48 protein-coding genes (1 of these 48 running past the window's edge) are annotated in these 57,671 nt (G+C 37.2%); 20 read left to right on the top strand and 28 right to left on the bottom strand.

The features are described from left to right. Nucleotides 1-1,346: the 3' portion of an alanine--tRNA ligase gene (gene alaS, locus D0T08_RS24875; RefSeq protein WP_116985463.1), read on the top strand. 1,300 nt of this gene lie to the left of the window's left edge; the window shows 1,346 of its 2,646 coding nt (coding positions 1,301-2,646); its start codon lies off the left edge, out of view; its stop codon occupies nucleotides 1,344-1,346. Nucleotides 1,347-1,438: 92 nt separating this feature from the next. Here alaS and D0T08_RS24870 read toward each other — a convergent pair whose 3' ends face one another. From D0T08_RS24870 to D0T08_RS24815, 12 genes are all read right to left on the bottom strand, one after another. Then, nucleotides 1,439-1,852 carry a transcriptional regulator gene (locus D0T08_RS24870; RefSeq protein ID WP_116985462.1) on the bottom strand — a complete coding sequence of 138 codons (414 nt, stop codon included), beginning with the start codon at nucleotides 1,850-1,852 and terminating at the stop codon, nucleotides 1,439-1,441. Next, entirely contained in the window at nucleotides 1,830-2,222 is a 393-nt protein-coding gene (locus D0T08_RS24865; RefSeq protein ID WP_116985461.1) for a DoxX family protein, read from the bottom strand. The genes D0T08_RS24870 and D0T08_RS24865 overlap by 23 nt, the downstream gene beginning before the upstream one ends. Before the next feature lie 82 nt (nucleotides 2,223-2,304). Further along, nucleotides 2,305-2,724: a VOC family protein gene (locus D0T08_RS24860; protein WP_116985498.1), complete on the bottom strand. Its 420-nt coding sequence runs from the start codon at nucleotides 2,722-2,724 to the stop codon at nucleotides 2,305-2,307. Nucleotides 2,725-2,998: 274 nt separating this feature from the next. Next, nucleotides 2,999-3,772 carry a MerR family transcriptional regulator gene (locus D0T08_RS24855; RefSeq protein WP_116985460.1) on the bottom strand — a complete coding sequence of 258 codons (774 nt, stop codon included), beginning with the start codon at nucleotides 3,770-3,772 and terminating at the stop codon, nucleotides 2,999-3,001. Between the two features lie 168 nt (nucleotides 3,773-3,940). Further along, complete coding sequence (locus D0T08_RS24850; RefSeq protein WP_116985459.1) at nucleotides 3,941-4,888, bottom strand: hypothetical protein; 948 nt, start codon at nucleotides 4,886-4,888, stop codon at nucleotides 3,941-3,943. Between the two features lie 12 nt (nucleotides 4,889-4,900). After that, a complete protein-coding gene (locus D0T08_RS24845) occupies nucleotides 4,901-5,449 on the bottom strand; it encodes a hypothetical protein (RefSeq protein ID WP_116985458.1) in 549 nt (182 codons plus the stop codon). A gap of 70 nt (nucleotides 5,450-5,519) precedes the next feature. Beyond that, complete coding sequence (locus D0T08_RS24840; RefSeq protein WP_116985457.1) at nucleotides 5,520-7,022, bottom strand: reverse transcriptase family protein; 1,503 nt, start codon at nucleotides 7,020-7,022, stop codon at nucleotides 5,520-5,522. A 300-nt stretch (nucleotides 7,023-7,322) separates the two neighbouring features. Beyond that, nucleotides 7,323-8,972, bottom strand: a complete 1,650-nt coding sequence (locus D0T08_RS24835; RefSeq protein ID WP_116985456.1) for an SWIM zinc finger family protein — start codon at nucleotides 8,970-8,972, stop codon at nucleotides 7,323-7,325. A 2-nt stretch (nucleotides 8,973-8,974) separates the two neighbouring features. Continuing rightward, nucleotides 8,975-10,417: a WGR domain-containing protein gene (locus D0T08_RS24830; protein ID WP_116985455.1), complete on the bottom strand. Its 1,443-nt coding sequence runs from the start codon at nucleotides 10,415-10,417 to the stop codon at nucleotides 8,975-8,977. A 14-nt stretch (nucleotides 10,418-10,431) separates the two neighbouring features. Continuing rightward, nucleotides 10,432-13,668, bottom strand: coding sequence for a WGR domain-containing protein (locus tag D0T08_RS24825; RefSeq protein ID WP_116985454.1), 3,237 nt, complete (start codon nucleotides 13,666-13,668; stop codon nucleotides 10,432-10,434). A gap of 192 nt (nucleotides 13,669-13,860) precedes the next feature. Next, nucleotides 13,861-14,484 carry a hypothetical protein gene (locus tag D0T08_RS24820; protein ID WP_116985497.1) on the bottom strand — a complete coding sequence of 208 codons (624 nt, stop codon included), beginning with the start codon at nucleotides 14,482-14,484 and terminating at the stop codon, nucleotides 13,861-13,863. Between the two features lie 121 nt (nucleotides 14,485-14,605). Continuing rightward, the gene (locus tag D0T08_RS24815) at nucleotides 14,606-15,025 is read right to left on the bottom strand and encodes a peptidylprolyl isomerase (protein WP_116985453.1); all 420 of its coding nucleotides are present in this window, start codon (nucleotides 15,023-15,025) and stop codon (nucleotides 14,606-14,608) included. 355 nt (nucleotides 15,026-15,380) lie between these two features. Between D0T08_RS24815 and D0T08_RS24810 the strand changes: the two genes are divergently transcribed. After that, nucleotides 15,381-15,779, top strand: coding sequence for a DUF1003 domain-containing protein (locus D0T08_RS24810; protein ID WP_116985452.1), 399 nt, complete (start codon nucleotides 15,381-15,383; stop codon nucleotides 15,777-15,779). 134 nt (nucleotides 15,780-15,913) lie between these two features. On the opposite strand, the gene proS is transcribed toward D0T08_RS24810, so the two are convergent. Then, entirely contained in the window at nucleotides 15,914-17,389 is a 1,476-nt protein-coding gene (proS, locus tag D0T08_RS24805; protein ID WP_116985451.1) for a proline--tRNA ligase, read from the bottom strand. A 338-nt stretch (nucleotides 17,390-17,727) separates the two neighbouring features. On the opposite strand from proS, the gene D0T08_RS27675 reads away from it, so the two are divergent. Then, nucleotides 17,728-19,017 (top strand): hypothetical protein, encoded by a 1,290-nt coding sequence (locus tag D0T08_RS27675; RefSeq protein WP_158561342.1) that lies wholly within the window; start codon nucleotides 17,728-17,730, stop codon nucleotides 19,015-19,017. A 234-nt stretch (nucleotides 19,018-19,251) separates the two neighbouring features. Then, entirely contained in the window at nucleotides 19,252-20,784 is a 1,533-nt protein-coding gene (locus D0T08_RS24795) for a hypothetical protein (RefSeq protein WP_116985450.1), read from the top strand. A gap of 87 nt (nucleotides 20,785-20,871) precedes the next feature. On the opposite strand, the gene D0T08_RS24790 is transcribed toward D0T08_RS24795, so the two are convergent. The 3 genes from D0T08_RS24790 to D0T08_RS24780 form a co-directional block, all read right to left on the bottom strand. Beyond that, nucleotides 20,872-21,396 (bottom strand): shikimate kinase, encoded by a 525-nt coding sequence (locus D0T08_RS24790; RefSeq protein WP_116985449.1) that lies wholly within the window; start codon nucleotides 21,394-21,396, stop codon nucleotides 20,872-20,874. A 215-nt stretch (nucleotides 21,397-21,611) separates the two neighbouring features. Then, nucleotides 21,612-22,721, bottom strand: a complete 1,110-nt coding sequence (locus tag D0T08_RS24785) for a BT_3928 family protein (protein WP_116985448.1) — start codon at nucleotides 22,719-22,721, stop codon at nucleotides 21,612-21,614. A 99-nt stretch (nucleotides 22,722-22,820) separates the two neighbouring features. Beyond that, on the bottom strand, nucleotides 22,821-23,372 hold the full coding sequence (locus tag D0T08_RS24780; RefSeq protein ID WP_116985447.1) for a DUF1599 domain-containing protein: 552 nt from the start codon (nucleotides 23,370-23,372) through the stop codon (nucleotides 22,821-22,823). Between the two features lie 89 nt (nucleotides 23,373-23,461). Here D0T08_RS24780 and folP point away from each other — a divergent pair, with 89 nt between their 5' ends. Then, complete coding sequence (folP, locus tag D0T08_RS24775; RefSeq protein WP_116985446.1) at nucleotides 23,462-24,334, top strand: dihydropteroate synthase; 873 nt, start codon at nucleotides 23,462-23,464, stop codon at nucleotides 24,332-24,334. Here the strand turns inward: folP and D0T08_RS24770 are convergent. Together D0T08_RS24770 and D0T08_RS24765 are read right to left on the bottom strand one after the other, a co-directional pair. Continuing rightward, nucleotides 24,309-24,926, bottom strand: coding sequence for a hypothetical protein (locus tag D0T08_RS24770; protein ID WP_116985445.1), 618 nt, complete (start codon nucleotides 24,924-24,926; stop codon nucleotides 24,309-24,311). The genes folP and D0T08_RS24770 overlap by 26 nt on opposite strands. Nucleotides 24,927-24,952: 26 nt before the next feature. Beyond that, nucleotides 24,953-25,264, bottom strand: a complete 312-nt coding sequence (locus D0T08_RS24765; RefSeq protein ID WP_116985444.1) for an autorepressor SdpR family transcription factor — start codon at nucleotides 25,262-25,264, stop codon at nucleotides 24,953-24,955. 342 nt (nucleotides 25,265-25,606) lie between these two features. On the opposite strand from D0T08_RS24765, the gene thrA reads away from it, so the two are divergent. Continuing rightward, nucleotides 25,607-28,066 (top strand): bifunctional aspartate kinase/homoserine dehydrogenase I, encoded by a 2,460-nt coding sequence (gene thrA, locus D0T08_RS24760; RefSeq protein ID WP_116985443.1) that lies wholly within the window; start codon nucleotides 25,607-25,609, stop codon nucleotides 28,064-28,066. Nucleotides 28,067-28,295: 229 nt separating this feature from the next. Here the strand turns inward: thrA and D0T08_RS24755 are convergent, their stop codons facing one another. Then, nucleotides 28,296-29,252 (bottom strand): alpha/beta hydrolase, encoded by a 957-nt coding sequence (locus tag D0T08_RS24755; protein WP_116985442.1) that lies wholly within the window; start codon nucleotides 29,250-29,252, stop codon nucleotides 28,296-28,298. Nucleotides 29,253-29,506: 254 nt separating this feature from the next. On the opposite strand from D0T08_RS24755, the gene D0T08_RS24750 reads away from it, so the two are divergent. The 3 genes from D0T08_RS24750 to D0T08_RS24740 all read left to right on the top strand — a co-directional run bounded on the left by D0T08_RS24750 (nucleotide 29,507) and on the right by D0T08_RS24740 (nucleotide 35,432). After that, nucleotides 29,507-30,751 (top strand): 3-phosphoshikimate 1-carboxyvinyltransferase, encoded by a 1,245-nt coding sequence (locus D0T08_RS24750; protein WP_116985441.1) that lies wholly within the window; start codon nucleotides 29,507-29,509, stop codon nucleotides 30,749-30,751. 72 nt (nucleotides 30,752-30,823) lie between these two features. Then, nucleotides 30,824-31,747, top strand: a complete 924-nt coding sequence (locus tag D0T08_RS24745) for an aspartate carbamoyltransferase catalytic subunit (protein ID WP_116985440.1) — start codon at nucleotides 30,824-30,826, stop codon at nucleotides 31,745-31,747. Nucleotides 31,748-31,994: 247 nt separating this feature from the next. Continuing rightward, nucleotides 31,995-35,432 (top strand): 3-coathanger stack domain-containing protein, encoded by a 3,438-nt coding sequence (locus D0T08_RS24740; RefSeq protein WP_116985439.1) that lies wholly within the window; start codon nucleotides 31,995-31,997, stop codon nucleotides 35,430-35,432. A gap of 60 nt (nucleotides 35,433-35,492) precedes the next feature. On the opposite strand, the gene D0T08_RS24735 is transcribed toward D0T08_RS24740, so the two are convergent. After that, nucleotides 35,493-35,888 carry a hypothetical protein gene (locus tag D0T08_RS24735; protein WP_147322845.1) on the bottom strand — a complete coding sequence of 132 codons (396 nt, stop codon included), beginning with the start codon at nucleotides 35,886-35,888 and terminating at the stop codon, nucleotides 35,493-35,495. Between the two features lie 232 nt (nucleotides 35,889-36,120). Here D0T08_RS24735 and D0T08_RS24730 point away from each other — a divergent pair, with 232 nt between their 5' ends. Continuing rightward, the gene (locus tag D0T08_RS24730) at nucleotides 36,121-36,666 is read left to right on the top strand and encodes an NADH-quinone oxidoreductase subunit C (protein WP_409012962.1); all 546 of its coding nucleotides are present in this window, start codon (nucleotides 36,121-36,123) and stop codon (nucleotides 36,664-36,666) included. 41 nt (nucleotides 36,667-36,707) lie between these two features. Here D0T08_RS24730 and D0T08_RS24725 read toward each other — a convergent pair whose 3' ends face one another. Next, nucleotides 36,708-38,303, bottom strand: coding sequence for a peptide chain release factor 3 (locus tag D0T08_RS24725; RefSeq protein WP_116985437.1), 1,596 nt, complete (start codon nucleotides 38,301-38,303; stop codon nucleotides 36,708-36,710). A gap of 177 nt (nucleotides 38,304-38,480) precedes the next feature. Here D0T08_RS24725 and D0T08_RS24720 point away from each other — a divergent pair, with 177 nt between their 5' ends. Then, nucleotides 38,481-39,083: a 2OG-Fe(II) oxygenase gene (locus tag D0T08_RS24720; RefSeq protein ID WP_116985436.1), complete on the top strand. Its 603-nt coding sequence runs from the start codon at nucleotides 38,481-38,483 to the stop codon at nucleotides 39,081-39,083. Here the strand turns inward: D0T08_RS24720 and D0T08_RS24715 are convergent. Next, a complete protein-coding gene (locus D0T08_RS24715) occupies nucleotides 39,080-39,850 on the bottom strand; it encodes a molybdopterin-dependent oxidoreductase (RefSeq protein WP_229239045.1) in 771 nt (256 codons plus the stop codon). The two genes, D0T08_RS24720 and D0T08_RS24715, sit on opposite strands and share 4 nt — an antisense overlap. Nucleotides 39,851-39,861: 11 nt before the next feature. Next, a complete protein-coding gene (locus D0T08_RS24710) occupies nucleotides 39,862-40,569 on the bottom strand; it encodes a cytochrome b/b6 domain-containing protein (protein WP_116985434.1) in 708 nt (235 codons plus the stop codon). 188 nt (nucleotides 40,570-40,757) lie between these two features. Between D0T08_RS24710 and D0T08_RS24705 the strand changes: the two genes are divergently transcribed. The 6 genes from D0T08_RS24705 (at nucleotide 40,758) to D0T08_RS24685 (ending at nucleotide 47,453) form a co-directional block, all read left to right on the top strand. After that, on the top strand, nucleotides 40,758-41,279 hold the full coding sequence (locus tag D0T08_RS24705; protein WP_116985433.1) for a hypothetical protein: 522 nt from the start codon (nucleotides 40,758-40,760) through the stop codon (nucleotides 41,277-41,279). A gap of 148 nt (nucleotides 41,280-41,427) precedes the next feature. After that, nucleotides 41,428-41,601 (top strand): hypothetical protein, encoded by a 174-nt coding sequence (locus D0T08_RS27835; RefSeq protein ID WP_199538217.1) that lies wholly within the window; start codon nucleotides 41,428-41,430, stop codon nucleotides 41,599-41,601. A 228-nt stretch (nucleotides 41,602-41,829) separates the two neighbouring features. Beyond that, nucleotides 41,830-44,466, top strand: coding sequence for a TonB-dependent receptor domain-containing protein (locus D0T08_RS24700; protein ID WP_116985432.1), 2,637 nt, complete (start codon nucleotides 41,830-41,832; stop codon nucleotides 44,464-44,466). A 339-nt stretch (nucleotides 44,467-44,805) separates the two neighbouring features. After that, nucleotides 44,806-45,594, top strand: coding sequence for a diadenylate cyclase CdaA (gene cdaA / locus D0T08_RS24695; RefSeq protein ID WP_116985431.1), 789 nt, complete (start codon nucleotides 44,806-44,808; stop codon nucleotides 45,592-45,594). A gap of 114 nt (nucleotides 45,595-45,708) precedes the next feature. Next, complete coding sequence (locus D0T08_RS24690) at nucleotides 45,709-46,743, top strand: aminotransferase class V-fold PLP-dependent enzyme (protein ID WP_116985430.1); 1,035 nt, start codon at nucleotides 45,709-45,711, stop codon at nucleotides 46,741-46,743. A 140-nt stretch (nucleotides 46,744-46,883) separates the two neighbouring features. Beyond that, complete coding sequence (locus tag D0T08_RS24685; RefSeq protein ID WP_116985429.1) at nucleotides 46,884-47,453, top strand: MarC family protein; 570 nt, start codon at nucleotides 46,884-46,886, stop codon at nucleotides 47,451-47,453. Nucleotides 47,454-47,832: 379 nt separating this feature from the next. On the opposite strand, the gene D0T08_RS24680 is transcribed toward D0T08_RS24685, so the two are convergent. From D0T08_RS24680 to D0T08_RS24660, 5 genes are all read right to left on the bottom strand, one after another. Continuing rightward, entirely contained in the window at nucleotides 47,833-48,585 is a 753-nt protein-coding gene (locus D0T08_RS24680; protein ID WP_116985428.1) for a hypothetical protein, read from the bottom strand. A gap of 89 nt (nucleotides 48,586-48,674) precedes the next feature. Beyond that, entirely contained in the window at nucleotides 48,675-49,607 is a 933-nt protein-coding gene (locus D0T08_RS24675; RefSeq protein WP_116985427.1) for a DUF4097 family beta strand repeat-containing protein, read from the bottom strand. 125 nt (nucleotides 49,608-49,732) lie between these two features. Continuing rightward, the gene (locus D0T08_RS24670) at nucleotides 49,733-52,132 is read right to left on the bottom strand and encodes a TonB-dependent receptor domain-containing protein (protein WP_116985426.1); all 2,400 of its coding nucleotides are present in this window, start codon (nucleotides 52,130-52,132) and stop codon (nucleotides 49,733-49,735) included. 222 nt (nucleotides 52,133-52,354) lie between these two features. Beyond that, nucleotides 52,355-53,146 (bottom strand): HEAT repeat domain-containing protein, encoded by a 792-nt coding sequence (locus D0T08_RS24665; RefSeq protein WP_116985425.1) that lies wholly within the window; start codon nucleotides 53,144-53,146, stop codon nucleotides 52,355-52,357. 21 nt (nucleotides 53,147-53,167) lie between these two features. Continuing rightward, entirely contained in the window at nucleotides 53,168-53,683 is a 516-nt protein-coding gene (locus tag D0T08_RS24660; protein WP_116985424.1) for an RNA polymerase sigma factor, read from the bottom strand. Nucleotides 53,684-53,949: 266 nt separating this feature from the next. On the opposite strand from D0T08_RS24660, the gene D0T08_RS24655 reads away from it, so the two are divergent. From D0T08_RS24655 to D0T08_RS24645, 3 genes are all read left to right on the top strand, one after another. After that, nucleotides 53,950-54,360, top strand: coding sequence for a hypothetical protein (locus tag D0T08_RS24655; protein WP_116985423.1), 411 nt, complete (start codon nucleotides 53,950-53,952; stop codon nucleotides 54,358-54,360). Nucleotides 54,361-54,533: 173 nt separating this feature from the next. Continuing rightward, on the top strand, nucleotides 54,534-54,773 hold the full coding sequence (locus tag D0T08_RS24650) for a hypothetical protein (protein ID WP_116985422.1): 240 nt from the start codon (nucleotides 54,534-54,536) through the stop codon (nucleotides 54,771-54,773). A 138-nt stretch (nucleotides 54,774-54,911) separates the two neighbouring features. Then, entirely contained in the window at nucleotides 54,912-57,467 is a 2,556-nt protein-coding gene (locus D0T08_RS24645) for a zinc-dependent metalloprotease (protein ID WP_116985421.1), read from the top strand. The last annotated feature ends 204 nt before the right edge of the window (nucleotides 57,468-57,671 follow it).

The following is a 57,671-nucleotide window of genomic DNA, read 5'->3' as shown; positions in this document are numbered from 1 at the left end:
GATTTCAGTCAGCACTTCAAGTTCAAAAAGATCGTTCGCGTAAAGATTCTGCCAAAGAAGCTACTGACTGGGTGGATTTGAATGAAGGCGATGAATTCGAATTTGTAGGATATGACCAATTATCTGCAGAAGCGCAAATCGTGAAATATCGCAAGGTAAAAACCAAGGGAGGGGAGGAATACCATATTGTATTGGATAGAACTCCATTCTATGCTGAAATGGGGGGGCAGGTAGGAGATACCGGAACAATCGTGATTGGTAATCATGCGATAAAAATTGCTGACACAAAAAAAGAAAATGATTTGTTTATCCATATCTCCAGAGATAAAAATTTAGAAGAAATACTGAATAATGCCACAACAGTAGTGGCCCATGTAGACGAGGCTCGCCATAGTAAAATTATGGCTAACCATACAGCAACACACTTGATGTTGGCGGCTATGCGTGAGGTGTTGGGTAGTCACATCGTACAAAAAGGTTCATATCAGGATGATAACGTAACACGTTTTGACTTCTCTCACTTTGCTAAAGTAACAGATGAGGAGCTTGCTAAGATTGAAGATATTGTGAATGCGAAAATTCGTCAGAACATAGCTTTAGAAACCAAAGTGAATATGCCAATTAATGAGGCTATTGCATTAGGTGCAACGGCTACTTTTGGTGAAAAATATGGCGATTTTGTACGTGTGGTTATTTTTGACCCACAATTCTCAGTAGAACTTTGTGGTGGTACACACGTTCCTTCAACAGGCCAAATCGGTATCTTCAAATTTGTTTCAGAGGGGTCAGTAGCTGCCGGCGTGCGTAGGGTAGAAGCCTTGACTGGTGAAAAAGCCATTGAGAAAATCAAAGAAGATTTGAGAGTGAAAGATGAAATAGCATCCTTACTGAAAAATCCTGCTGATTTATTGAAAGCCGTCGAAACTTTGATTGCAGACAAAGCTGCTTTGCAGAAAAAAGTAGAGGTATTGGAAAACGAGAAATTGCAGGATTTGAAAAAACAATTGATAGAAAAAGTTCAAACCATCAATGGTGCAAATGTACTGACTGCCAAAGTTAGCGTACCTTCGGCTGATGCTTTAAAGCAATTGGCTTTTGAATTAAGAAATCAGGTTAGCAATTTCTATGGCGTGTTGGGTGCTGAAATTGGTGGAAAACCACAAATTGCAGTTATTATTGATGAGGGTGTAATGAAAGAGAAAAACTTACACGCTGGTAATATCGTAAAAGAACTAGCCAAAGAAATGAAAGGTGGTGGTGGGGGACAACCTTACTTCGCAACAGCCGGAGGAAGTGATGTAAGCGGCTTGGATAAAGCAATTGAAAAGGGAAAAAGTTTAGTATAAGGAGTTTTATTAAAACGAAAAGGCGAACATCTGTTCGCCTTTTTTATTTCATTATTTTGTATGGGTGTATGGTATTGAATTATATTTCCATTTTAATCGGCCAGGCGGACCATGCATTTAACATCCTTATCGCTAATATACCATTCTATGCAGGCACCGTTTGGGTCTATACGAGGGTTTTCTAAGAGCTCATTAAAAGTTTCGCTGATAGCTGATAAATTTTGCATATAGTTATGAATATCGACGCTGGTATACTCACCTTTCTTGATTAGGTAAATCTCCAAACCTAATTTGTCTGCTTCACCAGCAGTCAATTCTTCTGCGCCAGCTTTATAGATAATTGTACCGTCAATCGGAAATGAGATACCAAAATATTTCCTATGTGGTGATTCTGACAAGGGCACAAGGCTGTGCAACTTTTGATGTGCCGCCAGCACTCCATCAGGAAATGAACTGGCGGTTATATACATCGCTCTTATATCCTCAGGCAAATGATACTTTTCCATGTTTCACAGGTTCTTTAAGTTTATTGTAATAAATATAAGAAACCATCAGAATTGCCAGAATAAAAAGTGGAAAGGGAGTTTGTGCATTAAAGCCATCAACAGCCCAATGACTGATAAAAGCTGAAAGCATAGAGAAGCTGAGCCCTGCATAAGCCCATTCCTTAATTCTGGCGGGTACCATCGGTACCATTATAGCTACTGCACCTAATACTTTATAAACTGCAAGCATTATTCCGAAATAGGCAGGATAGCCGAGGTGACTGATACCCTCTTTTGCCATTTCACTTTGAGATGTCAAAGCTGGCATTACACCTTCCCAGATAAAAATAATGGTAGTGGCTACCCAAAAAATGATATTGTTCTTTTTCATGATTGTAGTATTTAAAAAATAAAGTATATTTTATTAAATTGTATAGTAGTGTGTTAAATCCTAACTTGTGTGGAAGATTATATTATTGCTGTGTTTCTTGCGGATAACCATTAGGATCCATCCAGAATACTTCCCATTTATGTCCATCCAAATCGGCAAAGCTATCCTGATACATCCAACCCATATCTGATAGGTCTCTGTATTTAGTTGCACCTGCCTCAATGGCTTTTTGTACGATTTTATCAACTCCTTCTCTATCTGGCATTTCGAGCGCTATAATTGATTCAGTAACTTTACTTGTATCAGCAATGTCTTTATCAATAAATGTCTTAAAAAACGGCTCAATTAAAAGCATAGCATAAATGCTGCCTTCTTCGATAATCATGCAGGTTGCATTCTCATCAGTAAATTGTGGATTGAAAGAATATCCCAGTTTTGTGAAAAACTCAATTGATTTTTGAAGGTCTTTTACTGGTAGGTTTACAAAAATTTTCGTTGCCATTGTGTTGATTGTTTGTGTATGTTTAAAAAAAAATATAATCATTGAGTTCAATTCTGCTCGTTGATTACAATACAAATTTACGGCGAAGAAACGAGATAGACGGAGGGTAAACACGCCAATAAAAGGGCTATTTACGACAAGTTATCTGGCGCTATTTAAGACACTTAAAATGAAAGTATTTTTGGGGAAAAGGAGACTGAAATAGCCTTAAAATGAAAAGATTTTAAATAGTAAGGAGAATGCCTGCAAAAAAGTATTCTCCTTTAGATAAAGACTATTTCAGATGATTATCTGCAAAATAAGCCATTGCTTTGCTCAGGAATAAGGCATATTCCGGTTGCGGCTGGCCATCAATGAAGGTAAACCGTTCATCGTCTACATATAGTTGTCCTAAACCTTTATAAGCCTCTGCTTGCTTATCACTTAAACCTGATGTACCCCAGAAAATCCTGATAATTTCGTAATGCTTAGCAATCAAATTCTGTGTTTGCTCACTTATTGGGTTTTCATTTTTCAAAGCAAATAAAGCAGTGGCATTTTCTTTTAATTCTGCTTTTAGAGACTCAAATTGTTCTTTGGTCAATTTGCCCAAAGCTTTTTCAGAATGCGCTACAACCTCGTTGCCATATTTCTTTGAAGCCTCTGTTCTGTAGGCCTCGGCTGTTTCCTTAGCCAGACCTTCATATAATTCTTCTGGTTTTAACATAATCGTTCCTGTTTTTAAATGATTAACTGTTTTGTCAATCGTTTCTAAAAGCATGCTTATTCTGTATTGTTTGGCCTGCAAAGATTCCTTATGACTTAGCAGCGCTTCAACTAAGTCAAAGCCCGGATTATCAAGAATAACCTGAATTTCTTTCAGTGGGAAATCCAGTTCCTTATAAAAGAGAATCTGCTGTAATCTTAATAATTCCTTTTCGACATATAATCGATACCTGGCCTCGGTACGGATAGATGGTTTCAGCAGGCCCATCTGGTCATAGAGATGTAAGGTACGTACACTCACACCTGCCAGTTTCGCCATTTTTTGCACAGAATAAGCATTCATTTGCTGTCTTTATTGATTGACCATGCAAACATAGTCTATGACGTAAGGTAAGAGTCAAGCGTTTTTTGAAATATTTTTCAAAAAAAATCAGAAGAGATAAATTAAGCGGATTTTGCCTCTATTTTGGTAACAGAGTGAAACTGATAGCGATTGTTCAAAATTATTTGTTTACAATGTGTCCAGATACTTTATCAATGCCTCTTTGGTAGTAGGGTTAAGTTTTATTTCAACCTTCTGCTTATCTTGTACTGCAGCTTCCAGGAAAAATGAATAATACTGCTCTTCTTCGGTTACTGCATAGGCAACGATTTTTACATTTCTACCTACTGGTACCTGCCCTGATACACCACCATAGACCTGCATGACTGATTGCAGATCAGGGAAATAGAGGAAGATCAATATTTTTTCAATTGCCGGGCTCTCTGAAGTAAATGTAATAGCCGTTTTAGCCTCTGTAAAAGCATAAAATTTATCACAATTAATCCAACCAATGCGGCTAGGGAAAATCGTATACATATCCTTTTCGCCAAAAATAGTTCCACCTCCATTTTCTGTGCCGTTTCTTGATGTATCCGCCGGAACCCAATCTACTACTCCGGATTTAGCCTCTTCTCCGTAAAATAATTCCATAAATCCATCTATTCTACCACTTTTGGCAGGAACATTTATTGTAGTACTATTAAGTCGATTAATAGATAATTCCTTACCATCTTTATAAGCTTTAATTAAAACTTCTCCTGCTGTAGTTAATAATCGACCACGGGAAACTGTTGGCATTTGATGCAGAATCATATCTTTAGGCGTAAATAATTCCAACACCTCAATATCAAATGGATAAGTGACTGCACCACCATTAGGTAGTTTTAAGTCTCTTGTATAAAGCCATACGCTGGTACCCTGTTTTCCAACAAAAGGTAAATCGTTATCACTTTTAATAGTTTTCTTTTCAGGTTGTGTACCTAAATTATCAAAAGTGGTGCTGTTAACAGCTACAAACTTATCTTTTTGTTCTACTGGTTTCGGCGTTGTTTCTTCACCAAGTAAGATTGTTCTGTCTTTAGAGCAGGCAATGGCAAGCAAAACGACAGCGAGTATAAGAAGATTAATCTTTTTCATAAACAAAGGTTATTAGGGTTTAGGACAGTTGTTTTTACGTAATAAACGGTCATTGAATGGGAAAAACATCACTCCGACCTCTCCGTAGCTTTCTTTCCAGAAAATATTGTATTTACCCTCTGCAAATATTCTTATAAAGTTCCCCCCTGCAGATAGGCCAAGCCCGGCTTCAGGCAATACGTTATCCTTCTTGGCTTTGGTGTTTATGGTTTGTTCATAATTAATCCATCTATTATATTCTACACCGGCCGCTAAATAGAGTACCGGACGTTTAGGATTCACATATTTTCTGGTGCCCAGCGTAAATGTATTATTGAGAAGAAAATAATGCAGGTTAATACCGCCATAAGCCTCATGAATATTATTAAACGAGGGCATATACTTAATTTGCGGAACCAATGCGAATCGATTGGCAACAGGCATTTGTATTCGGAAACCTGCACCGACTGTCTGCAATGGGAAATTATAGATAGCCGAAAGGCCAAAGGAGGTCTTGTCCTGTGCATACAGGTTCATGCTAGATACTAGCAAGAAGATGATTTTAAGGTAGGTATTTTTCACACAATAGCGATGATTAAAGATAATCTTAACAAATATCTCTAAAAAAACGCGACATTTCAAAAAATAACCTTTAAATGATTTCCCACCAGGGCTTTTCGTTATTTTCAGGTTTGGGTGGAGTAGCCTGTATTGCTGGAGGAATAATTGAAGTTTCGACTACTGGCAGCGATTGAGATTTAGTACGAATACCAAAAATCCTATCTAGTTGTGCCTTGAATTTATTCCCTTGTTCGGGTTTAACCATCGTTACAAAGTTGGCATATCCGCGCATAGAGTTTTCTAAATTTACTCCATTTCTCCATGATTTTCCTTCAGTGCCTGTTAATTCAATTTGATGTAATAAGGCTCTGAACCGATGCAGTTCTTTACGGTCAATTCCCGGCTTTTCATTGACAACTATTCCTGTTACTGCATGTTGTGAACCTTTACGCATCACAGCTAATTTATCTGGATGAATCTGAAAGCCCTCATCTTCAATCACTTGTCTAACAGCCCATAGTACCTGACCTGCCAATTTCGCACCTTCTCCTTTGGCCGAGAAAGTAATGTCATCGGCATAACGTGAATACCTGAAATTGAATTTCTGAGCAATGCCTTCAAAGCGATGGTCTAATTTATAGCAGATAAGATTGGTTATGGCCGGGCTGGTAGGTGCTCCTTGCGGAAGTTTTCGCTCGGTGCTGGCAACATAATAAGTTTTACGGTCGATGTCAACTATATCTACATCAGGTTCTGAGCAGATAAGAGCCAGAACTGAAGCAATTTGTTGGGAATATCCCAGTTTAGCAAATAGGCCTTTAATTCGTTTATAATCGATAGAAGGGAAGAAATCTTTTAAATCGACATTTATGACTACATCCTGTCCGATATGATTCCTGGCATTGGTAAGAATAGATCGTTGTGGAACAAAACCATGCGCTGAATCGGTACTTTTGAGTTTATAAAGGATATTTTCTAATATCCAGTATTGCGCCTCTTTTAGCTTTGGCATTGGCGCTGAAATCAATCTTTTACCACCGCTCTTTTTTGCCAGATAGAATCTTTTATAATGTGTAGTGGTAGAAACTTTCCGGTTATATGCCAGAAAACGAAGTTTCCCTAGGCTCATATTCATGGCATTAGCCAGACCTAAAGCATCTTCAAAATGAGGCAAGCCAAATTGCGTTAGTTTTGCTGTATCTGCTAATGTATCGTTCAGATTGCCGGAAACCGCTTCTCCTAAGTAAACAATAGTACTTTGTTGCGTTTTCTTCCATTGCTCTGCCTTGTCTTTACGCTTTTGCTCGTTTTTCTCTTTAGTCTCTATACGTCTTTTTTTAGCCGCTTCCATTCGCGCTTTGCGCATGTCAGCTAGCATAGCCTGTTGGTTATCGTACCTCCTTTGTTTTTGAGTCAGTTCATTCAGTTCACGATGAAGCTCACCTTCTCGTCTAATCAGTTGTTCAGTAACTTTTGGCTGATCTTCATCAGATTGCCAGAAGCCCAATTTTATCATTTCTGAAAGAATAAATTCATCTCTGGAAGTCGCGCGTATGCGGTCGTAGATTTCTTGACGGGTAAGACGTTCGGACATAGCAGCAATAATTAAGCAAAGTGAGAAAAACCTTCGAAGATACTCAGGACTAAATCAATCAACTCCAAGAGGGCATGTACCAGTGTGCATTTTGTGCTCCTGGAGCATTTACTGTAAAATGCATACTGGTACATAGCCCTCACAGTAAAGATTGTATTTAGTGACGCGTGTAAAGTCTTGTTTCATGAACGACGAAACATCATTCTTTCCTTTCGGAATGCAAGGTCTTTAGTCTTCTCACTTTGCTGTTGCAAAATAGGTGAATTGTTTTTGTTTACAAATAGATTAATCTAATTTATTTTAGCGACCTGCAGCCTTTTCTCTTTGCTCAATTCGCAAGGCAATAATATGCTCACATGGCCCCTTATAAAGCTTGTTCTGGATATAAAAATCACAATCGCATTTGGCTTGGACAATGCGTTCATCATTATCAATCAAGACCGATGTGGTGAATGTTCGTTTGGCGGTTCTCACATTTCCTGTGATAGACAAACCCTGTGCTGTTTTCTCAGTATTAATAAAGACTTTTTTATCTTTTACCAGATTAGTAGCCTGTTCTTCTCTCGGATTATCAAAACGCAATTTATGAATCGGCAAGGCTTCTCTTGATAACTCCCGGATTCGGTACACACCCTGGTTTAAGTCATAAATGGTTTTTCCTGCCTGTGTGAATGTGCCTAAGGCCCCAAAAACAGTTTTGGTGTCAGTATTTAATCGCTTGGCTAAGGATTCTGGTTTTTCGAACCAGTTTTTGCGAAGTTCATTATAGATATTCTGTGCCGTAAAACCATCTATCTCAGCTCGAGGTGCCATTAAATCAAAATTACCTACTCTCGACCAATCGTTAGCAGACCAACCTGATAAACCCAGTGTATAGGTCATATCGCCTAAATCTGCTACATAGAAAGAGGGGAGACCTGAGCCTACTAAATGCACCGTAAACTTTTGCGCAATTGGAATTAGCCTTTCTAATATCAATAACCGTCGTCTGCCCCAGATTCTGATTGTTTGGGCTTCATTACCATTATAAATAGACCTTGCACAGATGATTTCTTTATTGAAAGGTTCAAATAATAAAGTAACAGGCTCGTTAGGTTTAAGTATAAACTTGATTGATCGAGGCCCAACTTTCTCTTTGAATCGGCGTAATAAAAGACAGATATTGTACACATCCATCGGATGAAGTTCAAAACTGATTGTAGGCAAAGTCATGGCAGAGCTTACCTGCAAAAAGCCCCGAACCCAACTATCAGGCAAGTCTATTTTTACTTCTTTGTATTCTTCTTCATTGGTAGTCTTAACGGTGAAGCCCGAAGGGTCTATTTTAAAATCCGTGTCTTTGTATTCTCTAATTTTCTGAAATTCATTATATAAATCTGATGAATAATCGATATTGGTGGTACCGCATTCAAACTCGTTGATTTCATTAAAGACATTATAGTTAGCCTCTAGCTTCCCGTATGTCGATTCATCCTGACTGAAACACTCAAAAAAGACTTCATCCGGATGAACAGTAATAACTGGGTCTAAGACAAACCAGGTATCTCTGTCTTTTTGATATAGATAGTCATAATAACTTCTTACAGATTTGTAATAAGGGTCAAGAATCCGGCTTTTCTCTTTATAGATTTGCTGTAATTCCTGCCTCACTACCTCCAATCGGTCTTTGACACTCTGTACCTGTAAGTCCGCCACAAATTCTGACAGCCAGACTTTTTCTTGTTGAGCAGCCCATTCTTTATAAGCAGTTTTGTCCTTAGGTTTGAAACGCATATCAGAAACCACTACATCATGCAGTGCTGAAATCGCTTCTCTGAAAGCAATTTTCTTGTTCAACTTCCCAACGAAAAATGTAGGCTCTCTCAGCGTATCCGGTGCAAAAGACATTCCGACAGAGGTTGCATTGCTAACTACTGAGGTAATGCCACCATATTTATAATTAAACTCCATGATTAATTCTGGTTATACTTTAAGATATTCCCAAAAACTCTATAAAACCCGCCCTGCGTAGCTTCTCTTAATTCATCGACAATATAAATGGTATTCTCTTCACGCAGGTTTTTCGGAAACTGAACGTACCAATCTTTATGAAAACCATCGCTCAATGGTTTTACGCGTAGACTACTCCCTTCTTTTACACATTTGACTAATATACCTGTTGCATTAGATGCAGCAGTTTCTATGATGGCAGTATCACGGATCTCAATCGCTTGGGAAAGTTGTGTTGCAGCAATTTTTACATCTTTCACTGTTGGCAATACCCCTTCCTGCGCCTGATTGATGGATTCTTGCTTGGCATCAATACAAGCCATTGAGCCATCAGTTGTTACTATATATAGGTGCTCATTAAAATATTGCATAGATAAAGCTGAACCGCAACCAGTAGCCAGTTTCCATAGACGATTCCCGGCTTCATCAAAACAATAAATTGATGAGTAATTATCTCCTGCAAAAATAAAAGCCCCATCCGGTGAAGTAGCGCAGGAGTATACGATTGCATCGGTGCGATAGTTTTTCAGATGAACCCCATCTTTTGAAAATGCCTGTACTGAATTTCGCCCGGTAGCAGCATAAACCTTATCTTCTGTCATCCAACCGAATAAGACGGAGCCCTCTGTTTGTGTTTTCCATTCAAATTTCCCATCAGGACCATTATAAGAAACAATACCTACCGAATCGCCACAGAATATTTTCCCTCTATCATCACAGCGCATCATCCAGGCCCCTGTGCCATCCTGTTTTTTGCTCCATTGCTCTTCGTCTTCGTAGTTAATGATTGTTGCCGAACCGTTGGCACTGGACACCCCGAGCAAACCATCATTAATATCTAACCAGTAGATTTCTATTTTCTCCTGAATTTCATAAGATAATCTGGGTCTTTTTCCTGTCAGGTCATATACATTGCCATCATCGCATCCGATATAAATCCAGTCGTTATCTGCTACAATACATTTCACACCATCGGGCAATCGGTGATGTAAATCTACTTCGCCGGAATGATTCAACCGGAATACATCTCCTTTTTCATTACCCACCCAGCAACTTCTTTCATCAACATACACACCGAAGGCAGATGATTCAGTTTTAAAGCGCCACACGATGGGTAAACTATATTTGATTTGGGCAGGACGACTCTCAACGGCTCTTCTGGTTACCGAGCGCTTCTGACGTTGTCCCTGAATAGCCATCACATACCCTTTCTTCTGTTTTTCTTTGATTTTTTTTTCAGCAAAAACCTGAGCTTCATCGACGGTAGCAAACGAACTGTTTTGTCCTTGTCCGTTATCCCCAATCCGGCCAAATCTGATAGACACATTGGTATCATCAACGGTTACTTCATAAAATTTGTGTGCAGAGCCTTGCTCCTCCGATAATTCAAGGTAGGTTTTAGTCATTGTTTATGTGGAATTTATTGAATATTTACTTCTCTGGTTGGGAAATCAAGCATTTTAATCGGCATGTACAGATGGCCATATCGTTTCTGCAAATCCCGCATAATAGTAATACAAGTTGCTTTATCTTCTACGGATACTGTTGCTGAAATATATTTCAATATATCAGCAACTATACTTGCAGCCTTTGCCGATTTAATTGCTTCCTGATGTAAAAACGAAAATATTCTTGTTTTAGCGCTTCTGCCCCGATTGACTCTTGTTAAAGCAGAGCGGAAATAGGTAGAGAGTTTAGCCAATTTTTCAGTATCATTTGCGGCGAATCTTTCCAGATAATTGGTAGCAAACAACTGAACACTCACACTTGGATGCTGACTTAGTTTGATCAGGTATTCTTCGCCTTGATCTTCTGCAAAGAATCTGCTGATTAATTCCCGACCAAAGCTTTCAATATCTGGTCTTACACTATCTACAATACCCACTAATACTTCGGGAGTCCAATCTTCACTATTGAAATTTGTACGGAAGAAATGGATGGCAAAGGCACGGCTATCTTCCCATTTTGAATCTAATAGTCTGATAGCTTCCTCTCTTTCGAATTTAATTCGGGCAACAGATTCCTGAAAAAAGCTCCATACCCACTCCCGATAAGCGATCATCTCATGATTGCCAATATTAATTACCTGACGCATAGTAAGGTCATTCGGATTAAGGTATTTTCTTAATAATACTAGTCCTAAATCTTGTGCAGGCCTGTAATTGGCATGAATCAATCTTATAATGGTTGTATGATCTATTGATTGGAGGTAATTAACTAATTGATTGATTAAAATCTTACTAATGTCCTGATGTAATCCCTGATAAGGCTCTTTGCGAGTCATAAAAGGCACCAGAAAATTAACTAATTCAGTTGCATAACCTTTATCATTAGCTATTGCTCCTTGTATTTTACTGAGTAATTCAGCACCTGCCTCGCGTACTTGTTCAAATGAACTTACCAGAAGTGAGCAAAGCATTACGGCAGGAGGTTGGGTATTTTTCAGAGTAATGAGTTTAACCGCAAAAACCTGCGTAGCCTCTACCGGAGTTTTGAGTAAATCAACAATAACAGAGTCACTCAGATTTTTTAGCACATCACTACTAATCTGTAACAAGAGTTGTGTGCCATTCTGAATAATCAGGTTGTTTTCTTCTGTATTTTCATTCAGTAACATCACAACACCTAAGCCTCTACCCGCCAATAATTGTTTCTGATTCTCTGAAAGAGACTGTTTGCTTAAGGCATTTTTTGACCATATCCTCACATCAGCATATTTGGAGAAAATCAGATTAGTAACCAAAGCCGATTCATTCAGATAAGATAGGAGGTCTTTTCCTACATATTCTAGTCCTAACTCTCTTGCTGCCATTAATGGGCTGTTCAGGAGAGTCAGTACAATTGATTTTTCAGGTTTCTCCTGAAGTCTTTCTTTAACAATCTCTAACCCGTAAGTAGCCGGAAGCTTATATTTAGAAGCGAGAAAAAGTTTGATTAAAGAAAAATCAATCTTCGCTTTTATTTTTTCGTAATCGGGGTGTTGGAGAAGATTTTTGTAAGCAAACAGATGAATATCATCAACCTTTGCTTTCAGTAAAAGTTGAATATACGCTTGTGGGAATTTATCCCACAATTCAGGATATAATTCTTCTCTGCTTAGCTTGGCTATCTCGGTTTTTATGGGTTCCAATTTCTGTGCGACCGATTGATTGCCAGAAGCATCGTTGGGTTGAGAAGGCTTTGAAAATAATGAGAATATTGAATTGAATATTTTATTAACCAGATTGCTATCCTGACTTGGTTGGATAGTAGTAGACGTAACAGCTCCTGTATAAGACTGTCTGGACCTGATAACCTGTTTTTCCGAAAGCATCCATGCAGTCCCTGTAAAGATTAGTCTGGTACCGCCACCATATAAAATAAGGTTCATCAAAATAGCATCGGAATACGGAGGAAAAAAAGTACGAATCTCCTCCCAGTTCTGATAATTATTCAGATAATGGAAACTGTCTTTAGAATACCCGTCTTTATAATCTTTCTCAGAGTCGTAAGAAAGCAAAATAGCTAAAGCTAATTTAATGTATTCGTCTTGTTTATTAGTCCCTGTTTCTTTGAGAAGCCTTAATGATTTGCGAATGAGGTAAGCCCTTGTCCTGTCAGAATAAGCCAGTCTGCTATCATTTCTTTTGAGCTCTGCTTTTACTTTAATTGATTTTCCGATTGCCGCTACATATTTGGTGCCTTCTCTGCTTTCTTCGTCATCATAACCATAATTGTCTGGTTTTTTAAACATTTCAAGTGTGCGCTCAAATCGGTAGGATAGAAGACCTAATACCTCAAAATCATCTCTTAGTTCAGCTATTTTAAGAATATGTCGGACAGGTCTGAAATACCCGGCTTTTAGGGGTATTTCTTTCAATATATTTACAATAGATCCTTTTATGGCTGGGAATTCGGCAGAGATGATATATAAATCTTCAAGAAAATCATAAGAAGCCCGCGATTGTTGCAAGACTTTCTGCGGCAGAATTTCTTGTAAAATTGCCGTGTTATGAATAGCTGATTTTAAATCTTCCGGTAAATGATCAATATATAATCTGATATGCTCGGTTCTTTCTTCGCCGCTTAATAATTGAAGCAAAGAGGCACCTGCCATGCGGCGTACTTTATCAGAATATTTTGGATTTGAAAAATAGAATTTTAAGGTTTGAATAGCGGCTGTATCTCCCAAACGACCTAAGGCCCATAAGGCCGTGTATCGCTGCATTTCATCACCTCTATCTGTAAGTCGGATGATATAAGGTGCAGCCTCTTTAAGCTTTAATTCTCCGGCTTTCCAGATAACACGTGAGGGTTTCCACTCGGATTTAAACAGATTTTTTCCGTCAATGAATCCTTGTAATCTTTTAAGAATAGCATTTTCAGTAGTATTAGCAGAAGCTAATTCAACTAAAGTTGGTAAAGCCTGAAACATTTCCTGTTCGGATTGATACCCTTTGCGACGTTTCTCTGCTTCAAGCGTGTTAAAAACCTGCTGTGCACTGTTAAGGCTGACAGGTTTGTCTGTCTTCGTACCATCTTTCAGTGTACTTCCACGCTTACCAAAACGAAAATTTACTACGTATTGATTGTTTCCAACTTCGCATAAGTCTATTTCATAAACCTTATCAGAATTGCCTTCTTTGAAGAATAACTTAGATTGCTTGACTAGCTTCATACCGAGAATTTAACCTTGTCACATGTTGTGATGGCAAAATAGTTATTTTCATAAAAACGACAAAAACATATTTTAAAAATGTTTTTTATACTTAGACCTAGCTTATTCTGCTCTTTATTCGTATCATTTTAATTACCTAAATTTCAGTGATTTATCAAATTAAAAGAAAAAGACTGTCCAAACAGAACAGTCTTAGAGAAGCTCCAATTCCCTTTGAATATTTTTTCTGGCTTTTGATTCGTATTTATTGAAAAACGCATCAGTTTTAAATAGTCTTTCCATTTCCAGAAAATGACGTAAAACCTTCTTTCTACCTGGTTTATAAACCAAATCAGGATAAATACTATACTCTTTTCTTACTCTTTGAGCATATTGCTCATAAGAAAACCAATCACTACCTAAGATAGATAAATCAGCATCCAGGAAAAAGTTAGTATCTGTATTTTTGCCTTGAATATGTTTTTGGGTAGCAATGATCTGCTGATAACAATTTTCAATGATTTGTTTGGGAACTGAGATTGCTTCCAGTCTTTTTTGTGCTATTTCAGCACTCAGTTCTTCGTTTGTGGTTTTTAGCACATTATATACTATATCATGATAATATAATGAAAACAATACAGTATCCCATTCCTGAATCAGGTCTCTTATTTCAATCAGCTCTTTCAGCATATTTTCCAGATGCGCCAGTGTATGATAATGACGGTCTTTACTCATATAGGCTTTCTCAATTTCACTCCAATAGCTATTGACTAAATTATTGTTCTGAGTATATTGATGAAGCAAAGCAATGAAGGTCTCCTTAAGAACTAATGGCATTCCCATTTTTACTAAATGATTAGATATATCCTGATAAGATTTGAAGTAAAAGAGGTTCCTAACATTATAGATGTAGTTGCCCTCCTTATTTGGAAGAGAGCAACTCTATATCTGTAGGATATTATCTCACACTCACCAGTTCAATCTCAAAAATCAAATCTTTTCCTGCTAATTCATGGTTGGCATCTAATTTTACTTTAGTCGCAGAGATTTCTCTGATGATTACAGGAATTGCCTGTTGTCCATTGTGCATGTTCAAAGTGCCACCAATCTCCAAAGGAATATTATCCGGAATATCCAGTCGGTTGAAAGTGAAAATCATGTCTTCTTTCACAGGACCATAAGCCTCTTCTGCAGGAATAAAAATGGTCTTTTTATCTCCAATCTCCATACCTGTTACTCCTGTGTCAAAACCCGGAATAACCATTCCGCTTCCAACTGTGAACTGTAATGGCTGACGTCCTTCTGAACTATCAAAAACACTTCCATCACTTAATGATCCTTTATAATGAACCTGTACTGTATCGCCTGATTTTACCATAATTGTAAATTTTTCTTATATCTAAGCTAATAAACTGAGTGATTATATTATTGTATAAACATATTTAATTCACAAAGTTCTGTAATTGTTTTTGTTTTTGAGGTGGTGTATTAGAAAAATACAAATATGGTTATGTGATTTTTTTTGTAAAATATTGATTTTGACTTATTTACGGATTTATTGTCTGTTTTTAATCTTCTTTTAATTCAGAGTTAATATTGGCATAATTCCTCTGATTCAACTTTGTTGAAAAAAAGACACAAGTGTACGCTTAGCCAATGTATCCTTATCTCTCTGTTATTATATTAGAACTATAAAGAAAAATTAATAATTTGGTCTAAAATCTAAACATCTTATGAAAAAAGAATTATTCGAAGATAATAAACCCCTAAGTTTTGGCGATAGAATGGCTGATAAAATTGCCGATTTCGGCGGTAGCTGGACATTCATATTATCCTTTATGGGTTTCTTATTAATCTGGATTTCTTTTAATATCTACTGGCTAAGCAACAAAGGCTTTGATCCGTATCCTTTTATTCTGTTAAACCTTATTCTTTCATGTATAGCTGCTCTGCAAGCGCCGGTCATTATGATGAGTCAGAATCGACAAGAAGAAAAAGACAGAGAAAGAGCCAAAGAAGATTTGAAGATTAATCAAAAAGCAGAGGAAGAAATCAGAAGCCTACATAAAAAACTAGACTTGCTAATTAAGCAACATGAAGAGTTTCGTAGGGAAATGCTTAAGACGGAGTAATTGAAATGTCGATTGTCAATTGCGGATTGTTAAATATAGAAAGCGGCGTGAACTTATTAATTTGTGGCTTATTGAGGTTTATAAAAAGTAAGGCGAGCTGGAAGCGGACGTCGCTCGGCTCGCCCCACAAAAAATTAATATGCTCTTGCGAATATTACTCGCTTGCTAGATGGCTTGCCTGTCAGAATACAAGTGCCTTCCTCCTCTTTAGCGTCTAAAGGAATACAACGGATAGTTGCTTTGGTTAATTCCTTAATTTTTTCTTCCGTTTCAGGAGTGCCATCCCAATGGCAATGTAAGAAACCGCCTTTTTCAATTTGCTCCGTAAATTCTTCCCAGGTATTTACTTCAAACGAATTCTCTTTTCTGAACTCCAAGGCTTTGTTATAAATACTTTCCTGAATTTCATTCAACAAATCTTTTACATAAGCAGCAATACCTTCCAGCGGACGGGTTTCTTTGCTTAAATTATCTCTACGTGCTACTTCAATGACACCATTTTGTAAATCCCGCATACCAATAGCCATGCGCACAGGAACTCCTTTCAACTCATATTCAGCAAACTTCCAACCTGGACGCTGTGCATCACTATCATCGAATTTCACCGTAATACCATACGATTTCAATTCTTTAATGATTGGCGTGATTGTCTCTTTAATAGTAGCCAGATCTTCATCACCTTTATAAATAGGCACAATTACGACATGAATTGGAGCTAATTTTGGAGGTAATACGAGGCCATTATCGTCAGAGTGAGCCATAATCAAAGCACCCATCAGACGCGTACTAACACCCCACGATGTTCCCCAAACGTGGTCAAGTTTTCCTTCTTTCGATTGGAATTTTACGTCAAACGCTTTAGCAAAGTTCTGGCCCAAGAAGTGAGAAGTACCCGCCTGCAAAGCCTTACCATCCTGCATCATGGCTTCAATACACATAGTTTCTTCTGCCCCTGCAAAGCGCTCGTTGGCCGATTTATAACCTTTTACCACGGGCACAGCCATAAATTCTTCAGCAAATGTGGCATAAACCTCCAACATCTGTTTAGTTTCCGCTATAGCTTCATCGCTTGTTGAGTGTGCTGTATGTCCTTCCTGCCATAAGAATTCGGCTGTACGCAAAAACATACGCGTACGCATTTCCCAACGAACTACATTGGCCCATTGGTTAATGAGAATAGGCAGGTCTCTATACGATTGTATCCAGTTTTTATAGGTATTCCAGATAATAGCTTCGCTCGTTGGTCTTACCACCAGTTCCTCTTCGAGTTTAGCTTCAGGGTCAACCATCAGAGTACCGGGCTTTTCGGGGTTATTTTTCAGACGGTAATGCGTTACTACTGCACATTCTTTAGCAAATCCTTCGGCGTTTTTTTCTTCAGCTTCAAACAAACTTTTGGGTACAAAAAGCGGGAAATAGGCATTGGTATGCCCTGTTTCTTTAAACATATCGTCTAAAGCACGTTGCATTTTTTCCCAGATTGAAAACCCGTAAGGTTTGATAACCATACATCCTCTTACCGCTGAATTTTCAGCTAAATCTGCTCGTTTAACTAATTCGTTGTACCACTCCGAATAATTCTCGCTACGTTTTGGAAGCCCTTTACTCATAATTATTGATAAATATTAAACTTTATTACTGCTAATGAATCTAATAGATAGGTTTTTCGTTATTAATATGTCTATGAAAAACACAATCTTGCCTAGTTTTAATCAAACTTTCATTTAGATAGGCTTGCAAAGATAAGTTTTTATATTAAGTTTGTCATAGATAATTCCGTTACTTTTCGGTAACAGATAGTCGGAACAAACGAATGGGCAGAGGCGAAGAGAAGTTTGTAAAAAATTTGTTAATTTTTTTTATCTCGCATACAACCTTTTGCAACCCTCCCGCATCATTCACATAGATGAAGTTTATTTTTAGTTCACAATTAATTCTTAAAGATAAAATGAACACTTTCAAATCTTTCAGGTATCTGTCGGTCGTGGTGCTTTTAGGTACTTGGGGTTGTAGTCAAAAACAAGTTGCTACGAAAGGTGATTATGACGACCTTTACGGGTCTTCAAAAGATGCCCCTCAGGTAACTTACAGAACATCTTCACAACCTTCAACAACATATCAAAATCCTGACTATACAGATAATCTTCGTTATCAGAGAGAAGAACTTCCTGCTCAGACGGAAGGAACTGATGAGTACTTTGATGAGAACTATGTAAACTCTCGTAAAGTACAACGCACTTATACTTCAGAGCCAGGTTATTCTTCTGGATTCTCTGATGGTTATCAGTCAGGTTGGAACGATTACGCCTGGAGCCAGCCAATGGGTTGGGCGAGTCCATTCAGTCGTTTTGGTTATTATTCACCATTTGGCTATAACTCTTTTGGCGGATATGGTAGCGGTTTTGGTCTTGGATTGAGCTTAGGATATGGATTAGGGTATGGTAGCGGTTTTGGTTATGGTGGTTTCGGAAATCGCTTCTACGATCCATTCTGGGGTGGCGGTATGTATAGCCCTTACTATAGTTCATTCTATAGTCCTTGGGGAAATCCTTACTATAATTCTTTCTATAGCCCTTATGATTATTACGGATATGGTTATGGCCGCTATGGCGGTTTCGGTTATCCTGGTTATCTATATAATGTTACTTCAGGTGTAGACGGTCTAGCTAAGACACGTACTTATGGCCCGCGTGATGGTGGGAGAGGTTCAGCATATTATAACGACCGCTTCAACAATACCGCTATTGGTAATAGCAGTGGTGGCCGTCGTGCTGATGCAAATGCAAGAACTTATTCTGGTTCAAACGGTGCTACTGGCAGAAGCTATTCGGGTAATGACGGATACTATGCTGCACCAAGAAGAAACGGAGCAGATAATTCTTCATTCAATAATACCCCAAATAGTTCACGTGCCAATTCATCAGGTAATGATACTTACTATGCTCGTCCACGAAGAAACGGTGGTTATGAAAGTGGTAACAGCAGTGGTAACTCAACAAGAACTTATGACTACAGCCGTCCGTCAAATAGCCGTTCATCAAGTGGTAACAGCTGGTCAAATGGTAGCGGTAATTCAAGAAGTTCTGATAGCTGGTCTAGAGGTTCTTCTTCTAACTCTAATAACTCAAGCTGGAGCAGCCCAAGCCGTAGTAGTTCAAGTAGCAGCGGCGGTAGCGTAGGTGGCGGTTCTCGTGGCGGAAGCAGCGGTGGCGGCGGTGGTAGCCGTGGACCAAGATAATAGCAACACATTTAAACAATTAGTGTTGCAGGCTTGTTAAGCTCATTAGAGTAAACGTTTTAGCGTTATTATTGTAAAATATTCAGAAACCTCGCTGAATCATAGCTGTTTGGCGAGGTTTTCTTTTAAGAAAAGTGCTTTGGTAATTGTACCCTTATTTCAGAAGAATGATTAAATAACTACTCGGATTTAATACCGGTTTCAAATTCTTCAATCATAAAGTTTATTAAAAAAATGAAAATCTCACGCATTCTGATTACAACCTCTCTCTTAATGGGAGGAATCGGAGCTAAGGCGCAATTGAGTTTAGGCGGGCACTTTTATGGTGAAGATGCCTTCAGATTCTCTGAATCGAAAATTTCCGGCTCTGCCCGTATGCAGGGATTAGGTGGCGGATATGTTTCTTTAGGTGCCGATGCTACTAATAACTACACAAACCCTGCTGGTTTAGGTTTTTATAATCGTTCTGAATTGAGTATCACGCCTGTACTTAATTCTGTAAATACGTCCTCAGTATACGCAGGCTCACAATTTAGTAGAAGTACTACTAGCCCCAATATAGGGCAATTAGGTTTAATTTTTAGCAATAGTGGAACTGGAACCCGTAAAAAGCGTTCGGCTTTTGCTATTACTTATTCCAGACAAAACAGTTTTCTGTCAGATTACCGTTATACGGGCACTAACCAACGTAGTTCAATGGCAGATTTCTTTGCTGAAAGAGCTACCCAACGTGGTGCCGATTCAGGAACGCTAGATAATGAGTATGACCCAAGTACTGGAACAGCAGCTACTGCTACTGCTATGTATTATCAGTCGTATCTGATTGACCCGGTTTCTGGTAGTGGAGCACCCTATAGAGTTGTAGAAGAAGCTTTACCTGTTAATCAAACCGGAGATATTTCTTCTACGGGTTCTACTAGTCAATGGAATCTGGGATATGGTATCAATTTCGATGATAAGACTTATATCGGCTTGGGTATTGGTTTTGTTCGATTAAATTACGAAAATGTCACCACACATAATGAAGCATTCTCAGGTGGGCAAATTCTAAACGGATTTGAATATGGAGAAGATTTATATGTACGCGGAAGCGGTGTGAATTTCTCTTTAGGTACTATATTTAAAGCTACTGAAAATATCAGTATTGGTGCCAGCCTGACTACACCATCGTGGATAAGTGTGAGCGAAATCTATAATTCTCATATTATCATTGACCCTAAAGCGGGAAACCCAATCATTCCACCATCAGCAACTACCAATGTTGCCACCGATGAAAATGTATTCTCATACTCACTGACTACTCCATTAAAAGCCAGTGGCGGTGCTACTTTCTTTTTCCCGAATAAAGCCGGATTTATTACTGCCGATGCTGAATATGTTGGTTTTAGAGGAATGGGTGTAAAAGATCCTGAGGATGGTAGTTGGGGAACAAGTCAGAAAAATGGCATTAAAAGTACTTTTAACGATGTGGTAAACTTGAAAGTAGGGGCAGAGTACCGTATTCAGAGTATTCGTGTAAGAGCAGGTGCTAAATACATGCCAGATCCTTACAAAGAAAAAATAGATAACCTTAATCGCTCACAAACATTATTTACAGGTGGTGTGGGCTATCGTTCATCTAAATTCTTTATAGATTTAGCGGGTGTGTTCAACCAGTTTAAAGGAGCCTATACACCCTATCAATTAAGCAACCCTCAAAACTATGGTTCGGCTAGCCTGACTACAAAAGGTACGAGTTTTGTGGTATCAGTAGGTACTTTCTTCTAAGAATAGATGTAAATAAAGATTTGCAATAACTAATGAAATACAAATAAAAACAAAAATGACAACTCAATCGAGTTGTCATTTTTGTTTTTATTGAATCTTCTTGGCGAATTCGGCCTCCAGTATCCACAAGATGGCACTGGGGTCTGTATCCCCCTCTATCGTAATATCGGCTTGTGTATAATAAGGCAGACGATCGTTGTACTTTTCGGTAAGTGTAGCTAGTAAATCTTTGTTCTCCAAATCATACAACGGTCTCTCATTCTTTTTAGATAAATGCATTCTCTCCAATAATCTGGCAGGCTTTACATCTAGAAAAATACTGATACCATTGGCTTTAATGTACTCAAGTCCATCCAGAAAACACGGTACGCCACCTCCTGTAGCAACCACTGAACGCATATCTTTCTGTATTTTTTTTAACTGTTGATTCTCAATTTTTCGAAAATATTCTTCACCGTTTAGTGCAAATATCTCCGAAATTTTCTTCCCCTCTGCTATTTCAATCCGGGCATCTAAGTCAACAAATTCATATCCTAAACTCTTGGCTAATTGTCTTCCCAAAGTGCTTTTACCGGAAGAGGGCATACCAACTAAAAAAATATTCGTAGTCATTCTGTCTGTTTGGGCGTATAAGAGCATGTTTAAATTTTGTTATTCTGAACGAAAGGGGCAGTTTTTTTTACCAGACGAGGCACATTTTTGCAGACGTAGCTAGCAGCTACATCGAAAAAATGTAAAGAAGTATGGTGAAAAAAGCGGACGCCGCGCGGATGCCCTTGTAGGTCAAATCATAAATTTTAAACATGCTCTAGAATTAGTATATGTGTTTATTTTAATTTACCAGCGAGTTCTTCTTTATTGGGTATGCTATGATTCCCCCATTTCCCTTTCACTACTCCATTTTGTAACAAAATCACACATGGATTTGTTCGTGCCATAGTCTTTAAAACTGTGGCATCTGCCGTAAAATATGGAGTTGTCAGAGCATTTGCCTGACGAAACTGCTCAAATTCGCTTTGAATAGCAGAAGTCAATATTATCGGTTGGATATTGCTTCCTTCAACACTTTTTGCCAAAGCTTTAATTTCTGCTATTTCATTGCCATCTACCTCCTTGATATTTTTAAATATAAGCAATAGTTTATTGCCTATAAAAGTAGAATCAGTATAGACATTGCCTTGTGAGTCATTCACAAAATAGTCAGTAATTTTAGGCTTTACTTTATCATCATTTAGTGTGATTGACGATACATATTTATAGGTAGTAGTATCCATCAAAAATTCACCTGATTTTTCTTCCTCCCCGGTTTTCTTATTCAAAAATGTATATTCAAATACGGGTTTTATACCTGTCGGCTTCATTTGGTCTGGGATGCTCTTGCCTATTGCATAAGGCAAGAAGTCAATTGGTGGTAAATAACGAATGGCATAAATACCGATACCAAAAGAAATTATGGATACAATTGCCATCACCGCATGCATATTCGAATCTTTATATTGATTACGGAATAAGAATATCACAATGATAAGGACAGTCAGGAATATATCTTTATTAAATGATGTCCAGGGTTTTAGTTTTAAGAAATCTCCGAAACAACCACAATCGGTTACCTTATTGAAATAGGCAGAATAGAAAGTTAAGAATGTGAAGAACACAATAATACCTAATAATAGCCATGAAGTAATTTTCATGCGATATGATAGGAGTGTGGCTACTCCAAGTATAACTTCTAAAGCACAGAAAATTAATGATAATGTCAATGAATTATGGGCAAAGAACATAAAGAAGCCTTGCAAAGCAGGAACATCCTGCGAGAAAACCTCAAAATATTCTTCCAGCTTGATACCCGTTCCAACAGGATCGACTACTTTAACAAAACCGGAAAAAATGAATATAACACCTACAACGATGCGTGCAATTTGTGCGATGAGTTTCATAAATGAATGAGGTAAAGTTTCGGAATGAGTAACAATCGGGCAAATATAGCGTCTGGTGGGAAAGCCTTTTGTTAATCACTTGTTAAATACAACGAAAATTTATTGCTGACTTTGTGCCTGGCCGAGTTTAATTAAACAAAAAACAGCATAATTGATAATATCCTGATACCCTGCTTTAATTCCTTCAGAGACGATGGTTTTACCCTGATTATCTTCTATCTGTTTAATTCTGAATAGTTTCATCAGGATGATATCTGTCATTGAACTTACCCTCATATCTCGCCATGCCTCGCCATAATCATGATTTTTATTGAAGAGTAATTCCATTACTTCGCCCATTTCCTGATTATACAAATCGTGCAATTCATCAAACGGAATCTCAATTTTAGTATCGTCAATCAGTTTTTGCTGGATTAATGCCATCACGCAATAATTGATGATGCCTATAAACTCAGGTACTTCTCCTTCATCAACTCTGCTGAATCCATTATCCTGAATAGTTCTGATACGTTGGGCTTTAATAAAAATCTGGTCGGTAATACTGGGTAGTCGGAGTATGCGCCAGGAGGTGCCATAGTCTTTGTTTTTTTTCTCGAAAAGGTCCTGGCAGATTTTTATGATGTTGCGGTATTCAATCTCAGTCTGGTTCATGCACGCCATCCAAAAAAGGATATATTTAAGGAATTCTGGATAATATTTTCTACTATTGCAAAACTATAAAACTTCGGCACTATAAGCAAATGTCAATTCAGTTTAGCCATACAAAAGCCTGCCAAATAAAGCTTCCCAACGGAAAACTATTGGATTTGTCCCGTCCAACGGTCATGGGAATTTTGAATATTACCCCGGATTCTTTCTTTTCCGGAAGCCGTTACCAACCCGACACACAGGCTATTATAGATACCACTGGCAGCATGTTGAATGATGGAGCAACTTTTATAGACGTAGGTGGCTATTCAACCAGGCCAAATGCAGCAGAAATCAGTATTAGTGAAGAAAATGACAGAGTTTTACCTGTTATTGAGGGTATCATCAGTTATTTTCCCGACACTATTATATCTGTTGATACATTTCGGAGTGAGGTAGCCAAAGAAGCTGTAAAAGCTGGTGCTGCGATTATTAACGATATTGCCGGAGGTAATCTGGATGCTGACATGTTTCAGACCGTAGCCGATTTAGATATACCTTATATATTAATGCATAGTCGTGGCAATCCAGCCACCATGACAAGCCTGAATCAATATACTAATATAACGCTTGATGTTATAGGTGAACTACAAAGCAAGATTTTTGAACTGAGACAATTGGGAGTAAAAGACATTATTATTGACCCTGGTTTTGGCTTTGCCAAAGGCCCGAAGCAAGGTTTTGAAATGATGCGCAATCTGACAGCTTTTCAGATTTTAGATTTACCGTTACTTGTAGGTATTTCAAGAAAATCAATCATTTATAAAACGCTGAATATTACCGCCAATAAAGCATTAAATGGAACAACGGCCCTAAACATGATTGCCTTGATGAATGGAGCATGTATTTTAAGAGTACATGATGTTAAAGAAGCTGTTGAAACCGTAAAGTTGTTTGAGGCTACCTACTCGCCACTATATTCCTGATTAGACGAATAACTATACCATAGAAAATAACAGCCCCGATAAAGATTAAACCCCACGAGACTAATTGACTTTCGGTAAAAGCAAGAAAGAATACAGTGCCTGCTATGCCCACCCAGAAGAACAAGCGGGCAGTAAAACGCTGCAACTGTCGATAGCTTTTTTCCTGAAATCCTTTTGAAAACCAGTTATTCCCTGCAAAAGCACTACTTGGGTGCAGATTTGATTGGAAATTTCCGCTTGCAAATAGGAATAATGATAATGCTACACCTAAATACCTTGGAGGAATACTCTCTCCCTCTGAATAATGGAGGATGTAATAGAAAAGAATAAAGCCTAGAGCTGCTAAGTACGAAGACCAGATAAGCCTTATTCTTTTATCACTTCGTATCAAAAACTCTGCATTGGGTTTCTGGCTATCCAGATATTGCATTAATAAAGGCAGAAAATAGAATAGGAGCGTAGCCACACAATACAAGAGAATTACACGGGTTTGCCCTACCAATTTTTCAGGATTCCAACTGATAAACAAATAAATAAATGGAGCTAATGCAACGCCAATAATTAGCATTTCGAATAATAATCTGCGTTTCATGACTTCAGTACTTAAGTTTTGGGTTTTCAATCAGTAATCGGACGAGGATTTACTTGCAGGCGGATTCTTGGTTTTTCGGCTGGAGTGGGTTTAAACTGAATAAACCAGGCAAAAATTTCGTCCATTACAGTCATATTCAGCGAGTAGTAAATAAACTGTCCTTTCTTTACCGAAGCCACTAAATCAGCTTGTTTTAATAAATCAAGGTGATGAGAAATACTCGGTTTGGTCATATCGAAGCGTTCAGCAATATCGCCTGCAGTCATATCGCCGTCTTTCAGCATCTCTAAAATCTCGCGGCGAGTAGAGTCGTTTAAGGCTTTAAATAAATTATTCATTGCATGAAAAGGTAAATAAGTTTTTTGAACAATTGTTGTAAGGACGAATTACAACAAAAGTTTTCAAATATTCAAATATTATTGCTTAAATATTTAGATAATCTTCTAAATGATATTTTGCATAATTAACGATTCTTTGAAAAACACAATTTTATCGCTAATTATCTTGGATTCGTATATAAATCATTATATTTGCAGACACTTCATTAATATACACCCCATTCCTAGCAGAAGTGGGGTATTTTTTTACTTTTTAAAGACAAAGTGATTGCTTTGAGTTATTTGATTATACTCTAATTCCTAATTCACTCAATCACTAAATCACTCAATGAGTTAAGAAAAATGAAAGTTTTAAAATTTGGGGGTACTTCTGTAGGAACAGTAGAAAGTATTAATCAGGTAATTCAGATTATCAAAGAAAACCTTGATGAAGGTCGTAAAATTGCGGTAGTGTATTCGGCAATGGGTGGAGTAACGAATCGCCTGATTGAAATTGGTAAAATGGCTTCACAGTCTGACCCGGAATATTCAGAACAATTACGCTTGGTTGAAGAACGCCATTTCAACGCTGTAAGAGGATTGATAGATGTAAAAAACCAGAGTGGGGCTATTGCTAAGGTAAAGGGCTTATTCAACGAATTAGAAGATTTATTAAGAGGTGTTTCGTTGATTAAAGAATTATCGCTGCGTACACTCGATTTAATTGTGAGTTTCGGAGAAAGACTATCGACTACAATTATAACGGAAACACTAAAAAATAGAGGTATTGAAGCCGAGTTTTTAGATGCGCGTAAGGTTATAAAAACGAATGATGTATTTGGCTATGCAGATGTGAACTTTGAGCTAACAAATGAACTCATTCGTAAGTACTTTGCACAGACCAATAAATTACAATGCATCACAGGCTTTATTGGTTCTACGATTGATGGTGTAACAACTACGCTTGGCCGTGGTGGTTCCGATTATTCAGGTTCTATTTTTGGAGCAGCTTTAAATGCTACAGTCATTGAAATATGGACTGATGTAAACGGGATGATGACTGCTGACCCTCGCAAGGTCAAAAATGCCTTTACAATACCAACCATTACGTATGCCGAAGCAATGGAGCTATCACACTTTGGTGCTAAGGTTATCTATCCACCAAGTCTGACTCCAGCTTTTTATAAAAGTATTCCAATCAAGATATTAAATACGTTTAATCATAAACACCCGGGTACTTTTATCAGCAAAACTGCTGAAACTAAAGAATATTCTATTACAGGTATTTCGTCAATTGATGATATTGCCTTAGTAAATCTGCAAGGAGGTGGGATGATTGGAGTAGCTGGTATTTCGGCTAAATTATTCTCAATTCTGGCAAAAAATAAGATTAGCGTTATTCTCATTTCTCAGGCTTCCTCAGAGCACTCTATCTGTTTTGCGGTTGACCCTAAATCGGCTTATGGTGTAAAAGAAATTCTTGAAGAGGGATTTGCTACTGAAATTGCTCAGGGATTATTGGATAATATTACAATTGAGCAAAATCTCTCGGTATTAGCTGTAGTAGGAGAGGGCATGAAATCAAGCTCGGGTATTTCGGGTAAATTGTTTTCAGTATTAGGTAAAAATGGTATCAATGTAGTAGCTACTGCCCAAGGCTCATCTGAGTTGAATATCTCTGTAGTGATCTATAAAAAAGATATTGGTAAGGCGCTTAATGCCATTCATGAAACTTTTTTTCAGGTAGATGGCTTAACACTTAACCTGTTTTTAGTAGGAGCTACAGGATTAATTGGTAGTACATTAATCCGCCAGATTCGTGAGCAAAAAGATTATCTGAAAGCAAGAAAAAATTTGAATATCAGGTTGGTTGGTATTACCAATACCAGAAAAATGTTGATTGAAGAAGGTGGAATCAGCCTTGAAACCTGGAAGGAAGATTTATTAGAAAATGGTGAAATTGCCAATATAGGTTCGTTTATTTCAGATGTACAGGATTTGAATCTGCCCTATAGTGTATTTGTAGACTCAACAGCAGATAAAAATATTGTTCAGTATTATTACTCTTTATTAAGTGCCAGTGTGTCTATTGTTACTCCTAATAAAGTAGCTAATTCAGGCAGATTTGAGCAATACTTTATGTTGCAGAAAGCTGCGCAAAAGCATGGAGTAAAATTCTTATATGAAACCAACGTTGGCGCAGGTCTACCAATTATTAATACTCTGCAAGGTCTGATTACCAGTGGCGATAAAATACATAAAATTGAGGCCGTTCTGTCAGGTACATTAGCCTACATCTTCAATAATTTTAAAGCGGGTGACAGATTTGTTGATGTAGTTCGAGAAGCTAAAGCTAAAGGATACACAGAACCTGACCCAAGAGATGATTTAAGTGGACAAGACGTAGCCCGTAAAATACTGATTTTATCTAGAGAATGCGGCTTGAAACTGGAGCCAGAAGATGTGAAAATTATTAATCTCTTAAATGACGCATGTCTGCAAGCGAAGACAGTTGATGAGTTTTTTGTTGAATTAGAGAAAGATAATGACAGGTTTGAAAAGCTATTGAAAGAAGCCGAAGCCAAAGATGAGGTGCTGAGATATATAGCTACATTAGATGATGAAAAGGTAACTATTGAACTAAAAACTGTTGGTCGCAGTCATCCATTCTTCAATCTGGCTGGTTCTGAAAACATTGTTTCATTTACGACAGAACGCTATAAGTATAATCCACTAGTTATCAAAGGTCCGGGTGCAGGAGCAGAAGTAACCGCCTCAGGTGTTTTTGCTGATATTATGAGTATTAGTAGCTATCTGGTATAATTGAGTGATTTAGCGAATTAGTGATTGAACGGCCGCCGCTACAGTGAATGTTTTAATTGCGAATTAGCGAATGGCGAATTAGTGATTAAAAACTGAGTATTTTTAACTTATTCGCTAATTCACCATCCGTCATTGACAATTAATCATTCATTCACGAAATCACTGAATAAACAAAAGCCTCTCTAAAATCAATCAGAGAGGCTTTTGACACTTTTATATATATCGATAGTTAGTTTCTTGAATTATCGTCGCCAAAGAAAACTAATGTTTTATCAATGGTTTCGCTTAATAACATCCACTCATGACCTTGTTCCGGATAGAAATTGTATGAGTTGATTACCGCATTCGCTTGTAATTGTTGTCTTAAGAATTCACCTTGGTCTGACGGAATAAATTCGTCTTTACCGCCATAGAACATAATTGTAGGAGGGGCAACTTTAGTTACCTGATAACGTGGGCTGGCTCTTTTAAATGCATCAGGATTACTGCCATATGATTGTCCAATCAAAGCTTCAATATCACCTCCGAATTCACCCACTCTTATTTTATCAGAAGTCAAGTCAGTTGGTGCAGCAATTACTGAAATCCCTTTTACATATTTAGATTTATCAAGCGTATACGAATAGGCTAAAGCTAAATGTCCACCTGCACTGGCACCTATAAAGTAGATTTTATCTGAGAAGTTATACTCCTGACGCATTGAAAGAATTTTAGTGATAAGCGACCCCAAATCTTGTAATTGTTGGTCATATTTAATGCCATTCTGGAAAGTCAGACGATAATTTGCATTCACAATCACCCAGTTATCTCCTTTTGATTTAATCTGACTAACATAGTTATTCATAAAACCCTTATCTAACTCTTTCCATGAACCACCATGTAATATAATAACTACTTTAGTTTTAGTTAGAGAGCGTTTAGCAGGAATATGAATATCAAATTTTTGTAATTCATCCGGCCCGTAAGATTGATGCATCAGATCTTGTGCAGATGCCTCAATATAATCCGATTGGGTTGGGTTAGTCGGATTCGTAGGGTTAGTTGGATTTGTTGTACCTGTAGAGGTAGTATCCGTTGTTCCGGTTTTATCACCGTCCTTTGATGGCTTCAAATCTTCCATCACCTCGCAAGAGCTAAAAGTGGCTAACGAGAAAACTAAAGCGAATGCAAATAAGATATTTTTCATGACTATTGATTTTACTGTGTGTTTAACGATTCTTACGGATTGTGTTTAAAATCTTGTTCCAAATATATTATAAAAACAAAAATTAGAAAATTATGTTTTTTACGGGGAAAATTTTCCCCGTAATTGTGGAGCGGGTTGTAAAATATGCCGTCATCGAAAAATTTGAGAAATTTAAAATTATACTTCTGACATTTAATAGAAAACCCTAATTTTGCAATTGGAAACAGATTTGAAGACAAACCACTACTTATATTTTGGAAAAAGTAACTCTCTACAAAAACTCTCAGGTATTTCAAGTAAAAATTCAATTAGCTTCTTCGAAGTCAGAAAGTAACAGAGCTTTGATTATCAATGCTTTATCAGGTTTTAAAGGAGATTTGCAAAACCTCTCTTCCGCCCGTGATACCCAGACCATGATTCGTCTGCTTCAATCTCAGGAGCCGGTAGCCGATGTAATTGATGCAGGAACCACCATGCGTTTCCTGACTGCCTATTTTACTGCAACCAATCAGAATAAAACTATGACGGGCACTCCACGCATGTGTGAACGCCCTATCGGAATTCTTGTTGAAGCCTTAAAGACTATCGGAGCAAAAATTGATTATCTACAAAAAGAAGGCTATCCACCATTGCAGATTCACGGATTAAGTGAACAGACAAATAATGAAGTTACCATCAGAGGTGATGTAAGTAGTCAGTATATTTCGGCCTTAGTAATGATAGCCCCAACTTTACCTAATGGTTTGACTATTAACCTGACTGGAGAATTAGGGTCTATTCCTTATATCAAAATGACCCTTGCCCAAATGAAAGCCTTTGGTGTTGAAGCCAAAGCAGACTGGGAAAAGAAAACAATCAGTGTGGCCCCTCAAAGCTATGCTCCAACCACCTATCAGATAGAATCTGACTGGTCGGGTGCAAGTTATTGGTATAGCATTGCCGCTTTATCAACTTTTGAAGATACACAAATTGAATTGTTAGGGTTGAAAGAAAACTCTTTGCAGGGAGATAGTGCCATTGTCGACATTATGGCTCAGTTGGGCGTAAAAAGTACTTTTACAAAAGATGGCGTATTATTGACTAAGATACCAGCTCAAAAGTCTCTCACCTGGGACTTTACCAATTGCCCGGATTTAGCGCAAACAGTTGCCGTTACTTGCGTAGCTAAAGGTGTTGATGCAACTTTTACAGGTATTGAAAGCCTTAAAATCAAAGAGACAGACCGCATATTAGCCCTGCAGAATGAATTAAGTAAATTTGGTGGCAGCCTGACAGAGGTTGTGACAAATACTGAATATAAAGTATCGGGTTCAGGTTTCGAATTTGGTAGTGCAGATATTACCATCGCTACTTATGATGACCACCGTATGGCAATGGCATTTGCTCCATTAGCCATGCTAACTGATGTAACTATTGAAGAGCCTCATGTAGTTGTAAAATCATACCCGAGTTTCTGGGATGATATAAAGAAAGTTGTTACAATAGAACAACCTGATTGATGATTTTTATGAGCCCCTTTTGTGTATTGGGGCTTTTTTTTTAATTTTGCCAAACATACTTCTCTAATTAAGATGCAATCATTGAGTACCAAACATCTTCTCGGTATAAAAGACCTTACAACAAACGATATTCAACTTATTTTAGAAACTGCCAGAGAATTTAAAGAGGTAATTAATCGTCCGATTAAGAAAGTACCTTCGCTGAGAGATGTAACGATTGCCAATGTTTTTTTTGAGAATTCTACCCGTACTCGATTATCATTCGAATTGGCTGAGAAAAGACTTTCAGCCGATGTAGTCAATTTTTCTGCTTCAGGAAGTTCAGTAAAAAAAGGAGAGACGCTACTTGATACTGTCAATAATATATTGGCCATGAAAGTAGATATGATTGTGATGAGACATGCCAGTCCTGGGGCACCACACTATTTATCAAGAAAAATTAAAGCCAATATTGTAAATGCCGGTGACGGTACCCATGAGCATCCCACGCAGGCCTTACTAGATTCTTTTTCTATGCAGGAAAAACTGGGTGATCTGGCGGGAAAAAAGATTGCGATCATCGGAGATATTCTTCATTCGAGAGTGGCCCTTTCGAATATATTCTGTTTGCAAAAATTAGGTGCTGAAATTACCATCTGCGGGCCAAATACGCTTTTGCCTAAATATATTAGTGAGATAGGTGTAAAGATTTCGCATAGCGTTAAAGAGACTTTACAATGGTGCGATGTGGCTAATGTATTAAGGATTCAGTTAGAGCGGCAACAAATAAAATATTTCCCTTCTTTGAGAGAGTACTCTTTGTATTTCGGCATTAATAAACAAATGCTTGATGAATTAGATAAGGAAATAGTTTTGATGCACCCAGGGCCAATCAACAGAGGAGTTGAACTTTCAAGCGACGCAGCAGACTCACATCATTCAATCATTCTTGACCAGGTTGAAAATGGTGTGGCTGTACGAATGGCGGTGCTATATCTTTTATCTCAACAAGGATAAATTATTGGTATTTTTTATCTAATTTTGCCAACAGACCATTAAGTAGAATCAATAATAAATTTGCTGTGACGGCAATTATCTTTGTTTTCTCTTCCCATTCATAGCCATAAATCTATTTTGAAGCAGAGTAATAGCTGTTACTAAATTCTTCTGTCTATCAAAAACAATCTTTTTACACTATAAAGGAAATCTGAAGTTGTTTATCCGATGATGTGTTACTATTTGTTTAACCATTAATTGCTATTTTATGAGGAAATTTTATTTGATTCTATTTTCTATTATTTCTCTTTGTACTTCTGCGCAGGAACTTCTTAAGGAAATTGTTACAAGTAATGCTAGTTCGCACCCTAGAAATATGGTTAACGCGAATGGTAAACACTTCTTTTTGGCGAAGGGCGTCAATTCAAGTACTCAACTTTGGGTAACTGATGGTACAGGAAACGGTACAATACAAGTAACTTCCCCAGGTACAAATGGAAGCCCCTATATCGATGGACAGTTGCATGCGATAGGTAATAAAGTAGCGTTTGTGGGATATAGTTATCAAAATGGTTATAATTATTATGGTTATGAATTATGGATCAGTGATGGAACAAGTTCAGGTACTTATCTTGTAAAAGATATTAATCCAGGTACTAATAGTTCATATCCTGGTACCTTTTTGAAATTTGGAGACAAATTAGTCTTCTGGGCTAATAATGGTTCAAACGGAAGCGAGCCCTGGATAACAGACGGAACAGAGAACGGAACTATGCTATTAAGTGATTTTTATCCGGGAACCTCAAGTTCGTACATAAATAATTCGACGGATTATGTAATAAGTGGCTCAAAATTATATTTCACTGTTTCTTCTCAAGACAGAGGTTATGAACTGGCAGTCACTGATGGAACACCTTGGGGAACTAGTATTGTTAAAGATATTGAGGGCGGTACCAATTCATCTTATCCGACTAATTTAAGAGCAATTGGAAATAAAGTGATTTTCACAGCTTATAATAATTCTTATGGAACAGAGTTATGGATTTCTGACGGAACTGAAGGGGGAACCTCAATCCTCAAAGATATATACTCAGGTTTTGGTTCAAGTAGCCCTTCAGGTTTTATTGAATTAAACGGCAAATTTATTTTTCGGGCAGATTCTTACAATATGGGTTCAGAAGTATGGATAACTGACGGAACAACTAATGGAACCAAATTAATAAAAGATATTTATTCTGGCTATTATTCTTCCTATCCCCAAGACTTCCTCAAAGTAGGTAATACTGTTTTTTTTAGTGCTACTGATGGTATTAGTGGAAGAGAACTCTGGAAAACAAATGGTACTGCTGAAGGTACATTGTTAGTAAAAGATATAAATCTTACGAGCATTCTTGACGAGAGTTTAACTTTTTCTTCTTACAGTACCCGCAGGAAATTTATCGATATAAATGGAAAATTATTCTTTTTGGCAAATAGCGGGAGCGAGGGTTTTGAATTGTGGAAGAGCGATGGGACCAGCGCCGGAACAACTTTGGTGAAAGATTTTATTGCAGGCCCGGCAAGCCCTGAATTTAGTAATTTTCAAGTTACCGGGTCGTTCCTATATTTTTCAGTTAAAGATAACGCAGATAACAGATATTATTACAGAACCGATGGAACTGCAGAGGGCACCATCGAAGTTTCTAAGCTCAATCCTAGCCTTGAATTTGAGAATGTATACACTTTAATAAGCATTAATAATCAATATTTCTACTTTTCAGCCTATAATAGTCTTGTTGGATATGAATTATTTAAAGTAACCGGCAATACTATTAATCTGGTAAAAGATATAGATACGAGTCCGCTTTTTTTTAGCTCTAATTTTCAGTATAAGGCGGGGGTCAACAATAATCTTATATTTAATTACAATAATAACCTGAATGGGAATGAACTTTGGAAAACTGATGGAAGAAGCAATACCAATCTATTGATGGATATCAGGAAGTATCCGGATATAGGTTCAGATTATTATTCTAACTCTTCCAGTATTTATAGCCTGTGCAGTTTTAATAATTACGTATATAGTATCATAAATAATAATATTTGGCGAACCAATGGAGAAACAACCGAATTATTCAACTCAAGTAATGGCTCAGTAAACGGATTAATAGTATCTAATAATAAGCTTCGGTGGGTTTCTTCCAATCAGCTTTTCGAAACAGATGGTAATACCATTACGCTTATTACAACACTATCAGACTACAGCTATTATTCAAGTAATTTGATAGGTGATGTAAATGGAATTACTTACTTTTCTTTTAGTACCTATACTCATGGGCAAGAGTTATGGAGAACTGACGGAACTTCGGCAGGAACCTGGATGGTGAAAGATATTAACTGGGGAACCGGGTCTACTTATATTGGTAATGGGTGTAAGGTAGGAAACAAGCTGTTTTTTGTTGTTTACGATAATATAAACTTTGGAACAGAGCTATGGATTACTGATGGAACAGACGGAGGAACATATATTGTAAAAGATATTTATCCCGGTTCTTATAGTGCCTATCCGAATTATCTGACAAACCTGAATGACAATTTGTTAATTTTTGCTGCTTCTGATGGGAATAATGGCACGGAACTATGGAGAAGCGATGGTACAGAAGGTGGAACATATATGATTTCTGACATATACAGTGGAAGCTATGGTTCTTCACCTACACCTTATGAAATGGGTAAATTTCCGGTTTTCAATAACAAGGTATACTTTGAAGCTTACACTACAACAAGCTATAAACTATTCGCAAGTGATGGAAATTCAGTTTCGGTAGTAAAGGATCGTATTGATCCTGAAGCAATCTGTGTATTTAAAAATGAATTGTATTTCAGAGCATCCAATTTTGACAATCCTAGAGGCTATGAGCTTTGGAAAAGCGATGGGACAACAGCAGGAACTACTCTTGTAAAAGATATAAATGAAGGCCCAAATAGCTCAGGTCCTCGCTCATTTTATTCATATAAAGATATTCTATATTTTATCGCTGATGATGGTAAACATGGTTATGAATTGTGGGCATTGACACCTTGCGCTGATAGTCTTAATATAAATACTACTCTTACCGGACTGAATAACTATCAGGCTGGTAGAGTTATTGTGGGCGAAACAGCTAATACTATTTCCTCAACAGCCAAGATAACTTATGATGCCGGAAAGTATATTTTGTTTCAACCAGGTTTTATTACAAACGAGGGTGCTGTTTTTGAGACTTTGCTCCAAGGTTGCAGTAATGCCCCATTGAAAGATAATATTAGTAATATCGAGCCGCAAAAACGGGATAAGAAAACTGAAGAGTATATTCAGGACATGCATGATGCACCGGCTGTGGAAGATTTTATTGAAAAAGGCAATAATTTAGATTTAAGGATAATCTGGGCGAAGTTTTTAGAAGATAGCAAACCTATTACAGACAAGGAGCGACAATTGAATTTAGAAATGATAACACTTGGAGAGCAAAGTAAGACAATTAAAGCAGACAAAAATCAAGAAATTTTAGCAAACCACCACAGTATTACTGCTGAAAAGGAAAAGAATTATAACTTATTTAAACAACAAACAGCACAATATAATTATTTTATTCAACCTATAAGAGATAAAAACGGTAAAAAGCTAGGTTATGATTTAACTATATATGCCGGAGGAAAAGTTTATCAATCATCTATAAGAAACTAAGACTATAAATAATAAAAGGCACAGATTTCTGTGCCTTTTATTATATCAACAATTAAAAGATTATTCTTTTTTTCTACCCTTATATTTATCTCTCATCTCCGCCCTTCTTCTTTTTCCTTCTTCTTTAAATTTTGTCATTTGTTCAGGCGTTAGCACGCTCTCATAACTTTTTATCAAAGCATCATGATTCGCTTTTAGTTGCTCACGATTAGCAGCCATCTTTTCTCTTTGTTCTTTCCTTACCTCTTCTCTCTTTTTCTCCTGGTCAAGATTGATTGCTAATAGTTTCTGATACTGATCGTTGCTCAACGCAAGTGATTCTTGCATGCGTTTAGTTCTTAATTCGGCGCGTTGTTCAGGTGTTCTTTCAGTCCTCTCTCCACGAGTTGGATTCTGAGCTAAAGCTGCTGAAATCAACCCACCTACAAGCGTACACACTAAAAGGATTTTTTTCATTGTTTTATTAAGATTGATTATATTAATTGTGAATATTTCTACAACGTTGTGGTTGTTAGAGTAAATTGTCTCGAAAAGGTTTAAAACCTGATTAAACATATTTGTTTTCAAAGATAACAGAATATGTCTTACCTTTACCATTAGTAAGTTTTTTTTGAAGAAATTTTGGATGTTTGGGAGAATAGTATAGTGTATTATAGAATTGTTCTAATTTTTAAGTATTACTGCATTAATGGCTATTTATTCACTCAATCACTCATTTACTCAATTCTTTATGCTTGATTTTGATCTGATAAGACTATTAATTATAAGTATGTTTGGCGAAGAGATTGTTTTAAAAGAAGATAGAACCTCTTTGCAACCAAGCATAACTGTACCTTCTGATAAGATATTAGAAATCTGTCAGTTTCTGCATGTACAACCAAAGTTGTATTTCGATTATCTCGCCTGTATTACTGCCATTGATAATGGGGCAGAAGTGGGTTCGATGGAGGTATTTTATCACCTGACTTCAATCCCTTACGGCCATAATTTTGTATTGAAACTTGAAGTGCCTCGCAATGCAGAAGGAGAACCTTTACCAAAAGTACCATCGGTAACACCTATCTGGCGAACAGCTGACTGGCACGAGCGTGAAGCTTTTGATTTGGTAGGGATCGACTTTGTAGGGCACCCTGATTTAAGAAGAATCTTATTGCCTGCTGATTGGGAGGGTCACCCCTTAAGAAAAGATTATGAAGAACAAGAACATTATCATAGCATTAAAGTAAGATATTAAAAGTAAGGCCCCTTTTCAGAGGGGCCTTACTTTTTTTCAGATTAATATGCCAGTGCTGTTTTAAATTCAGAAGTAGTATGAAACTTGATGTCCGGATTATTCTGAATATTCATTCTTAAAATCCAATCAGTTTCAGCTAAAAATACAGGATTCTGATCTTTATCATAGGCTATGAAATTACTCTTTAATCTGATAAATTCGGCTAATTTAAGTTTATCTTCTGCCGTTATCCAACAGGCTTTTGAATAGGGGCGGGCTTCAAATCTACAGCTGGCTCCGTATTCATTTAATAATCTGTATTGAATTACCTCAAATTGTAGTTCACCGACAGTTCCGATAATCTTTCTGTTACCTGGTTGAACTGTAAACAACTGCGCTACGCCCTCATCGGTTAACTGTTGTACACCTTTTTCTAATTGCTTCGATTTCATCGGGTCATTATTAATTACCTCTTTGAAAATCTCTGGTGAGAAGCTTGGAATACCTGTAAACTGCAACTCTTCTCCCTCTGTCAGGGTATCACCGATTTTGAAAGTACCTGTATCGTATAAACCAATGACATCTCCCGGATAGGCATCTTCTACTACGTCTTTTCTATCTGCTAAGAAAGCAAATGGACTTGAAAAGCGCATTTCTTTGCTTAAGCGTACGTGTTTATAAAATTTGCCACGTTCAAATTGCCCGCTACAGATTCTTAAAAACGCAATTCTATCGCGGTGTCTTGGATCGATATTAGCATGGATTTTAAATACAAAACCACTAAATTTCTTTTCTTCCGGCTCAACCAGACGCTTGTCAGTCATGCGGTGTACAGGAATCGGTGAAACATCGCAGAAGGTGTTCAGCAATTCCATTACACCAAAATTACTTACCGCACTACCAAAAAACACCGGAGCAAGATTTCCTGCCAGATAATCTTCCTGATTAAAATCACTATATACGCCCTCAATTAATTCTACGTCTTCACGTAATTGGTTGGCATCCTTTTCACCTACCTTTTTATCTAATACTTCTGAGTCTAAAGCTATTACTTCAATATCATCTTCCAGGCGAGTCTTATTTACGGCAAAGTGATTCATTTTCTTTTCAAGTAAGTGATATACTCCTTTGAAATTTGAACCGCCATTTACCGGCCAGGTAATCGGACGAACTTTGATATTTAGTTTTTGCTCTAATTCATCCAATAAATCAAAAGGGTTTTGCCCTTCGCGGTCAAGCTTATTGACGAAGATAATTACGGGAGTATTGCGCATGCGGCAGACTTCCATTAATCGTTCCGTTTGTTCCTCAACTCCTTTTACACAGTCAATTACCAGAATTACACTGTCGACAGCTGTGAGAGTTCTGTAAGTATCTTCTGCAAAGTCTTTGTGACCGGGAGTATCGAGGATATTAATTTTAAGGTCTCTGTATTCAAACGTCATAACTGAGGTTGCTACAGAAATACCTCTTTGCTTCTCTATTTCCATGAAATCGGAAGTGGTAGATTTCTTGATTTTATTTGATTTCACCGCACCCGCAGTCTGAATAGCACCACCAAAAAGAAGCAGTTTTTCAGTCAGTGTGGTTTTCCCGGCATCGGGGTGAGCAATGATAGCGAAAGTACGACGTTTGTGTAATTCTTGAAGAAATGACATTTTTATCTAATTTTGTGAACCCTTAAGGATCAACTTAATACGATTTTGAAATTTGTTTAGGAATATGGCTTTGAAGAGGCTTAATACATTTATAATCACTTATTCACTAAATCGCTCAATCACTAATAGATTTAAGCACCTCCACGCATAAAACGGGTGCAAAAATACGCATAAAATATGGAAGAAACATGGCAAGTTTCATTTGAATCAATAATTTCTCAAATAATTGAACAAGGGTACGGAATTCTGGACAGTTTTCTGTCAGAAGGAGAAATAGCTGAGCTGAACGAAAGTTTTCTTGCACATTATCGGGCAAGTGAGTTTAAGCAGGCAGGTATCAGCAAAGGTCATGAAGTAGTAAAGAACATTCGTGGAGACGAAATCTTATGGTTGGAGAAAGAAACGGCTAATTCTGTTGAAACTACATTCTTAGCGCGTTTGGAAGAGTTTATGAATTATGTAAACTATACCTGTTTCTTAGGGCTTCGTTCGTATGAAATCCATTATGCTTCTTATCCGGTTGGCACATTCTATAAACGTCATTTAGATAAATTCAGAAACGATTCAGGCCGTAAACTTTCGTTTATATGCTATCTTAATCAGAACTGGCAAGCTGATAATGGGGGTGAACTGGTGATGTACCTACCAGATAAAGAAGAACTTGTATTGCCTCTTGCTGGCCGATTAGTGGTTTTTGAAAGTGATAAAATTGAACATGAAGTATTGCCTGCCACCCGTGAACGCAGAAGCCTGACAGGTTGGCTACGTAATATTGATTAAAGCGTTACATCATAATCATATCCCAACTCATGCCAATAGTCACGGGGTGGGGTATCCGAAAAGTACATTTTACCTATACGTTTCAGATTTTTAATCCCGTATTTCACAGGGATAATCAAACGTAAGGGGGCACCGTGAAATTTCGGTAAGGGCTGATTATTTACTTCATAACACAGTAAGGTCTGTGGGTGTAAGACACACTCTATGTCTAATCCCACATAATATTTGGCATCTGGCGTTTCCAAACCAACATATTTATACCATTCGTTGCTGCCTTCTTTCTTACCCAAGTTGTATTTATTTAAAAAATCAGAGAACCTTATTCCACCATAATATACAATCTGGTCCCACCCCTCAATACATTTAAAATCAAATATGATTTCCTGTTTAGGTAGGGCTTTAATATCATTCATCTGAAAAAAAGTAGAGGGCTTACCTGTCGGATTGACAACCTCTAGTTGCCATTTTTCTAAATCAATATTTTCTTGTATTCCTATGAAACCATTTAGACGTGGGCGTTTGGTTGGTCTTTCTTTTGGATAAGTTCTGGCCAGATTGTTATTGCTGAAAAACTGGTCTTTTACTTTTTCATTAAAACTTAGCACATCTCTTGTAGTCTGATCTAATCTATTACTGGTTTTAGGCAAATGCCTGTACCATTTCCATGAAAACCATCCACCAATACTCGCCAGAATGAATCCTGTGAAGGAGAAGAAGGTTCTTCGTTGTATTTTTTTATTTGACCATTGTTCTATATTATTTTTCATAGGAATACTCATTAGGCTTCAATAACCGGGGGCGGCTCTTCTTCTGTTTTTTCTTTAGTTGGAGCAATGTTCTTCTTCACTTCAAAACCAGTAATCATTGATTGGAAATTACTCCAGCCTGCTCTGATAACCTGTATGATATGAATCAGAAAGAACAAAACATAGCCAATAGTTAAAATAAAATGTATGGCTCTGGCAAATGCATAACCACCCATCAACCAGGTTAACCAATGTACTTGCACAGGCTTGTATATAGCTAGCCCACTGAGCAATGAACCAAAGCCCATCAGAATAATTGCCGAATAGGCTACTTGTTGCGCACCATTATATTTTCTTACCGGAGGATGATATTTGGTGATGTGTAAATCATGCAGTAGCACCTGCCAGGCTTCTTTAAATGATTGTCTGTTGGGTACCAGATACCGCCATTCTCCTGAAACAAGCGTATAGAGTACATAGAATATACCATTCAGAAAGAAAATCCACATGAAGACAAAATGCGTAGCCATCCCCTCGGCTAAGCGATAGGGGATTTTCAGTGCTTTGTAAAAACTTTCAGGAAAGAATTTGAGCAGTACCAGATTACCAACCTGTATTTTGTACACACCATTAGCCCAATAAATCAATACGCCACTCCAAATCATAATCAACAAAATAGGAAAATTTATCCAGTGAAACCACCTGATAGCTAAGGGATGCTTTTTTTCGACTTCTTTCATTGTTTTTAATTAGAGAATGCGTAACGATTTACATATCTACGTTTAATGACGAATTTAGGATTTTAAAATTAGAGTGCCTGGGTTTAAATAATTTTTGGTGAAACAATGGCTTTCTTAAGACGTTATGAAAGAAGACAATAAAAAACAATTGTATTAGAATTGCTATCTCGAACCGCTATGAACTAATAATGATGAGAAACATTTTTAAAATTTTTCTACTGGTTTTTATTGCATTTGAAACTATTGGGCAGACTACAAAATTTGAAATTTCGAATATCTGTCCTACTCAAACAGCTACTCCTATAAATTCTGTATTTATATTTCCGTTTAAAGTTAAGGTAAAAATTACTAAAAAAGTACGAGGAGAAGGTGGAAGGGAACATTATACCTATCACCTATTTCCAAAATCAAAACTTTATAAAAACTTCAAGTTACAAGTGTATGGAATTCATCTAAATGACACAGATGAATCAATTATAGATTTGTACAAATTTATAGGGTATTTGCCAGTACCTGATTATAAAAACTTACTTTATAACGAAACTCATCTTATCAGCTGGAACAGTTTTGAGTATTTTAACCATAAATATACTTTTTTCATTAGTGTAAACCATAATCAAACTTTGGAAAGATTCGATTTGAATAAAATAATTTGGTTTACAGATACAGCTAAAAACTGGCACTTATATCATAGGCTACACATTCATTAGTATCGGCTGAATTTTCGGACTTGTTTTATCTATCCCAAACTTTATTACGTGCATATTGGATTCAAATCTTCGTTCAATTTCAACAAACTATTACCAACTCTTAGCAATTCAAAAAATAACTCATAAATTTGTACAAAAACGTGAACCAATGACTTTTGAAGAGTATCTGATAAGTAAGAAAATAAGCAAAGAAAAATTCGCTAAGGCCGAGCCTGAGAGATTTGAGGAATGGAAAGTCTTATTTGAACAGATGCATCCCGAAAGTTTCACGATGCACAAGAAATTTTTCTTAAATCCTACCAGACGTAAATATCATTTATAGCTGCTTTATCGGCTTGTATAGACAAGATACGTATATTTAAGCAATTTTTAATTTCAGACTCATCTACTTATCTGAACCTTTCATCTACTATTTCTCGGTACTGGTGATTTTTATAAATCTTTTAATGAAAAGGTGTGTATTTAATGCAAATTTGCGCTGTAATTTTGTATTTAATCAAGATTTTTAAGCTATTACGGCCGACAGACAGTTTAACATTTATTTACACTAATGAAAAAAAGAATTTTACTTACCATCCTTTCTTTGGGATTAATTACCACAACTTTTGCGCAGTTTCCTGGTGGTGGTGGAGGCGGTGGCTTCGGAGGTGGAGGGCGTTCAGGTGGTGGTTTCCCTGGAATGAATCAACAGCAGCAACAACAAATTCCACAAGACGAAATTCCAAGAGGCAATGCCAAAATCAGCGGCAAGCTTATCGATTCAACTACTAATAAACCAGTAGAGTTTGCCTCTATTGCTGTATATGACAAAAACAATAAAGTAGTAGATGGCTCCATGACCGATATGAATGGTGCTTTTACAGTTAAAAACTTAGCGAAAGGTACTTATAAAGTGGTAGCATCTTTCATCGGGTACAGAAATGCTACTTTAAACAAAGTGGAAATTGCTACCAATAAAGCCGATGTAAATGTCGGTAACTTATTGATGGCAACTGATACTAAAATTCTGAACGAGGTAACCGTAACAGGACAAGCCGCTTTAATTGAAGACAAAGTAGACCGTTTGGTATACAATGCTGAAAAAGATATCACCAGTAGGGGAGGTACAGCCGAAGACGTACTAAGAAAAGTACCGATGTTGACGGTAGATATGGACGGTAATGTACAGATGCGTGGTAGTAGCAATATCAAGGTTTTGATTAATAATAAACCCTCAAGTATTCTAGCTTCAAACATTGCTGATGCCATCAAACAGATTCCTTCTGATATGATTAAATCGGTAGAAGTAATCACTTCGCCATCGGCGAAATATGATGCAGAGGGAACAGCAGGCATTATCAATATCATTACAAAGAAGAATAACTTGCAAGGTTTGACTGGTTTTGTAAATGCAGGCGCAGGGGTACGTGGGGCAAATGCTTTTGGTAACCTTAACTTACGTAAGAAAAAAGTAGGTACTTCGTTGAATTTTGGTGGTAATTCAGGTTATAATACACCAAGTGATGGGTCTAGTACTCGTAATAGTTCAGTACGTGGAGTGAATACTACGCTTGCACAAACTGATGCTAACAGAGTAAGACGTTTGTTTGGAAATACTCAATTAAGTGTCGATTATGACATTAATTCTAAAAATTCATTGAGTTTAACCGGTCGTTTGGGCGTGGGTAACTTCAATACAAGAGGGCCTCAAACCTCGCTATTAACTGGCGCAGATAATGCAGTATTACAGGAATACACACGTTATATCAAACAATTGCGTAGTAACAGAAGCATTGATTTCGATTTTAACTATACCAGAACTTTCAAGGATCAAGGACATGACTTCCAGTTTTTGATTCAACATGGTACAAATCTTCGCAATACAGACTTTACTACTGATCAGAACAATCAGCGTTTCAATAAAAGTAATAATGACGGTAAAAATGCCGAAACTACTTTTCAGGCAGACTATAACTTGCCTTTCAAAAAGAATATTTTTGAAACAGGAGCAAAATATGTGATGCGTGATGTGAGCAGTGCTTATGATTTCTTCCAGTTTAATGAGCAGGCAAATGATTATGTATTAGTACCGGGCCGTACCAATAATTTTAACTATGAGCAAAATGTAGCTTCAGCCTACACCTCGCTTACAGTTTCTTTACCAAAAAAATGGGGAGTAAAGGTTGGCGTACGCTATGAAAATACCCAAATCACAGCTAAATTCCAGAGTTCAGACAAGCCAACTACTATTGCTCCATACGAGAACATCGTACCATCATTGTCTATTTCAAAGGATTTTCCAAAAAATCATAAAGTTAGATTCAGTTATGGACAACGTATTCAACGTCCGAATATGGACTTCCTGAATCCTTTTGTCAACTATGCTGACCCATTGAATATCTCTTATGGTAACCCATTACTAAGACCTGAATTGAGCCATAATTTTGAATTGAATTACAATACTTATTTCAAGGCCAATTCAATTAACCTCTCGGTATTCAGAAGATTGACTAACAATAATATTACTTCTGTGAGATCAGTTGATGAAAACGGGGTGATTACCACTACTTTTGATAACATAGGTAAAACCAATTATTACGGGGCCAATCTATTTGTGAATATACAACCAACGAAGAGTTTCAGATTGGGTGGTGGTGCCAACTTCACTTATAATTTGTTAAATGGCTCAATTGTGATTCCGGTTCTTCAAGGCGATAATACGTATAAGAACACTATTGTAGGTATTGAAAATAAAGGTTGGAACTCAAACTTCAATTTCAATGCTTCTTATACCTTTACTAAGGGCTGGGGTGCACAGGCATTCGGTTTCTTTGGAAGCCGTCAGATTCAGTTGCAAGGATACCAGGGCGCCTGGAGAAACTACAATATTGGTATTAAGAAAGACTTCAAAAACAAAAAAGGAAGTTTTAACTTTGGTTTAGACAATCCATTTACTAAATCGATGACTATTAAGAGTTTTGCGCAGGATCCTACTTTTACTTCTAATTCTGTGCGGCATGTGTATAACAGAGGCTTCCGTATGTCTATCAACTATTCATTTGGTAAAATGGATTTCAATGGTGGCAACATGTTCAGAAATAAGAAAAAGGTAAACAATGATGACGTGAAAGCAGGCGAGGGCGATGGTGGCGGACAGCAACAACAGCCTCAGGCACCAGCTGGTGGTGGCGGTGGTCGTCCACGTTAATTAGTTACTATAGTATATAAACAAAGAGAGCAACCTGGTATCAGGTTGCTCTCTTTGTTTATTTTCAAGTTATTCTCTGGTCATGTTTGAGATTTATTGTCATTTTAATCAATAAAACCTAATAATCTCCCTAAAAGAACCCTTACCACAATTATTCTGCACTTTGTTTTATATTTTCTATTAATCTTTTGGCTTTCAGACAAATTAGCTCTTCAGGATTATACTAATTACATTGATGTAGTAAATTTAATAAAGATTTTATCACGAAAAACCTTATCAAAAGGTGTGTTTTTTTGTTTTTTTCGTACTTTCGCAAATCACACATTAAAAATCCCAACTATGCAAATAAGCTTTCTAGAAATAAAGTGGACAGATGTTTTAGATGTTGTATTAGTTACCTTTCTGTTGTATTACATATATAAGTTGGTAAAAGGGAGTGTGGCAAGTAGGGTTTTTATGGGCTATTTACTCATCTATCTGTTCTATCTAATCGTAAAAGCTATTGGTTTAGAGTTACTCACGCGCATACTGGAGTATTTTATGGGGGTAGGAGCCATCGCATTAATTGTGCTTTTCCAACAGGAAATCCGACGATTTTTGCTTCTTGTAGGTAAATCTACCTCTCTTACTAATAATCAATTTTTTGCTAAACTACTGGGAAATCAACTTGAAAAGGAGAGTGCTACCCCTTTAAAGATTGTAACAGACGCCTCTAAAACTATGTCCAGTGAGTTTACAGGGGGAATTATTGTATTGCAAAAAGATGATGATTTAAGTAAATATATAGAGTCTGGCGATATAGTAGATGCGGTATTATCTAAAAAAATGCTGGTTACCGTTTTTAGTCAGTATAGCTTGCTGAATGATGGAGCAGTGATTATTAATAAAGGCCGTATTAAGGCAGCTCATTGCATATTACCGATTGCGAGTGGAGACGATTTACCTTCAAATTATGGATTTCGCCATCGGGCAGCTTTGGGTATTTCGGAAGCAACTGATGCCGTAGCCATTTGTATTTCTGAAGAAAATGGCAAAATCTCTTTAGCCATCGACGGGGACATTAAAATGGTATCGGCTGTTGAGTTAGAGAAAGAGTTAAGAAAATATTTTCTGAACGAGGTTCAATAAAGAAAATTGAGTGAATTAGTGATTAGTTTTGAACTAGCGAATATTAAATCACATAATTTTGTATTGCAATTATTCATTTAATCACTCATTCACTAAATCACTCAATGATTCGATATGATTACGTTTTATCCCGGGCCATCAAAAATTTATCCTCAGATAGGCCAATATTTGCAAGATGCAGTGGCTGAGGGCATTCTTAGCCAGAACCATAGAAGTCAGGCTTTTATGGATATGCTCAAAGATTGCGTTAGTCTATTCAAACAGAAGTTAAATATCCCAGCAGACTATCACGTTTATTTCACTTCGTCAGCTACAGAGTGTTGGGAAATTATAGCGCAGTCTTTTACAGCCAAAGGAAGTTTACATATTTTTAATGGAGCATTCGGACAGAAATGGTTTGAATATACCCGCAAAATTGTTGGTGACAGTACATTCGATATTCCCTTCAGTTTTGAAGAAAAGATCCCAATTTTAGAAACGGATACATCAAAATATGATATACTTTGTATTACGCAGAATGAAACTTCCAATGCTACACAAGTTGATGTCAGCCAGATTCCACCCAGTGAAGCATTAATTGCTTTTGACGTAACTTCATCTATCGGAGGAATTGAATTAGACTGGACAAAAGGAGATATCTGGTTAGCATCTGTACAAAAGTGTTTGGGATTGCCAGCAGGTTTAGGCGTGATCATTTGTTCGCCAAAAGCCATTAAGCAAGCGGAGATAATCGGAGAGAGGAAGCATTATAATAGCTTTCTGTTTATCCACGAAAACTTCGGGAAATACCAGACTCACTATACACCTAATGTATTAAGTATCTATCTGCTGAAGCGTGTAATGGAGCAGATAGAGAATATAGAGCAAATCAGTAGAAAACTCAAAGCTAGAAATCAGGATTTTTGTCAATTTATTGAGCAGGAAACGGTCTGGCAATTATTAATTAATAACGAATCTGTAAGGTCGGATACGGTGATAGCTATTGAAGGTGTGAGTGATGCGATTAAAAAGATAAAACAAAAAGCTAAAGAAGCCGAAATTACCTTAGGCAATGGCTATGGCAACTGGAAAGAAACCACTTTTAGAATAGCCAACTTTCCGGCCATTGAGGATTGGGAGTTTGGGGCGCTTAAGGAAATAATTGAGTGATTGAGCGAATGAGTGATTAATTAAGCAATTAATAATTACTCTTTTAAGAACTCAATTAATTAAATATTTTGAGCAAACTTCTTATTTAAATTGTATTCACTCAATCACTAACTTACTCATTCACTAAATATCTTATTCAAATGAGCTTTAGTTTTAAGGAAATTATTTCCGTTACTATTATTCTTTTTTCGGTAATTGATATACTCGGTTCTATTCCGGTAATTATTGATTTACGTAAGAAAGCAGGAGATATACATGCTGAGCAGGCTACACTGGTTGCCGGTACACTGATGATTGTGTATCTGTTTTTAGGTATCAGTATACTGAATTTATTCGGAGTAGATGTAAAATCCTTTGCCGTTGCAGGGGCTATTATTATCTTCCTTATAGGAATGGAAATGATACTGGGAAGAAATATCTTTAAACACGAAACTTCTTCCAGCAAAGCTACCTCTATAGTGCCTTTAGCCTTTCCGATTATTGCCGGAGCAGGAACTATGACAACCATTATTTCTTTGAAAGCTGCCTACGCTCAGGAGAATATTATCGTAGGTATACTATTAAATCTATTAATTGTCTATTTAGTGTTAAAAACCTCAGTCTGGATTGAGAATAAATTGGGTCAAACAGGAGTAGATATTTTACGAAAAGTATTCGGGATGATTCTACTGGCTATTGCCATTAAATTAATTAAGGCCAATTTGGTGTAGGAATAAAAGATAAAGGCAAGACAAAGTCTCGCCCAATGCTCCCTAAACTAAATTGTATGATTAAAAGCGTTTCGTAAACCTTAACTATATCTTTTTCATAATTGAGTTCTTTTCTAATAGTCGAACCCACCCATTACACATCATACTACCGAAACACATCCTATGAGTGGGGTCGACTAGTACGAGACCAATGGCATCTCTATTATTATTAAATGTCATTAGCTCCCTTATCGATAAGCCTGAATAAATTTTCAGACTCCTACAAATATTTTCTTGATGCTCTTACTAAATCACTAAATAAAAGACACTAATTTCTGATTATGTGTTGCATTTAGTAATCACTAAATTGTTCATTCTATAAATCACTAAATAAATACCCTCACTTCTTCTTCCTCAAATAAATATTTCCATGCTCTGATTTCAGTTCTATAGGAGTACCTCCGCCATTCAAAGATGCAGTAAGGAAATTCTGCTTGTTTTCGTATACAGGTAGCTGAAAATCAGTAAATACATCATTCCAGTCTGAAATTCTGATTTTTAAATCAGCTTTGATATTAGCTGGAACTTCTAATAATACTTTGCCGTATAGGCTTGATAGATAGATATTATTTGTTTGATTTAAGTAAGCATTGACTGAACCATGGCGCGTATAGGCTTTGATATTACCTATGAGATTTTGAAGATAAATGTTGCCAAATTCGGTACTGGCTTCAAAGTTACCAATCATATCTTTTATTGCCCAGCGTTGTCCATGTTGAGGGAAGTTTTCATAGACCATTAAGCTGAGTTTATTAGGTAGGTATATGGTATAAGTGCCACTATAGCAGTTGCAAACTTCACGGATAACCAAAGTCGTATCCTCCTGGCTTACATTGACACCTAACTGTGTATTATCTTCTAAGCCTTTAATGATAACTCTTTTAAGGCCGTCGGCCTGTTTGGGAGGAGTAATAGGCTCATTAATTTCAATTCTTATTTCATTGCCTTCATAACCCTGGATATTGATATTGTTACGCTCTATTAGAACAATAGCTTGCTTTGAGGTACTCTTGAGAGGGGCAGCAAACCTCATCTGACCGAAGCTAATTTGCCACCCAATGCACAAGAGTATTAATGTCAATAGTTTTTTCATAATCAGGTATTGGTAGATGTGCGTCAAATGAAAGTATTAAGAGAGAAAAGACCCCTCTCCATACATTTGCAGGAGAGGGAATCTGAAACTTATTTTTTCCTTCTTATATAAATATTACCATTACTTGATTTCAGGTCTATTACAACTCCTCCACCATTAATAGTACCTTCAAAAGAATCACCACCTTTACTTGTTCCTGATACGTAAACAAACTGATCTCTTTTAAAGATGTCTCTTTCGTCATGATCGTCATCGTTTCTGGTATAAACTTTGGCTTTAGCTGTTGTACCCAGATCGCTTTGTTCTCCTTGCCCTGAGATTGTCTTAGTGCCTGAACTCGCTACGCTTTTATTCTCTTTTTTAGTGGCTGCAATATCCCAGTCAGTAAACAAGTCACCATAGTAGCTACGAACTTTCAGATTAGCTTTTGCGTCAGTTGGCAGCGTAACGTCAATCGCTCCTGATGCACTTATTGAGCTTGGTGAACTTTGTGACAGTTTTGAATAGGTTACGAAAATCTTTCCGTGTCCGGTATTAGCTACCAATGGACCGGTAATATCGTTCAGATATGCTTTTGAATTGTTAGTTTTCAATTCAATTTCGCCTGCTATATCGCTGATGATGATTTTTTGCTCATTCCAGTTCTGACTTTCTATGACACTTAAATCAAGCGATTTAGGAACTTTAATTGTAAGCACACCAGTGTAACGATTCTTAGGGATAAGAATTTTAAGGATATTTCCTTCAACTTCGGCGCTTGCGCCAACTCCGGTATTATCAACTACTCCTCCTGTAACTAAGCGTAAGCCTTCGGCTTCTTTAGGCAATTCTTTACGGTTTTCTCCGGTTTGTTCAATAGTAACGTCGTTACCATCAACTCCCTGAATATTGATAGAAGCTTGCTGAACTACTACCTGTACTTTTTTCCCTTGTCCGCTGAAAGCTACTTTATAAGGTTTAGTTTGCCCGAAGGACGTTGCATAGGCCATGCAGATTAAAACGACAACAACTACTTTTTTCATGATTTTTTATTGGTTTATGTTATATATTTTAAATTAAGTGTTACTGGTTTATGTTGTTGTTTGTGGAAAAATGAAGCCTATTTTCAGAAACTACCGGGCATTCCATGCTGGGCATTCTTTAGCCCTTAGTTGTCGCCACCTTTTTTGTCATCGTTGCTGATGCTTTTCTTCTGACGTTGTGGTTGACTGCTCATTTTCCCGAACTGGTAAGAGAAACTAACTCTCCATCCCTGGTTATAATATCTTGATTTACCTGTTTGTGTAAAAGTTGGTCCTGAAAACTCCATTCTTTGTGTGAAATAAGGTGCCAGGAAGTTGTCGAAACCTAAGCCGATTGTTGCTTTTTTCTTCAACACTTCTTTCTGGAAAGCTATGTTATAATAGGCAAATCCACTTACTTTCCCTTGCAGCATCACACGAGGCGAATTAAAGAATCCAAAGAATTGGGCTTTAAAACCTTTACCAAAATCGTAGCTTGAGTTCATGTTGATGCGGTACATCCAGTTTTCATTTTGAGCTTGCATAGCAGGGCTGTTCAGAATGTTGTAATAGACATTGATTGCACCATTAGCTGTGAATTTCTTCTTAATCTTGGTATTGCCGCTTAATGATAAACCATAAGATGTATTCTGCGCGATGTTCTGAAAATTAATAGTGGCTACACCTTCTGAATCAAATGTTCTGATGCGTTCAATGGCATTGTTGGTGGTGCGCATATAAAGAGAGGTATTAATTGACGACTCTTTGATATAAACATTATAATTGATTTCTGCGCTGTGTGTTAATTCAGGTTTTAAATAAGGGTTACCTGTATAGGTCATTAAAGGTTCACTTGCATTTACATATGGGTTTAGGAACCACAACATCGGGCGTTGAATACGTTGGGTATAGCTCAATTTTAACTTCTGGTTTTTTGGTAAATTTCTTGATAAGCTCACATTTGGAATCAGGTTACCATAGTCGCTATAGAAGGGAACTTTACCTGCCAGAAACTCAGCCTGAATGAAAGTATGCTCGTATCTTAGTCCAGCATTAACACCCCATTTGTTTTTCGAAGTGCGTGAATAAGTAAGATAAGTACTGGCTACTTGTTGGGCATAATCAAACACATTGGCTAAAGCCGGAACATCTTCAAAATTGGTCGAACCATCCAAGGCATTAGCTACCTGATAATCGCTTTTTACGTTACGGAAGATAGACTTTACACCTACTTCCATCGTACTCACACTGTCTAAAGGATTCGTAAAATCTAACTGTACCGTTCCTTCGTAGTTAGCGCTATAATTAGTACTTTTTTCACGATAATTGACTACATTGTTTTCGTTAGACTGATCGAGTTTATAGAAACTATCTTCACCCTCTTTTGAAAACATGGTTAAGATGCTAAACTCTCTCTTTGGCTTTTTAAATGTTTTGGTATAATCAAGGTTTAAAGTATTTCCGTCCCAATCATAAATGCGGTATAGATTGCGAGTGAAGAACTGGTTGGTAATGCCCTGGGTTGAAAAATCATTCAGGTAATCGAAATACATTCCGTTTTTACCATCATAAAGGTTTAAGCTTGCGCTGATACGGTTAAGTGAGTCAATGTCCCAATCGGCTGTAATGGTGCCATATCCGTTTTCTCCGTTCCCTCTGAATGATGTTGTTTGTAACAAAGTACTTGAAATGCCTTCTACGATGCTGGTACGATTCGTTTCGTTTCCACCTTGGTTACGCCAGCGGTTAAAACCTCCTCTGGCTGAAAGACCAATCGATTTTTTGCGATAATTCAAAGAACCATTCAAACGATCATTCCATCTACCCAGCGATAAATCTGCATTACCATTGATACCCTGAATACTGTTCTTTTTGGTAATAATATTGATAATACCTGCCGTACCTTCTGCATCATATTTAGCTGATGGTGAGGTAATCACCTCAATCTGCTTGATATCATCGGCAGGAATCTGCTTCAATACATCGGCAATACTGCGTGCCATGAGGTTAGAAGGCTTATTATTAATCAGGACTTTAATATTAGAACTTCCTCTTAATTCCACATTTCCATCCAGGTCAACTGCTATGGCCGGAATTTTTCTTAATACATCGCCTGCATTCCCACCTTTGATGGTGATGTCTTTATCGGCATTGTAAACCAATTTGTCAGGTTTTTCTTCAAACAACGCTTTTTGTTCTACTACTGTTACCTCTTGTAATTGCTGAACAGATTGTGAAATTTTAATGACTCCCAAATCCAGGTCTCCTTCAGTAACTCTGACGTCGTCGATGACTTTGTCTTTAAAGCCAACAAATGTAATTTTGATTTGATAAGTACCCAGACCTGCTTTTGTTAAAGTGAATTTGCCTCTTTCGTCAGCGGTAGTACCTTCTACGGGCTTGTTGTCTTTCAAGAGTGCGACTGTTGCAAACTCAACAGGTTTGTTAGCTGTTGAATCGAGTACAAAACCGGTGATTTTGCTTTTCTGAGCCAATAAGATTCCGTTTACTCCAAGGAGCAATGTTAGTAGTAATAGCTTTTTCATAATTTTAGTTTAAATATTAATAGTCTTTTTTAAGAGTCTCCGGTCTATTCCGGAATGTTGCAGGTTTCAGTAAAAAAATAATTAATTACGAAAACCTAAACGATACGATAAACTCTTTGTAAAACTACTTGTAATACAGTTGGTGGAACACTCATTTGTGATGAGTCGATGGAAAAATGTTTCCAAATGATGATATCTTAGGGCTCGTGTTCAGGCCAAGGATTACAAACTCAAGACCTTTACACTCTCCATAGCTTTGCGTTTCACAACCTCTTCGGTATCTGTATTTTGTAATAGCTTCTGCATGGGTTTTACGGCTCTTTTATCGCCCAGATTTGCCAGAATATCAATTACCGTAATCTGCAAGGTTGGCTCTTTTTGTGTCAATAATGTCTGAATCAAAGCATCTCTTGCTATTTTTTCATCTCCAAAATGTGAAAGTGCCTCTGCCGCTGATGTTCTTACATTAATATTTTCATCGGTATTCAGCGTTTTTATCAAGGCTTTCAATACTTCATCGTCTGGCTTATTGATGTCATAGCAGTAATTTACCGCCTGGATTCTTTCAGATGCAGATTCTCGTTTAAGCATGGAAAGCATTACTAACTGCTTGGTTTCTTCAACATCGTTTTTAATCTTTGCGATTTCCGACAAATCATTTAAATCCTTATCGGATGTTTTTCTACCTATCCAGAAGATGCCTAAAAGTAAGACTATTCCTGCCGCATATTTCAAAATAGGGGAGTTAATCCAACTTACCCTCATGGCCCCCTTTTGTTCTTTTTTTCTCTTTTTTTGTTCTGCCCCCTTTTCTTTTTCGAGCATCATATAGAAGCCTAAGTCTAAAGTTGCGGTTGGGTCAAGCTCTGCGGGTTTGTTCATGTCAGCATAAAAAGCTTTCAGATCTTCAAACTCGTCTCTAAGTGCCTCATCGTCCGACAACAAAGTTTCTAATTCCTGTCTTTGTTTGGCGTTTAGTTTATCTTCTAAATAATCTGCAAATAATTGTTCCATAACCTCTATCTCCCTTTTTTATTAATTGAGTTTTAAATATTCTTCTTTTAATTGTTTCAGACCACGATGTACTCTGACTTTTACTAACGAAACCGAAATGTTAAGTATATCGGCTATTTCTTCGTATTTCAGTTCATCATATCTACTCATGGTCAGCACCTCCTGATACTCCTGTGGTAGTTTTTTTAGGGCTTTCTGAATTAAAAGGTATTGCTCATCATCATAATTTTCTTCTTCTGCTACTTCAATGTTTTCGTGTAAATCTTTATGGTTGTGCGAATGTTCTTTCAAAAAATCGTGGTAAATGTTCCGGGCAATCCGGTAAATCCAGGTTCGGAATTCGTAACCATCTCTGAAACTATTCCGGTAATGAATGATACGATAGAAAACCTGTTGCGTCAAGTCCTGACTGGAGTCACGCTCTACACCAAACCTTAAATAAAAATTGTATAATGGGCGTTTGTAGCGTTCGTACAAAATCGCAGCCTTATCTAAGTCGCCACTGGCTACCAGTTGCATAGCTGCTTCGTCAGTCATATAAGAGCTTTTTCGTTTTTAGGTTTCTGATAATGATTACTTGAGGAAGAATAAAAGGTTACAAATATTTTTAAAAAAACTATTTAAAATTTTAATTAAGTCATTTTGCGCCTGATTCTTTGTCTCATAGCATAGACGATTGTGTATGGGAATTGTTACAGATGGATGGATTTAATGAGCAACAATTATTAATATGTCAGGTTATGATTATAAATGATAGTAATGCATTGTTATAGAATTTAGGCCAGTTAAAACCAGTGATTCAAATGAGAAAAATAAATGATATGATAGCTGCGTTTTATTTAATCAGAAAAAGAAACAGAAAACAATATGATGGCAAGGAAGGACTCTTTAGTATAAAAATTCTTTTCTGTTTGTTAGCCTGGATATGGCTTTTACCAACCATTGGTTTATTGCAACGCGCGTTTGATACTGTAGATATTATTGCCTGGCTGCCAAAAGATAAGCTATTTGCCTTAATATATCTGCTGATATTATATCCTATCATCAATCATCTTACCTGGAATCTGCACGAAATAGAAAAATATATTGCCGTAAATGAGAATGAAGAGAGTCTTAAAAGTGCAAAAAGATTATTTTTTATTTTGCTAATTTCCGGCTTTGTGTTTTTAGTAATTGTAGCACTCTATAATAAATATTACCCTATTCAAGATTGAGAGGAGTTAGGTATATTTATGACTTATAGAGACAGGGGAGTGTCTTAAAAGTTTTTCTGCCATGGAGAGAATAATATAACAGTACGATTATACTAAAAACCTCTTCAAACATTTTGAAAACATGATCTTAAGTAGGAAATTTAGTAGGTAATAATTTTATAATATCAATTGCCATGGAAGAAGAAAAAAAGAAAATTAATATATGTGACAAAGGCATAGCTTGCTATATCTTAGCCACTAAAATACAATCTAAAAAGGTTACCGATTTGGTGGGAACCTTTTTGAAAAACAGCGATGGTTTCCAGGTGTTGAATACTAAATTGGAATATAAAAAGGTTACTGATATGGTGGGAACCTTTTTAAACAAACTTCCCTTTTCTGTTCTCCAATTCATGCACAATCACCCAAATTAGGGGATATTTAGAATGAATATAAAGTAGAAATTTGTGGTTTGGTCTCAATTACAAATATATTCATCAATAAACTAACAATAATTCTACTGTTTTACCGTAATTTACGAAGTTTTTTCATCAAACTATTAAATTTTAATTATGAAATTATTACGCCTAGCACTTATTCCCTGCGTTCTTTTGGGAATGACCGTCACGGGTTATGCACAAAAGAAAGACGACAAAAAGAAACCAGAAGAACCTGCAAAAACAACCCCTCCTACAACCCCCGCAAAACCTGCTGAAGCTCCTAAAACAGGACCAAAACCCTACAAAGAAGTAATCACAGACAAAGCAAAAACCAGCAAAGGATTAATTACAGTTCATAAAATCGACGACAAGTATTTCTTCGAAATCGCAGATACTTTGTTGGGTCGTGACATTATGACTGTGACCCGTTATTCAAAAACTGCTGCTGGTGGTGGTATTTTTGGTGGTGAAGAAGTTAACCGCCAAATGGTAAGATGGGAAAAAGGACCTGAGAATAAAATTTTCTTACGTTCAATCTCTATCGTTATGACTTCTGCCGATAGTACTAAACCTATCTTCCAGGCTGTAAGAAACTCAAGCGCTGATCCTATCATCGGTTCGTTTGATATTAAAGCCTTGAAAAAAGATACAGTATCGGTAATTGAAGTAACTGATTTTTTCAAAGGCGACAATCAGGTGTTTTCGCTTGACCCAATCAACAAGCAATTTCTGAAAATTACTGCTTTACAAGCCGACCGCTCGTATATTCAGCATATTCGTTCGTATCCGATTAATACAGAGATCCGTACAGTTAAAACTTTCGGTGTAACTCCTCCGATGGTTACTTTAACACCGATTCCACAAATTGGCCAATATCTGCCGGCTTCTCGTGATGCAGGTGTGGTAACCATGGAATTTAATACTTCATTGATTTTGTTGCCAAAAGTGCCGATGCGTAAACGTTTCTTTGACCAACGTGTGGGTTACTTTGCTAACCAATATGCCGTTTTTGGCGAAGAATCTCAAAAATCAGATGAGGAAGTATTTGCTGTAAGATGGAGATTGGAGCCTAAGAGCAAAGAAGATGCTGAACGCCAGAAACGTGGCGAGGCCATTGAGCCTAAAAAGCCAATTATTTATTATATCGACCCTGCAACGCCTAAAAAATGGCAGAAATATTTGAAAGCAGGTATTGATGACTGGCAAGGCGCTTTCGAGAAAGCAGGCTGGAAAAATGCTATACGCGGTGAGTATCTGAGTGAAAAAGATAGTCTTAGTCTCGAAGATGCTCGTTTCTCGGCTATCCGCTACTTTGCAGCTGATATTCAGAATGCTTATGGACCTAACGTACATGATCCCCGTAGTGGAGAGATTCTTGAAAGCCATATTGGTTGGTATCACAATGTAATGAGCTTGCTGCGCAACTGGTATCTGATTCAGACAGCTGCGGCTGACCCACGTGCAAGAACCAAAAACTTCAGCGATGAATTGATGGGTGAATTAATTCGCTTTGTATCATCTCACGAAGTTGGCCATACACTAGGTCTTCGCCACAATATGGGTGCAAGTTCGGCTACGCCTGTAGAAAAACTTCGTGATAAAAACTGGGTGGCTCAGAATGGTCATACTTCATCTATCATGGACTATGCTCGTTTCAACTACGTAGCACAACCGGAAGATGGTATCACTGATTTCTTCCCACGCATTGGTGATTATGACATCTGGGCCATTAAATGGGGTTATTCATACTTCCCAGATGCAAAAGATGCGAAAGATGAAAAGAAAACTTTGAATACCTGGACAAAAGAGGCTTATAAAGACCCACGTAAACGTTTCGGTACTGAAATCAGCCCTTATGACCCACGTTATCAAACAGAAGACTTAAGTGATAATGCAATGAAAGCTTCTGAATACGGTATCAAAAACCTGCAAAAAATATTGCCTAACCTGACAGAGTGGAGCAAAGAAGATGGTGAGTTCTATAAAGAACTAGCTGAATTGTATAACAACGTTGTGTTCCAGTACCGTCGTTATGTGAACCACGTAACCAAAAATATCGGTGGAGTTTATGATGATCCTAAAACTTATGATATGGATGGTGGGGTGTTCTCGGCAGTACCAAAAGCTACTCAGAAAGAAGCTATCAATTTCTTGAATCGTCAGGTTTTTGCTACACCAACCTGGATTTTAGATCAAAACGTATTGAACAAAATCAACATTGAGTCTGGGGTTGAAGCGGTTAAATCTATTCAGGAGGCTACTTTGAATAACTTATTAGCCGGTGACCGTGCGGTTAGATTAATGGAAACAGGTGCTACAAATCCTGCCAACTACAATCTGGATGATTTAATGACTGACTTACGTGGAGGTATCTGGGCTGAGTTGAAAACCAAGAAGCCAATTGATGTTTACCGTCGTAACTTACAAAAAGTGTTTACAGAGAAGTTAATTACTTTGTTAACACCGACTAATACTACCGTATTATCAATTCCTCCGGGTGTAACTTACGGTTATACTACACGTGTAGTTGATTTAAAGAAAACAGATTTACCATCAATTACCAGAGCACATCTGGAATCATTAAAAGCGGAAATTAAAGCGGCTTTGCCTTTAACTACCGACAAAATGAGCAAATACCATTTGCAGGACGTGTTGAAACGTATTGAGAATGGTTTGGATCCTAAGTGATAATTTGGTGATAAAGATATAGTGAAAAAGCGGAGAGGTGACTCTTCGCTTTTTTATTTTGGCTTGTAGAAAACCATACATTGAAGTTGTCTAAAGTTAATTAGGTAGAAATAAATAAGGTTGACAAGTGTTAAGTTTGTAATCACGACAAAACAATCAAAACACGAATCAACCATGCTCAAATTAACGAAAAAAATAATTAAC

Source organism: Emticicia sp. C21, from assembly GCF_003418935.1.
Classification (GTDB): domain Bacteria; phylum Bacteroidota; class Bacteroidia; order Cytophagales; family Spirosomataceae; genus Emticicia.
The sequence above is the reverse complement of the archived record's forward strand: the minus strand, read 5'-3'. Positions and strand labels throughout refer to the sequence as shown.

Coding starts and splice junctions, on each gene's coding strand:
- D0T08_RS24810 (WP_116985452.1), top strand. CDS start 15,381: ATGAAAAAAGAATTATTCGAAGATAATAAACCCCTAAGTTTTGGCGAT.
- D0T08_RS24835 (WP_116985456.1), bottom strand. CDS start 8,972: ATGGAGTTTAATTATAAATATGGTGGCATTACCTCAGTAGTTAGCAAT.
- D0T08_RS24865 (WP_116985461.1), bottom strand. CDS start 2,222: ATGAAAAAGAACAATATCATTTTTTGGGTAGCCACTACCATTATTTTT.
- D0T08_RS24655 (WP_116985423.1), top strand. CDS start 53,950: ATGAGAAAAATAAATGATATGATAGCTGCGTTTTATTTAATCAGAAAA.
- D0T08_RS24785 (WP_116985448.1), bottom strand. CDS start 22,721: ATGAAACTCATCGCACAAATTGCACGCATCGTTGTAGGTGTTATATTC.
- D0T08_RS24860 (WP_116985498.1), bottom strand. CDS start 2,724: ATGGCAACGAAAATTTTTGTAAACCTACCAGTAAAAGACCTTCAAAAA.
- D0T08_RS24780 (WP_116985447.1), bottom strand. CDS start 23,372: ATGAACCAGACTGAGATTGAATACCGCAACATCATAAAAATCTGCCAG.
- thrA (WP_116985443.1), top strand. CDS start 25,607: ATGAAAGTTTTAAAATTTGGGGGTACTTCTGTAGGAACAGTAGAAAGT.
- D0T08_RS24745 (WP_116985440.1), top strand. CDS start 30,824: ATGCAATCATTGAGTACCAAACATCTTCTCGGTATAAAAGACCTTACA.
- D0T08_RS24840 (WP_116985457.1), bottom strand. CDS start 7,022: ATGTCCGAACGTCTTACCCGTCAAGAAATCTACGACCGCATACGCGCG.
- D0T08_RS27835 (WP_199538217.1), top strand. CDS start 41,428: ATGACTTTTGAAGAGTATCTGATAAGTAAGAAAATAAGCAAAGAAAAA.
- D0T08_RS24735 (WP_147322845.1), bottom strand. CDS start 35,888: ATGAAAAAAATCCTTTTAGTGTGTACGCTTGTAGGTGGGTTGATTTCA.
- D0T08_RS24870 (WP_116985462.1), bottom strand. CDS start 1,852: ATGGAAAAGTATCATTTGCCTGAGGATATAAGAGCGATGTATATAACC.
- D0T08_RS24690 (WP_116985430.1), top strand. CDS start 45,709: ATGATTACGTTTTATCCCGGGCCATCAAAAATTTATCCTCAGATAGGC.
- D0T08_RS24680 (WP_116985428.1), bottom strand. CDS start 48,585: ATGAAAAAACTATTGACATTAATACTCTTGTGCATTGGGTGGCAAATT.
- folP (WP_116985446.1), top strand. CDS start 23,462: ATGTCAATTCAGTTTAGCCATACAAAAGCCTGCCAAATAAAGCTTCCC.
- D0T08_RS24715 (WP_229239045.1), bottom strand. CDS start 39,850: ATGAAAAATAATATAGAACAATGGTCAAATAAAAAAATACAACGAAGA.
- D0T08_RS24790 (WP_116985449.1), bottom strand. CDS start 21,396: ATGACTACGAATATTTTTTTAGTTGGTATGCCCTCTTCCGGTAAAAGC.
- D0T08_RS27675 (WP_158561342.1), top strand. CDS start 17,728: ATGAACACTTTCAAATCTTTCAGGTATCTGTCGGTCGTGGTGCTTTTA.
- D0T08_RS24700 (WP_116985432.1), top strand. CDS start 41,830: ATGAAAAAAAGAATTTTACTTACCATCCTTTCTTTGGGATTAATTACC.
- D0T08_RS24685 (WP_116985429.1), top strand. CDS start 46,884: ATGAGCTTTAGTTTTAAGGAAATTATTTCCGTTACTATTATTCTTTTT.
- D0T08_RS24855 (WP_116985460.1), bottom strand. CDS start 3,772: ATGAATGCTTATTCTGTGCAAAAAATGGCGAAACTGGCAGGTGTGAGT.
- D0T08_RS24825 (WP_116985454.1), bottom strand. CDS start 13,668: ATGAAGCTAGTCAAGCAATCTAAGTTATTCTTCAAAGAAGGCAATTCT.
- D0T08_RS24765 (WP_116985444.1), bottom strand. CDS start 25,264: ATGAATAATTTATTTAAAGCCTTAAACGACTCTACTCGCCGCGAGATT.
- D0T08_RS24665 (WP_116985425.1), bottom strand. CDS start 53,146: ATGGAACAATTATTTGCAGATTATTTAGAAGATAAACTAAACGCCAAA.
- D0T08_RS24720 (WP_116985436.1), top strand. CDS start 38,481: ATGGAAGAAACATGGCAAGTTTCATTTGAATCAATAATTTCTCAAATA.
- D0T08_RS24650 (WP_116985422.1), top strand. CDS start 54,534: ATGGAAGAAGAAAAAAAGAAAATTAATATATGTGACAAAGGCATAGCT.
- proS (WP_116985451.1), bottom strand. CDS start 17,389: ATGAGTAAAGGGCTTCCAAAACGTAGCGAGAATTATTCGGAGTGGTAC.
- D0T08_RS24830 (WP_116985455.1), bottom strand. CDS start 10,417: ATGACTAAAACCTACCTTGAATTATCGGAGGAGCAAGGCTCTGCACAC.
- D0T08_RS24795 (WP_116985450.1), top strand. CDS start 19,252: ATGAAAATCTCACGCATTCTGATTACAACCTCTCTCTTAATGGGAGGA.
- D0T08_RS24710 (WP_116985434.1), bottom strand. CDS start 40,569: ATGAAAGAAGTCGAAAAAAAGCATCCCTTAGCTATCAGGTGGTTTCAC.
- D0T08_RS24820 (WP_116985497.1), bottom strand. CDS start 14,484: ATGCCATTAGTTCTTAAGGAGACCTTCATTGCTTTGCTTCATCAATAT.
- D0T08_RS24740 (WP_116985439.1), top strand. CDS start 31,995: ATGAGGAAATTTTATTTGATTCTATTTTCTATTATTTCTCTTTGTACT.
- D0T08_RS24815 (WP_116985453.1), bottom strand. CDS start 15,025: ATGGTAAAATCAGGCGATACAGTACAGGTTCATTATAAAGGATCATTA.
- D0T08_RS24755 (WP_116985442.1), bottom strand. CDS start 29,252: ATGAAAAATATCTTATTTGCATTCGCTTTAGTTTTCTCGTTAGCCACT.
- D0T08_RS24670 (WP_116985426.1), bottom strand. CDS start 52,132: ATGAAAAAGCTATTACTACTAACATTGCTCCTTGGAGTAAACGGAATC.
- D0T08_RS24645 (WP_116985421.1), top strand. CDS start 54,912: ATGAAATTATTACGCCTAGCACTTATTCCCTGCGTTCTTTTGGGAATG.
- D0T08_RS24730 (WP_409012962.1), top strand. CDS start 36,121: ATGGCTATTTATTCACTCAATCACTCATTTACTCAATTCTTTATGCTT.
- D0T08_RS24725 (WP_116985437.1), bottom strand. CDS start 38,303: ATGTCATTTCTTCAAGAATTACACAAACGTCGTACTTTCGCTATCATT.
- D0T08_RS24660 (WP_116985424.1), bottom strand. CDS start 53,683: ATGACTGACGAAGCAGCTATGCAACTGGTAGCCAGTGGCGACTTAGAT.
- cdaA (WP_116985431.1), top strand. CDS start 44,806: ATGCAAATAAGCTTTCTAGAAATAAAGTGGACAGATGTTTTAGATGTT.
- D0T08_RS24770 (WP_116985445.1), bottom strand. CDS start 24,926: ATGAAACGCAGATTATTATTCGAAATGCTAATTATTGGCGTTGCATTA.
- D0T08_RS24705 (WP_116985433.1), top strand. CDS start 40,758: ATGATGAGAAACATTTTTAAAATTTTTCTACTGGTTTTTATTGCATTT.
- D0T08_RS24850 (WP_116985459.1), bottom strand. CDS start 4,888: ATGAAAAAGATTAATCTTCTTATACTCGCTGTCGTTTTGCTTGCCATT.
- D0T08_RS24675 (WP_116985427.1), bottom strand. CDS start 49,607: ATGAAAAAAGTAGTTGTTGTCGTTTTAATCTGCATGGCCTATGCAACG.